The 56,171-nt window shown below is 61.1% G+C and carries 55 protein-coding genes and 1 tRNA gene (2 of these 56 running past the window's edge); 37 read left to right on the top strand and 19 right to left on the bottom strand.

The window, feature by feature from the left end; translation table 11 throughout:
- From BJ985_RS01365 to BJ985_RS01385, 5 genes are all read left to right on the top strand, one after another.
- On the top strand, nucleotides 1-668 hold the 3' portion of the coding sequence (locus BJ985_RS01365; protein ID WP_179386353.1) for a metallophosphoesterase family protein. It extends 451 nt beyond the left edge of the window; 668 of the gene's 1,119 nt are visible here — the last part of the coding sequence; its start codon lies off the left edge, out of view; it ends in the stop codon at nucleotides 666-668.
- Nucleotides 668-3,253 (top strand): AAA family ATPase, encoded by a 2,586-nt coding sequence (locus BJ985_RS01370; protein ID WP_179386354.1) that lies wholly within the window; start codon nucleotides 668-670, stop codon nucleotides 3,251-3,253. Before BJ985_RS01365 ends, BJ985_RS01370 begins: the two co-directional genes overlap by 1 nt.
- 5 nt (nucleotides 3,254-3,258) lie before the next feature.
- On the top strand, nucleotides 3,259-3,765 hold the full coding sequence (locus tag BJ985_RS01375; protein WP_005323428.1) for a MarR family winged helix-turn-helix transcriptional regulator: 507 nt from the start codon (nucleotides 3,259-3,261) through the stop codon (nucleotides 3,763-3,765).
- A 5-nt stretch (nucleotides 3,766-3,770) separates the two neighbouring features.
- The gene (locus tag BJ985_RS01380; protein ID WP_179386355.1) at nucleotides 3,771-4,070 is read left to right on the top strand and encodes a molecular chaperone GrpE; all 300 of its coding nucleotides are present in this window, start codon (nucleotides 3,771-3,773) and stop codon (nucleotides 4,068-4,070) included.
- A 108-nt stretch (nucleotides 4,071-4,178) separates the two neighbouring features.
- Nucleotides 4,179-4,382, top strand: a complete 204-nt coding sequence (locus BJ985_RS01385; protein ID WP_005323426.1) for a hypothetical protein — start codon at nucleotides 4,179-4,181, stop codon at nucleotides 4,380-4,382.
- A 58-nt stretch (nucleotides 4,383-4,440) separates the two neighbouring features.
- Here BJ985_RS01385 and BJ985_RS01390 read toward each other — a convergent pair whose 3' ends face one another.
- From BJ985_RS01390 to BJ985_RS01400, 3 genes are read right to left on the bottom strand one after another with little or no spacing between them, the layout of a single operon-like run.
- A complete protein-coding gene (locus BJ985_RS01390) occupies nucleotides 4,441-5,607 on the bottom strand; it encodes an ABC transporter permease (protein WP_179386356.1) in 1,167 nt (388 codons plus the stop codon).
- 3 nt (nucleotides 5,608-5,610) lie between these two features.
- Nucleotides 5,611-6,510, bottom strand: coding sequence for an ABC transporter ATP-binding protein (locus BJ985_RS01395; protein WP_179386357.1), 900 nt, complete (start codon nucleotides 6,508-6,510; stop codon nucleotides 5,611-5,613).
- A gap of 3 nt (nucleotides 6,511-6,513) precedes the next feature.
- On the bottom strand, nucleotides 6,514-6,933 hold the full coding sequence (locus tag BJ985_RS01400) for a hypothetical protein (RefSeq protein ID WP_179386358.1): 420 nt from the start codon (nucleotides 6,931-6,933) through the stop codon (nucleotides 6,514-6,516).
- 185 nt (nucleotides 6,934-7,118) lie between these two features.
- Between BJ985_RS01400 and BJ985_RS01405 the strand changes: the two genes are divergently transcribed.
- Nucleotides 7,119-7,916 (top strand): MerR family transcriptional regulator, encoded by a 798-nt coding sequence (locus BJ985_RS01405; RefSeq protein WP_179386359.1) that lies wholly within the window; start codon nucleotides 7,119-7,121, stop codon nucleotides 7,914-7,916.
- 90 nt (nucleotides 7,917-8,006) lie between these two features.
- On the opposite strand, the gene BJ985_RS01410 is transcribed toward BJ985_RS01405, so the two are convergent.
- From BJ985_RS01410 to BJ985_RS01430, 5 genes are all read right to left on the bottom strand, one after another.
- Nucleotides 8,007-8,080 (bottom strand) — tRNA-Arg (locus BJ985_RS01410).
- A gap of 53 nt (nucleotides 8,081-8,133) precedes the next feature.
- The gene (locus BJ985_RS01415; protein WP_179386360.1) at nucleotides 8,134-9,717 is read right to left on the bottom strand and encodes an alpha/beta fold hydrolase; all 1,584 of its coding nucleotides are present in this window, start codon (nucleotides 9,715-9,717) and stop codon (nucleotides 8,134-8,136) included.
- 125 nt (nucleotides 9,718-9,842) lie between these two features.
- The gene (locus BJ985_RS01420) at nucleotides 9,843-10,463 is read right to left on the bottom strand and encodes a LutC/YkgG family protein (protein ID WP_179386361.1); all 621 of its coding nucleotides are present in this window, start codon (nucleotides 10,461-10,463) and stop codon (nucleotides 9,843-9,845) included.
- Nucleotides 10,460-11,965: a lactate utilization protein B gene (locus BJ985_RS01425; RefSeq protein WP_179386362.1), complete on the bottom strand. Its 1,506-nt coding sequence runs from the start codon at nucleotides 11,963-11,965 to the stop codon at nucleotides 10,460-10,462. Before BJ985_RS01425 ends, BJ985_RS01420 begins: the two co-directional genes overlap by 4 nt.
- Nucleotides 11,965-12,750, bottom strand: coding sequence for a (Fe-S)-binding protein (locus BJ985_RS01430; protein ID WP_005327612.1), 786 nt, complete (start codon nucleotides 12,748-12,750; stop codon nucleotides 11,965-11,967). The genes BJ985_RS01425 and BJ985_RS01430 overlap by 1 nt, the downstream gene beginning before the upstream one ends.
- 211 nt (nucleotides 12,751-12,961) lie before the next feature.
- Between BJ985_RS01430 and argS the strand changes: the two genes are divergently transcribed.
- The 4 genes from argS to thrB all read left to right on the top strand — a co-directional run bounded on the left by argS (nucleotide 12,962) and on the right by thrB (nucleotide 18,424).
- On the top strand, nucleotides 12,962-14,614 hold the full coding sequence (gene argS, locus BJ985_RS01435; RefSeq protein ID WP_179386363.1) for an arginine--tRNA ligase: 1,653 nt from the start codon (nucleotides 12,962-12,964) through the stop codon (nucleotides 14,612-14,614).
- Complete coding sequence (lysA, locus tag BJ985_RS01440) at nucleotides 14,615-15,952, top strand: diaminopimelate decarboxylase (RefSeq protein WP_179386364.1); 1,338 nt, start codon at nucleotides 14,615-14,617, stop codon at nucleotides 15,950-15,952.
- A gap of 174 nt (nucleotides 15,953-16,126) precedes the next feature.
- Nucleotides 16,127-17,470 (top strand): homoserine dehydrogenase, encoded by a 1,344-nt coding sequence (locus BJ985_RS01445; protein ID WP_005323406.1) that lies wholly within the window; start codon nucleotides 16,127-16,129, stop codon nucleotides 17,468-17,470.
- Nucleotides 17,471-17,494: 24 nt separating this feature from the next.
- Nucleotides 17,495-18,424 carry a homoserine kinase gene (gene thrB, locus BJ985_RS01450; protein WP_179386365.1) on the top strand — a complete coding sequence of 310 codons (930 nt, stop codon included), beginning with the start codon at nucleotides 17,495-17,497 and terminating at the stop codon, nucleotides 18,422-18,424.
- Here thrB and BJ985_RS01455 read toward each other — a convergent pair.
- The 4 genes from BJ985_RS01455 to BJ985_RS01470 all read right to left on the bottom strand — a co-directional run bounded on the left by BJ985_RS01455 (nucleotide 18,411) and on the right by BJ985_RS01470 (nucleotide 22,035).
- The gene (locus BJ985_RS01455) at nucleotides 18,411-19,070 is read right to left on the bottom strand and encodes a helix-turn-helix transcriptional regulator (RefSeq protein ID WP_179386366.1); all 660 of its coding nucleotides are present in this window, start codon (nucleotides 19,068-19,070) and stop codon (nucleotides 18,411-18,413) included. The two genes, thrB and BJ985_RS01455, sit on opposite strands and share 14 nt — an antisense overlap.
- 37 nt (nucleotides 19,071-19,107) lie before the next feature.
- On the bottom strand, nucleotides 19,108-20,940 hold the full coding sequence (locus tag BJ985_RS01460; RefSeq protein WP_179386367.1) for an ATP-binding cassette domain-containing protein: 1,833 nt from the start codon (nucleotides 20,938-20,940) through the stop codon (nucleotides 19,108-19,110).
- A 3-nt stretch (nucleotides 20,941-20,943) separates the two neighbouring features.
- The gene (gene modA, locus BJ985_RS01465) at nucleotides 20,944-21,708 is read right to left on the bottom strand and encodes a molybdate ABC transporter substrate-binding protein (protein WP_179386368.1); all 765 of its coding nucleotides are present in this window, start codon (nucleotides 21,706-21,708) and stop codon (nucleotides 20,944-20,946) included.
- Between the two features lie 66 nt (nucleotides 21,709-21,774).
- The gene (locus tag BJ985_RS01470) at nucleotides 21,775-22,035 is read right to left on the bottom strand and encodes a DUF2249 domain-containing protein (protein WP_040425040.1); all 261 of its coding nucleotides are present in this window, start codon (nucleotides 22,033-22,035) and stop codon (nucleotides 21,775-21,777) included.
- Between the two features lie 66 nt (nucleotides 22,036-22,101).
- Between BJ985_RS01470 and BJ985_RS01475 the strand changes: the two genes are divergently transcribed.
- Genes BJ985_RS01475 through BJ985_RS01485 form a run of 3 tightly spaced genes read left to right on the top strand, consistent with a single transcriptional unit; the run spans nucleotide 22,102 to nucleotide 25,714 of the window.
- Nucleotides 22,102-23,181, top strand: coding sequence for a DUF8744 domain-containing protein (locus tag BJ985_RS01475; protein WP_179386369.1), 1,080 nt, complete (start codon nucleotides 22,102-22,104; stop codon nucleotides 23,179-23,181).
- Nucleotides 23,168-24,346, top strand: a complete 1,179-nt coding sequence (locus tag BJ985_RS01480; RefSeq protein WP_179386370.1) for a beta-carotene 15,15'-monooxygenase — start codon at nucleotides 23,168-23,170, stop codon at nucleotides 24,344-24,346. Before BJ985_RS01475 ends, BJ985_RS01480 begins: the two co-directional genes overlap by 14 nt.
- On the top strand, nucleotides 24,347-25,714 hold the full coding sequence (locus BJ985_RS01485; protein WP_179386371.1) for a multicopper oxidase domain-containing protein: 1,368 nt from the start codon (nucleotides 24,347-24,349) through the stop codon (nucleotides 25,712-25,714). It begins immediately after the preceding gene.
- A gap of 161 nt (nucleotides 25,715-25,875) precedes the next feature.
- Here BJ985_RS01485 and mobA read toward each other — a convergent pair whose 3' ends face one another.
- The 5 genes from mobA to BJ985_RS01510 all read right to left on the bottom strand — a co-directional run bounded on the left by mobA (nucleotide 25,876) and on the right by BJ985_RS01510 (nucleotide 31,107).
- Complete coding sequence (mobA, locus tag BJ985_RS01490) at nucleotides 25,876-26,448, bottom strand: molybdenum cofactor guanylyltransferase (RefSeq protein ID WP_179386372.1); 573 nt, start codon at nucleotides 26,446-26,448, stop codon at nucleotides 25,876-25,878.
- Nucleotides 26,448-26,927, bottom strand: coding sequence for a cyclic pyranopterin monophosphate synthase MoaC (moaC, locus tag BJ985_RS01495; protein ID WP_005323396.1), 480 nt, complete (start codon nucleotides 26,925-26,927; stop codon nucleotides 26,448-26,450). Before moaC ends, mobA begins: the two co-directional genes overlap by 1 nt.
- Before the next feature lie 9 nt (nucleotides 26,928-26,936).
- A complete protein-coding gene (locus tag BJ985_RS01500) occupies nucleotides 26,937-28,136 on the bottom strand; it encodes a molybdopterin molybdotransferase MoeA (RefSeq protein ID WP_179386373.1) in 1,200 nt (399 codons plus the stop codon).
- Between the two features lie 10 nt (nucleotides 28,137-28,146).
- Nucleotides 28,147-29,259: a GTP 3',8-cyclase MoaA gene (gene moaA, locus BJ985_RS01505; protein WP_005323394.1), complete on the bottom strand. Its 1,113-nt coding sequence runs from the start codon at nucleotides 29,257-29,259 to the stop codon at nucleotides 28,147-28,149.
- Between the two features lie 66 nt (nucleotides 29,260-29,325).
- Nucleotides 29,326-31,107 carry a long-chain fatty-acid--CoA ligase gene (locus BJ985_RS01510; RefSeq protein ID WP_179386374.1) on the bottom strand — a complete coding sequence of 594 codons (1,782 nt, stop codon included), beginning with the start codon at nucleotides 31,105-31,107 and terminating at the stop codon, nucleotides 29,326-29,328.
- 355 nt (nucleotides 31,108-31,462) lie between these two features.
- Here BJ985_RS01510 and rho point away from each other — a divergent pair, with 355 nt between their 5' ends.
- From rho to BJ985_RS01605, 20 genes are all read left to right on the top strand, one after another.
- Entirely contained in the window at nucleotides 31,463-33,310 is a 1,848-nt protein-coding gene (gene rho, locus BJ985_RS01515; RefSeq protein WP_179386375.1) for a transcription termination factor Rho, read from the top strand.
- On the top strand, nucleotides 33,303-34,379 hold the full coding sequence (gene prfA, locus BJ985_RS01520) for a peptide chain release factor 1 (protein WP_040425038.1): 1,077 nt from the start codon (nucleotides 33,303-33,305) through the stop codon (nucleotides 34,377-34,379). The genes rho and prfA overlap by 8 nt, the downstream gene beginning before the upstream one ends.
- A gap of 6 nt (nucleotides 34,380-34,385) precedes the next feature.
- Nucleotides 34,386-35,222: a peptide chain release factor N(5)-glutamine methyltransferase gene (prmC, locus tag BJ985_RS01525; protein WP_179386376.1), complete on the top strand. Its 837-nt coding sequence runs from the start codon at nucleotides 34,386-34,388 to the stop codon at nucleotides 35,220-35,222.
- Between the two features lie 32 nt (nucleotides 35,223-35,254).
- Nucleotides 35,255-35,923, top strand: a complete 669-nt coding sequence (locus BJ985_RS01530; RefSeq protein ID WP_179386377.1) for an L-threonylcarbamoyladenylate synthase — start codon at nucleotides 35,255-35,257, stop codon at nucleotides 35,921-35,923.
- 12 nt (nucleotides 35,924-35,935) lie between these two features.
- Nucleotides 35,936-37,111: a glycosyltransferase family 4 protein gene (locus BJ985_RS01535; RefSeq protein ID WP_179386378.1), complete on the top strand. Its 1,176-nt coding sequence runs from the start codon at nucleotides 35,936-35,938 to the stop codon at nucleotides 37,109-37,111.
- Nucleotides 37,112-37,184: 73 nt separating this feature from the next.
- On the top strand, nucleotides 37,185-37,562 hold the full coding sequence (locus BJ985_RS01540) for a Cg1360 family ATP-synthase-associated protein (RefSeq protein WP_218840748.1): 378 nt from the start codon (nucleotides 37,185-37,187) through the stop codon (nucleotides 37,560-37,562).
- Between the two features lie 458 nt (nucleotides 37,563-38,020).
- Entirely contained in the window at nucleotides 38,021-38,833 is an 813-nt protein-coding gene (gene atpB, locus BJ985_RS01545) for a F0F1 ATP synthase subunit A (RefSeq protein WP_179386380.1), read from the top strand.
- A gap of 103 nt (nucleotides 38,834-38,936) precedes the next feature.
- The gene (locus BJ985_RS01550; protein ID WP_049361381.1) at nucleotides 38,937-39,179 is read left to right on the top strand and encodes an ATP synthase F0 subunit C; all 243 of its coding nucleotides are present in this window, start codon (nucleotides 38,937-38,939) and stop codon (nucleotides 39,177-39,179) included.
- Nucleotides 39,180-39,223: 44 nt separating this feature from the next.
- Nucleotides 39,224-39,796 (top strand): F0F1 ATP synthase subunit B, encoded by a 573-nt coding sequence (locus BJ985_RS01555; RefSeq protein WP_179386381.1) that lies wholly within the window; start codon nucleotides 39,224-39,226, stop codon nucleotides 39,794-39,796.
- Nucleotides 39,797-39,802: 6 nt separating this feature from the next.
- Nucleotides 39,803-40,618, top strand: a complete 816-nt coding sequence (locus tag BJ985_RS01560; protein ID WP_179386382.1) for a F0F1 ATP synthase subunit delta — start codon at nucleotides 39,803-39,805, stop codon at nucleotides 40,616-40,618.
- A gap of 60 nt (nucleotides 40,619-40,678) precedes the next feature.
- Nucleotides 40,679-42,319 carry a F0F1 ATP synthase subunit alpha gene (gene atpA, locus BJ985_RS01565; RefSeq protein ID WP_023021750.1) on the top strand — a complete coding sequence of 547 codons (1,641 nt, stop codon included), beginning with the start codon at nucleotides 40,679-40,681 and terminating at the stop codon, nucleotides 42,317-42,319.
- Nucleotides 42,320-42,369: 50 nt separating this feature from the next.
- On the top strand, nucleotides 42,370-43,359 hold the full coding sequence (locus tag BJ985_RS01570; protein WP_179386383.1) for a F0F1 ATP synthase subunit gamma: 990 nt from the start codon (nucleotides 42,370-42,372) through the stop codon (nucleotides 43,357-43,359).
- Between the two features lie 3 nt (nucleotides 43,360-43,362).
- Entirely contained in the window at nucleotides 43,363-44,808 is a 1,446-nt protein-coding gene (gene atpD, locus BJ985_RS01575; protein ID WP_049361377.1) for a F0F1 ATP synthase subunit beta, read from the top strand.
- A gap of 10 nt (nucleotides 44,809-44,818) precedes the next feature.
- Nucleotides 44,819-45,187 (top strand): F0F1 ATP synthase subunit epsilon, encoded by a 369-nt coding sequence (locus BJ985_RS01580; RefSeq protein WP_049361376.1) that lies wholly within the window; start codon nucleotides 44,819-44,821, stop codon nucleotides 45,185-45,187.
- Nucleotides 45,188-45,373: 186 nt separating this feature from the next.
- Nucleotides 45,374-45,850: a DUF2550 domain-containing protein gene (locus tag BJ985_RS01585; RefSeq protein WP_179386384.1), complete on the top strand. Its 477-nt coding sequence runs from the start codon at nucleotides 45,374-45,376 to the stop codon at nucleotides 45,848-45,850.
- A gap of 23 nt (nucleotides 45,851-45,873) precedes the next feature.
- Complete coding sequence (gene nucS / locus BJ985_RS01590; RefSeq protein ID WP_179386385.1) at nucleotides 45,874-46,566, top strand: endonuclease NucS; 693 nt, start codon at nucleotides 45,874-45,876, stop codon at nucleotides 46,564-46,566.
- Nucleotides 46,566-46,850: an Rv1322 family protein gene (locus BJ985_RS11670; RefSeq protein WP_234447200.1), complete on the top strand. Its 285-nt coding sequence runs from the start codon at nucleotides 46,566-46,568 to the stop codon at nucleotides 46,848-46,850. The genes nucS and BJ985_RS11670 overlap by 1 nt, the downstream gene beginning before the upstream one ends.
- A 10-nt stretch (nucleotides 46,851-46,860) precedes the next feature.
- Complete coding sequence (locus BJ985_RS01595) at nucleotides 46,861-47,169, top strand: thiamine-binding protein (RefSeq protein ID WP_005323373.1); 309 nt, start codon at nucleotides 46,861-46,863, stop codon at nucleotides 47,167-47,169.
- Nucleotides 47,170-48,096 (top strand): tetratricopeptide repeat protein, encoded by a 927-nt coding sequence (locus BJ985_RS01600; protein WP_179386386.1) that lies wholly within the window; start codon nucleotides 47,170-47,172, stop codon nucleotides 48,094-48,096.
- A gap of 19 nt (nucleotides 48,097-48,115) precedes the next feature.
- Nucleotides 48,116-48,508: an arsenate reductase/protein-tyrosine-phosphatase family protein gene (locus tag BJ985_RS01605; RefSeq protein WP_179386387.1), complete on the top strand. Its 393-nt coding sequence runs from the start codon at nucleotides 48,116-48,118 to the stop codon at nucleotides 48,506-48,508.
- A gap of 5 nt (nucleotides 48,509-48,513) precedes the next feature.
- Here the strand turns inward: BJ985_RS01605 and glgB are convergent, their stop codons facing one another.
- Together glgB and BJ985_RS01615 are read right to left on the bottom strand one after the other, a co-directional pair.
- Nucleotides 48,514-50,631: a 1,4-alpha-glucan branching protein GlgB gene (gene glgB / locus BJ985_RS01610; RefSeq protein ID WP_179386388.1), complete on the bottom strand. Its 2,118-nt coding sequence runs from the start codon at nucleotides 50,629-50,631 to the stop codon at nucleotides 48,514-48,516.
- A 44-nt stretch (nucleotides 50,632-50,675) separates the two neighbouring features.
- Nucleotides 50,676-52,685: a maltotransferase domain-containing protein gene (locus tag BJ985_RS01615; RefSeq protein WP_179386389.1), complete on the bottom strand. Its 2,010-nt coding sequence runs from the start codon at nucleotides 52,683-52,685 to the stop codon at nucleotides 50,676-50,678.
- A 58-nt stretch (nucleotides 52,686-52,743) separates the two neighbouring features.
- Here BJ985_RS01615 and BJ985_RS01620 point away from each other — a divergent pair, with 58 nt between their 5' ends.
- The 4 genes in view from BJ985_RS01620 to BJ985_RS01635 are tightly spaced (at most 24 nt apart) and all read left to right on the top strand, a layout consistent with a single transcriptional unit that may run on beyond the window.
- Nucleotides 52,744-53,565, top strand: coding sequence for an ABC transporter ATP-binding protein (locus BJ985_RS01620; RefSeq protein ID WP_005327654.1), 822 nt, complete (start codon nucleotides 52,744-52,746; stop codon nucleotides 53,563-53,565).
- Entirely contained in the window at nucleotides 53,562-54,389 is an 828-nt protein-coding gene (locus BJ985_RS01625; RefSeq protein ID WP_179386390.1) for an NUDIX hydrolase, read from the top strand. Before BJ985_RS01620 ends, BJ985_RS01625 begins: the two co-directional genes overlap by 4 nt.
- Entirely contained in the window at nucleotides 54,386-55,519 is a 1,134-nt protein-coding gene (locus BJ985_RS01630; protein WP_179386391.1) for a THUMP-like domain-containing protein, read from the top strand. Before BJ985_RS01625 ends, BJ985_RS01630 begins: the two co-directional genes overlap by 4 nt.
- 24 nt (nucleotides 55,520-55,543) lie before the next feature.
- A protein-coding gene (locus BJ985_RS01635; protein ID WP_179386392.1) for an electron transfer flavoprotein subunit beta/FixA family protein crosses the window boundary here: on the top strand, nucleotides 55,544-56,171 show its 5' portion. Its footprint extends 155 nt past the window's final position; 628 of the gene's 783 nt are visible here — the first part of the coding sequence; the start codon lies at nucleotides 55,544-55,546; its stop codon lies beyond the right edge, outside the window.

The raw sequence follows: 56,171 nt of genomic DNA on the forward strand, positions 1-56,171 counted from the left end.
GCATCCGCATTGCCGTAGGCCACGGCCAGGTGGATTCCCGCTCCGGCGAGGATGATGCCGATACCATCGACCTTGCCTTCGTCGAGGATTGCCTGGACCGCGGGGTGATCGACTACCTGGCGCTGGGCGATACCCACTCCACCGCGAGCCTCGGCACCACCGGCCGGGTGTGGTTCTCCGGCAGCCCGGAGACCACGGACTATAAGGAAACGAGCACTGGCGGCGGCGAATCCGATTCCGGCAATGCGTTGGTGGTGCGTGTGGGGGATGAGGTGGACGTCGATAAGCGCCGCATCGGCCGCTGGACCTTTGAGGCCATTGATGCCGCCGTGGATTCCGCCGAAGACGTGGACCGCTTCCTCGCGCGCCTGGGTGAGTATCCGGATAAGGTGCGCACGGCCGTGAAATATAGCCTGCGCGGCACGCTCGGCGTCGAGGCCCATGCCCGCCTGCAACGTGGACTAGATGAGTACGAGGCCGTATTTGCCTCCCTGCGCCCCCGCGAGCGCACCATGGATCTCTACTTGGAGCCCAGCGAAGAAGAATTGGCCAGCCTCGATATTTCTGGCTACGCGGCCGAGGCTCTGCAGGAGCTGCTGGATAGCCGCGAGGATCCCGTCGCCCGCGATGCTGCCAACCTGCTATTCCGCCTGGAAGGACAGTCCTAATGCGCATTCACCGCCTAGAACTCACCAACGTCCGCGGCATTGAACACCTGGTCCTGGATGAGTTGCCTGAGACCGGCGTCGTGGTCATCCACGGCGAAAACGAGGCTGGCAAGTCCACCATCGTGGAGGCGCTCGACGTGGTGCTCACCGAAAAGCACAGCGGCCGCTCCAAGCGCATTCGCTCCCTGCAGCCGGTGGGCAAGGACGTTGCCCCAGAAATTACGGCCGAGCTGAGCGTGGGGGAGTACCGCTTCCGCATTGCCAAGCGCTGGCTGTCCAAGAAGTCGTGTGAGCTTAATGTCACTGCTCCACGGCCGGCGCAATTTACCGGCAGCCAGGCCGACGATGAACTGGAGCGTATCCTTTCAGAACACTTGGATCGCTCGCTTGTCGACGCCCTTTTTATGCGCCAAGACGACACCGGCGAGGCCATCTCAGCCGTCGGCATTCCCAGCCTGACCCGCGCGCTCGAGCGCGAATCCGGCCTGGCCGAGGACGAGGTTTCCGGCGACGATTCCGCGCTGCTGGCCCGCGTGGACAAGGAATATCAGCGCTATTTCACCGCGGCGAAGGGTAACCCGGCCGGCGAGTACAAGGAATCCGCCGCAGCGCTAGCCCGCGCCGAAGAAGAATGCGCAGAGGCTACCCGCGTACTGCGCGAGCTCGACTCCGTGGTCGAGCGCTACGAACAACTCGAGCGCGACCAAGCCGCCGCCGAAGTAGAGCTTCCCGCCGCCCGCGCCGACCTTGCAGAGAAACAAGCCCAGGCCGAGGAAGCCGCCACCGCGCAGGCCACCCTGGACTCCCATAAGGCCACCCTCGCTCGTGCTTCAGAGGATCTTGCCCGTGCGCAAGCCGCCGTCACCGAGCGCGCCGAGCTCGTCACCGCCGCCGAGGAATCTGCCGCGGCCACCGAGGCTGCCCAGCACAAGCTCACCGCCGCCCAGGACAAGGCGAAAGAAGAAGCCGCGGCCAAAGACTCGCTGGAGAAGCAACTAGCGGAGGCCAAAGAAGACTATGCCGCGGCCCGCAGCACCCTTAAACAGGCGCGCCGCCAGCAAGATAAGCAGAAGTTTGAGCAGCTCAGCGCCCGGCTAGAATCGCTTGACGGTCTAGCCGCCGAGGTAGACCAGGCACGTGCGGCCATCGCTCAGCGCGGCCGCGAGGTCACCGCGGCCGATATCACCGGCCTGCATAAGGCAGACTCAGCGTTGTCGGTGGCCGAGCGCCTGCACGAGGCCGCGGCCGCCAAGGTGCATTTCTCCGGGCCGGCCGGCTCCACCATCCGCGTCGATGGCGAGGACATCGAGGTGGGGGCGGACACCGCCGTCGAGCTTGTCGATTCCCGCGTGATCATCATCGGCGATATCACCGCCCGCTTCTCGGCCGGTTCCTATTCCGCAGAGGACACCCTGCGCGATGTGGAACAGGCCCGCACCCGGCTGCACGAGCTGCTCGATACCCTCGGCGTAGAATCTGTGGCTGCGGCCGAAGAAGCCCATGAGACGCACCGTGCGCAGAACGACGACCTCGATGCCGCCACTCGCGCCCTTGCCGCGGAACTGGGAACTGATGATTTGGGCGAGCTGCGCGGCCAGCATACTGCGCTGGCTGAGAAGATCGCGGACCTTGCGGACGAGGAGGAGCTAGACCTCGCCGCCGCCGAAGCCGCGGAGGAAGAAGCTAGCGAAAAGGTCGATGCGCTCGACCGCGAACTCGTGCCGTACCGCGAAAGCCGCCTGGCCCATGAGGCTGTGCGCCTCGATGCCGAACTTGCTGCGGCCCGCGAAAACGCGCAGCGCGTGACTCGAGACCTTTCCTCCGCGCGTGAACGCGCCGCCGACGAGGACCTGCGTGCCGAGGTCACCCGCCTAGAAGGCGTCGTGGGAGACCTGCGCGGGCAGCTCGATCAGATGGAAGCCGTAGACCTTAACACCGCCAACTCCTTGGTGGAAGGCGCGCAGTCCCACCTGGATTACCTCACCGAACGCATCCAACGCTGCGAGGTAGACCTCGGCCGGCTATTTAGCGAGGTGAATTTCCACTCCGGTGCCGCCGAGCGCGCCCAACAGGCCACCTCGGCGGTGGAGATGGCCCGAGCGGTGTACGAGAGCGTGGACAAGCGTGCGCAAGCCGCACGCTACCTGCGCGAACTTTTGCTCAAGCACCGCGACGCCGCCCGCCAGCGCTACGCCGCGCCCTTCGTGGCTGCACTGTCGCGGCTGGCCCGCACCGTGTACGGCGGCGACATCACTTTCGAGCTCGATGACGACCTTCGCGTGACCACCCGCACTCAGGATAATGAGACGGTGAGCCTAGCGAGCTTGTCCGGTGGCGCCCGCGAGCAGCTGGCCATCCTCACTCGCTTTGCTATCGCGCAATTAGTAGGGCCGGAGTCGGTTCCCGTCATCGTGGATGATGCGCTGGGCTCTACCGATGCACGCCGCCTGCAGCTTATGGCCACGCTGTTTTCCCACGTGGGACGAGACAACCAGGTATTGGTCTTTACCTGCATGCCAGAGCGCTACTCCCGGGTGCCGGGACGCGACGAGCGCGACATAGCTTCCCTCAAAGGGGTAATCTAGGTCCCATGCCTTATCAAACTCGCTGGTTAGACGACGAAGAGCAGGAGCTATGGCGCCTGCTCCTTGGCGCCGTGCGTAAGATCGATAGGGGAATGGAGGAAACGCTCAAGGCCGGCGGCGAAGTATCTGCCTCCGAGTTCGCCGTCCTCGTCGCCCTGTCCGAGGCACCGGAACAACGCCTGCGCCTGCACGAACTGTGCACGCAGCTGGAGTGGGACCGCTCCCGCGCCTCCCATCAGGTAACTCGCATGGAAAAGCGCGGCCTGCTCACCAAAGAACCAGACGAGGATGATGCACGCGGCATCAACGTGTGTGTGACCCACGTGGGCCTAGAACACCTGCGGCGTGCCGCTCCGGAGCACGTGGAATCCGTGCGCCGTATGGTCTTTGACCATCTGCAACCCGAGGACGTACCGGCGCTGCGGCGCTTTTTCACCGGAGTTCTTCAGGTCAATAACATCCCGGGCTATGAGGGGTACGTGCCAGATTCGCTACTACACGGAAAGGATTAAGCTCCATGATGGGACAAGAGCTCTTTGAGCACCCGAAGAAGCAATATAAGACCTACGGGATCACCGCGTTGGAGGAGCTTAGCCCGCGCATCGGCGATCCAGAGGTGCACTTGGACGACGCCGCCAGCGAGGACCAAGTTGCCGCCATGGAGGAGGCACTTGAGGCCTACCCAGATTCCGCTCTCACCTATGACCAAGACACCGAGCTGTGGATCGTCGGCGCGGAAAAAGACATTGAGCGCATGCTTGGTGACCGCGAGTCCTTCGTAGAGGCGCTGCTCAATGATGAGGACCCAGGAATTTAATCGCCGATTTTCGGTGTCAATCAAAAGTGCGAGGAATGCGGCCTTCTGGGCGCTTAACTGTTAAGATATCCGTAGTTAATCCTCGGTGGATCGAAAGGTTTTATCATTATGAACGAGCGTGAGGCTCAGGAACAGCGCGAAGCAGCAGCCAGGGATAAGAGCAAGGGCTGGGTTTCCGTCTTCGTCCAGTGGATCCCGAACATGCTGCTGGCACTGGTAATGGTTGCTGCCATGTTCTTCGGTATGTACTACATCGAGCACGGCACCTTGGACATCACTCAGCCGATCACCAACGAGTTCATTACTCAGTAGCTTCGGCGCATAGAAGAATCCGGCTCTCCCTGCACACGGCGGGGGAGCCGGATTATTTTTATTTGCCCAAGGCTTGGCGCCAAGTCATTTTGCGCCCATTATTCAAAATGGCGCGGCGGTAGATGCGACCGACCAGCACGATAATCAGTGTGGTCACCACAGCCATGAGCACATAGCTAGCTAGCAAGCCCAACCAGCTGAGGTTGCCCCCGGCCACCTGCATCGGAGCGACCAGCATGGACACCGGCGGCAACCAGGTCATTACCTGCATCCACGTGGCATCCAGGTGCATCCAGCCGAACATTGGTACATACATGGTGGCAAAGACGAGGAACAGGATAGGTGCCTGCGTGGACTGGAGATCCTCGGTGCGCTGCACCATGGAGCCGGCTGCAGCGTAGAGGCTGCCAAAGAAGAGTAGGCCTAGAATCTCGCCCACTAGGAGGACGGCTACCAAGCCATAGTCCAGTTTGATGTCACTAGCCAGGCCGGTTGCAGCAAGCGAGATTGCACCGCCGCCGAGGATGAGGAGGGTGGCCAAGAAACCGATGATGGTATTGCCCAAAATCTTGCCGGCCAAAAAGTCCACCGGGCGTACGGAAGATAAGATAATTTCCACCACGCGGGAGGACTTTTCCTCCGTGACGCGGCCACCAATTAAGCCGGCGAAGGTCATGACGGAAAAGACGACCACCATTGCGGCGATGAGGACCGTGGCTACGCCGGCCATCTTTTGTTCAGTGCCGTCCCCTTCTTCTAAGTTCACCTGATTTACCGTGGTCGAGGGGGTAGCCTTTTCTAACTCTTGTGGGTCAATATTGAGCGTATCCAGCGCAGTTGCTTGTGCTTGAGAAGCAACGATTTGGTTGACGGTGGTGGTCACGGACGCTGGGGCATCCCCTTTGCTCACGAGTTCCCAGCCGTCGTTCTCGGCCGGCACTAAGGCGGCATCGGCGTCTTCATTCTCTACCATCTGCTGGGCTTCTGCGCGGTCTTTCGCCGCGGTGGCATCGATGCCGGAATCATCAAAGGCAGACGCTTCCATCCCCACGACGGCTACGGAATCTGGTTCGTCATCGCCGCTGAAGAAATTGATAGCGATAGGGCCGATAACGGCACCGAGGATGAGTAGCAGCATGGTGCCCACCACCATCTTCGACTTCAGCGCGACCGCCATCTCACGCTTGGCTACAACCCCGATGGTCTTCATTGCGGAATACTGCATGGCCTAGGCCTCTTCGTTCTGGTTGCTGGTGACGACGTCCTGGAAAAGCTCGGTCAGGTCTGGGATCTTGCGGCCGAAGGAATGAACCGGGCCTGCGGCGAGGGCTGCCTGCAGGATTGCCTGGTCATCGATGGTTTCATCGGCCTCGAGCACGACGGCGTCGGCAGTTTCTGCCACCAGCTCCGTGCCTTCCGGATACCAGCCGCGCGCTGGGGTAGCGACCTCAAAGCGGGGAGGGCCTTGGCTGCGCAGCTTATCGACGCCCCCTTCAGCCACCATATGCCCCTTCGTCACAATGCCCACGCGGTCACACAAGCGCTGCACCAGGTCCAACTGGTGCGAGGAGAAAATGACGGGCACGCCGCGATTGGCGCGCTCGCGCAGCATGTCTGACATGACGTTGACCGCAACCGGGTCCAGCCCGGAGAAAGGCTCGTCCAGAATCAGCATGTCGGGGTCGTGGATGAGGGAGGCCGCGAGCTGTACTCGTTGCTGATTGCCCAAGGAGAGGTCATCGAGCTTATCGTCCATGCGCTCGCCCAGCCCCAGCTGTTCTAGGAGCTCAGTGCCGGCGCGCTTGGCGGCGGGCTTATCCATGCCGTGCAGTGTACCGAGGAAGACCAGCTGGCTAAGCAGAGGCTCTTTGCCGTAGAGCCCGCGCTCTTCTGGCATATAACCAATGCGGCGGCGGTTATCGTCATTGATTGGGGCGTCATCGAAGTAGACCTCGCCAGAGTCTTTGGCCAGCACACCAAGTGCAATGCGCATGGTGGTGGATTTTCCGGCGCCGTTGGATCCGACGAAACCGAAGATTTCGCCGTCACCAACGCTAAAGGTCATATCCCGCAGGGCTTGAGTCTCCCCGAAGGACTTATTGAGGTGGTCAATGGTCAAGGTGGGCATGTGTTAGTCCTCCGAGTTCTGGTTGAAGGTCAGTGCGTAGCCGACAGCGGGCAACGTGGCAGAGATGAAGTAGCTAAAGAGCAGGTAGTAGCCAGCTCCAAGCAAATATTTGGTGCCAATAGTGCCGGTAATTCCTCCGCCTAGGAACCAATTGCCTACGAGAAGGGTGACAAGATCGCCGGCAAAAAGAAACGCGTTAGACAGCTGGAAAGCCTTCCGGCGCCACTGGTCGAGAACCCGGGCCTCGTACTCATCAAGAGAGGACAGCGGCTTGCGGTCTTTGGAATCAATGGACACCCGCAGAATGGTCCAGGGAATGCAAGAAAGCACCATTGCGATAGACATTCCTAACAGTGCCCAGTAAGAAGAAATCGCCAGGGCGACGATGAGGAAAATCGCGGATACAGCTACGCAGCCATACATTGACGCGATTAATCCCCGGGTGGGGCCGAGCCTGCGGAACCGTTCGGCGCGGATCGTTGTTGAAACAGGGGCGTCGTTTGCTGTCATGCATTCAAGTGTTGCATAAACCCAACACTCTGGCAACAGTTTCTGCAGATTTTCTTTGGGGTTGACCCTGACGCGACGTTAGGCGCGACAATGTCACCATGGACGACATCGATGAAGTTCTTTATACCGTTGGCGAGGTAGCAGCGCTCTTCCGCATTACGGTGCGCACCTTGCACCACTGGGAGGCACAAGGCTTGCTGTGTCCTACGTGGCGCAGCTGGTCCAATTACCGGCTGTATACCGAGGAAGACTGCGCCCGCGTGCAGAAGATTCTGATCTACCGCGCTACCGGTATGAAATTGACCGATATTAAACAGCTGCTAGATGGCGATGCTTCCGATCTGGAACATTTGCGGAGGCAAAGAGAAAGCCTGCTCGCGCAGCGAGACAGTCTTAGCGACATGCTGGCAGCAATTGACACCTTGATGGAGGATGCAATGAATAACCGAAAGCTCACCACCGAAGAAATTGGGCAGATTGTCGGCGATGCCAACTTCGCCGCGCACCAACAAGAAGCCGAGGAGGCCTACGGATCGACTGAGGATTGGGCTATGTATCAGCAGCGCACTGCCGGCTGGTCGGAGAAGAACTGGAGCGATGCGCAAGCCGGCGTCGCTGAGGTGGAAAAAGAACTGGCCGAGGCCGTAGCAGGCGGTGTGGCTGCGGGGTCGGAGGAGGCCCAAGGGCTCGTCGACAAGCATCGCGTAGCTCTCAGTGCCTTCTTTCCCGTCACGCCGGCAAAGCACTTCTTAATTTCGCGCGGCTATGTGGCTGATGAACGCTTCCGTGCCCATTATGAGGCGCAGCAGGAGGGGTTGGCGCAGTGGCTGGCAGACGCGATTGAGCATGCGGCTAAGGCGCAAGGGGTGGATACCGACAAGCCGGAGTGGAAATAGAAGGCTCGTGTGCAGCTAAGGTAGACCTAGCTGACCAGAAAACAAGCAAACCGCTGACCACCAGAAAGTCCTGGTGGTCAGCGGTGAATGTGTCCCCGACAGGGATCGAACCTGCGACCTTCGGTACCGGAAACCGATGCTCTAATCCGCTGAGCTACGGAGACATCGCTGGGAGAATTCCCAACGATGTGATTTTAGCGCATGGGTTAGTGGGGGACTAAATCAACCCGGGGGCGTCGGTGGTAGTGACCTCACCGGTGCGCAGGTAGTGCACGCCGATGTCATCGACGACTTTATTCTTGGATGCGAAGTGGGCATGGCCAGGACCATGGACGGTGACCACTCGCGACTGCATCGGCTTGGAGAGGCTGGTGTGGTACTGATACGGCGTTTGTGGGTCGCCCGTAGCCTGAATCTGGAGGGGCTTGGTGGCCAGCTTGGAGCCGTCGAGAGGCGCCTGGCCCGTCACCGGGGCGCGGCCGCCACAACCCGCGCCGGAGCCGTAGAGGGAATTGATGAGCGTGAAGGGATCAAGACTGACGAAGTTGGTCCACAGGTAGCTTGGGTACAGCAGCGGATTGCCCGGCGCGGTGTTTTCATTGCAGACGATGAGGTTTTGCATATTCATCGCCTGAGCCACGGCTTCTTGCTCCTTGCGCAGTGCCTCCGGGTCGGGCTGCTCGGCATCCATGGGCTCGCTGCCATTCAAGTGCTTGGCAAAGGCATCCCACTGCGCAGGAACCGGAACAACGACGCGCGTCATCCCCAAGAGTGGGGAGGAAACCTGCACGGCATTGGGGTGCTGAATCTTCTGACCGAGGAACTCCGCCTGCACGCGCAGCGGGCCGGTGGCTGTCATGATGTCCGCGCCAGGCTGACCGGCAAACTCGAGCCCTGGCGGGAGGTCACCAATCTTGGCATTTGGGGGCAAGACCGTGGGGCGAACGCCGGCCTCGCGGGCTACCTTCTGTGACCACTTTTCATAGACCTGCAGTGGGGTAGTGCCAAGGTGGTACTTGGCGTCATTTTTGGCAATGAAACCGAAGAGGTCGTGCAGTCCCTTTTCATAGCCGCGCTGTTGCGAAGCAAAGATGCCATTCCACGCCAGCTTGGGGCTCATACCCGAATCCAGCAGGACCTTGCCGGTATGCTCCGGATACTTGGTGGCGTAGGCGGAGCCGAGGTAGGTGCCATAGGAGGTGCCGGCGATGTCAATCTTTTCCTCGCCCAAAGCACGGCGCACCATCTCCCAGTCCTGCAGGGTATTCGCGGTGGTCAGCGAATTGGTATAGCCCGGGGTATGCTTTTCGCAGGCATCGCGGGTGAGCTTACCTACCTGGAGGCTGCCTTGGAGCGGATTACTGGTGGCCGTGGCATCGCACTTTACTGGCGTGGAGCCGGGCAGGCCACGCGGTTGCACACCAATGGTGTCCCACTCATCGCGCACGGCCTGTGGCCATGGAACAGCGGTATTGCCGGCCCAACCATAGGCATCGCCACTAGGGCCACCAGGGTTGGTAAACAACGCGCCACGGCGGGCGTCTGGCTTTGCGGCGGGAACGCGCACGAAGCCGACGCTAATGGTGCCGGCCTGTGGGTTGTCGTAGTACGTAGGCACTTCGATGCGGCCGCATTCGGCATTGGCGATGTCTACCTGCTCAGGGCAGTCTTCCCAGGAAATGGCGGGCTTGGTGTCCTGCGGCGCGGGGGCTGGCGCGGCTGTAGCAATCGGCGCGGTGACACCAAGAGTGACCGCAGCAGCACCGAGCGTGGCCGCTAGTTTAGAAGAAAAAGAAAGCATAGGTTAGGTCTCCAGAATAAAAATGATTGGTAGACCTAGCCTATGCTTTTTTGATGCTTTTGGCATCATATTCACAGTAGGTGGGTGCCCTCACCGGCCGGGGGCGGGTGAGGGGCTACGCAGTACTACTTGACGATGACAACGATGAGGTCACGCGGGCCGTGCACGCCCTCGACACGAGTGAGCTCGATATCAGAGGTAGCGGATGGGCCAGAGATCCAGGTCGCTGGCTTCTCCGGGTTCATGCGGGAGATGACCTCGGGGATACCGTAGACGATCTCATTCTGGTGGACGATGCACAGGTGGCGGTCCGGAACCAGGGTCAGTGCGCGACGGCCGCAACGCTCGTCAGACTCGAGCACGATGGTGCCGGTCTGCGCCGAGGTGACGTGGGAATAAGTAACCACAGCGTCAGTCTCGTTCAGCGTGCGCGGATCGACGGTCTTATCGTCCGGCTTGGCATCGAAGCCCTCGAAAAGGGTGGCGTCCATGCCTTCGGCGTAACGAATGTCGTTGCACTCGCGGTCCTTGAGGATCGTGGCGATGGTCTGCTTGAGCTCGCCTTCCTCGGTGACGTGCACCTCGGCCTTGTAATCCTCGAGTCGGTCAATGAGCATATCGCGCAGCTCGTCCGCGTTCAGGGTGCCCTCGTGGTGGTAGTCGCGAGGGGCATCAACGTGGTCGGGGAGACCAGCCTGCTTCTGAGCGGAGCGGATGCGGCTTAGGATTTCCTGCTTTGCGTTCACTTTTTGGACTCCTCACGGGCCTCGGCAAGAAGTTCCTTGCCTTCTTCGGACTCGAACCACTGGCGGAAGGACTTCTTTGGCGGAACCGCGGTGTCGCGGCCCTCGGACCAACCGGACATAAACAGTGGCAGGGATTCGATGGTCTTGTTGGTGCCACCCAAAATGCGGCCCAGGGCGACCATGTGGGTTGCCTTGTTCCACAGCTTCGGGTTGCTCCACAGCAGCTGAATGGTCTTGAAGAGCTTCGGCTCGATTGGTGGGGTGGCGTGGGTGACCTTCTGGTGGCGGTTTTCCAAAATGACGTCGGAAAGCGGAATCTTCACCGGGCACACCTCGTCGCAGCGGCCACACAGCGAGCACGCATAAGGCAGGCTGGCGGAAGGATCGTTGTGGTCCTTCATGCCGGTCAGCTGCGGCGTCAGGGAAATGCCGATCGGGCCAGGGTATACAGAGCCGTAGGCGTGGCCGCCGGCGCGCTCGTAAACCGGGCAAACATTCAGGCATGCCGAGCAACGGATGCACTTGAGAGCCTGGTGGCCAATCGGGGAGGACAGGGCCGCGGTACGGCCGTTATCCAGCAGCACCAAGTGGAAGTTCTGCGGGCCATCGCCCTCAGTAACGCCGGACCACATGGAGGTGTACGGGTTCATACGCTCCGCGGTGGAAGAACGCGGCAGCAGCTGGAGGAAGACCTCCAGGTCCTGGAAGGTAGGAACCAGCTTTTCGATGCCCATCACGGTAATGAGGGTCTCCGGCAGGGTCAGGCACATACGGCCATTGCCCTCGGACTCCACGATGTTGATGGTGCCGGTTTCTGCCACGCCGAAGTTGGCGCCGGAGATGGCAACCTTGGCCTGCATGAACTGCTCGCGCAGGAACTGGCGGGATGCCTCGGCCAACTCTGCTGGATTAGCCTGCAGGGTGTCATCGGTATTTGGCATCTTGTTGACGAAGATATCGCGAATCTCCGCGCGGTTGCGGTGGATAGCCGGAACCAGAATGTGGGACGGCTTATCCTCGCCCAGCTGCACGATGAGCTCGGCCAGGTCGGTCTCGCGAGCGTTGATGCCCGCTGCCTCCAGGTGCTCGTTCATGCCGATTTCCTGGGTGGCCATGGACTTAACCTTGACCACATCGGTCTCGCCGGTAGCGCGAACCAGGCCCTCAATGATCTGGTTAGCTTCCTTGGCATCGCGTGCCCAATGGACGACGCCGCCGCGAGCCTTGACTGCCTCTTCGAACTGCTCGAGCAGCTCTGGCATGCGAGCGGCAACGTCTTCCTTGATGGCGGAACCTGCAGCGCGCAGCTCCTGCCAATCGTCCAGCTCCTCCACAGCATTGGAGCGCTTCTCACGAATGGAGGTGGTGGCGTGCTGCAGGTTGTGGCGCTGGGTGGCGTTGTTCAGACCAACGTGTGCCAGGGGAACAAAGGCCTTGCTGCCGCGCAGGTTGCCATAGCCTTCCGGCGCGCGCGGTGGGGTGGTATCGAGGAAAGAGGTCATTAGAGCATCGTCTCCTTGGAGTAAGCGGCGGAGGTCGGAGTCCATGGGTGCTCCTTGGTGGAAGCCAAGATCTCAGCCATGTGAACGGCGCGGACGCCGGAACGCTGGCGGCTGAGGGCACCACCAATGTTCATCAGGCAAGAAGAGTCACCGCCGGTGACGAATTCTGCCTCGGTCTCCTTGATGTGGCGAGTCTTATCGGTGACCATCGCGCGGGATACTTCTGCGTTCTTGATGGCGAAGGTGCCGCCGAAGCCACAGCATTCTTCCTTATTCGGAAGGGTGACCAGTTCGATGCCTTCGACTTCCTGCAGCAGCTGCATTGGGCGGTCGCCCAGCTTCAGGAAGCGCAGGCCGTGGCAGGAAGAGTGGTAGGTCACGCGGTGCGGGAAGAATGCGCCCACGTTGGTAACGCCTTCGACGTCTACCAGGAATTCCGGCAGGTCCAGGGTCTTCTGGGTGGTCTTGCGGGCGCCGTCGACGTCGGCGGAGTTGCCGTAACGGTCGGCGATGCGCTCGTGCTGCTCACGAACGGCGCCGACGCAGGAACCAGAGGCAGCAACAACGTAGTCAATGGAGGGATCTGCGAAGGCATCCGCATAGGAGCGGATCATACCCAGGGTTTCCTTCTGGTAACCGGTATTGATGTGCATCTGGCCGCAGCAGGTCTGCTCCTCCGGGAAGACCACCTCGTGGCCCAAGCGGGAGAGAACCAGTGCCGTTGCCTTTTGTACGTCCGGGAAAAGGGCGTCACCAATGCAAGTGGAAAATAGCGCAATGCGCATACGGTGCTCCTCGTTGATTCTTGACATGGGGGTAGGCACAACCCTACTCCTTTTAAGCAGTACGTGCGTAATGCGTCCCTTTGTTGACCAGCAATTATTTCGCAATATCAATGTTGCAAAAAGCTCTTATCAAACGTTTGTCCTGCAAAGAGGAGTTTTCTGGCCCGGCCCTTTTCACACTTGACTTTTCAGTCCACTAGAATCGTGCGACATGACACCAGCTGATTTGGCCACATTGATTAAAGAAACTGCCGTTAAGGTCATGGAAAGCCATGAGCTTGATTCCTCCGTTTTGCCGGAAACGGTAACTGTAGAGCGCCCACGCAATCCAGAGCACGGCGATTATGCCACCAACGTGGCGTTGCAGGTGGCCAAGAAGGCCGGTGCAAACTCGCGCGAGCTGGGCGGCTGGTTAGCGGAGGCCTTGGCAGACAATGATGCCGTTGCAGAGGCCGATATCGCTGGCCCTGGTTTCATTAATATTCGCCTTGCTGCCGACGCCCAAGGAGAGATCGTCGCGCAAATCCTTCGCGCCGGCAAGGAGTACGGTTCTAACGATTCCTTTGCGGGTAAGAAGGTTAACCTCGAGTTTGTCTCCGCGAACCCGACCGGCCCGATCCACCTTGGCGGCACCCGTTGGGCGGCCGTGGGCGATTCCCTGGGCCGCGTGCTGGAGGCATCTGGCGCGGAGGTCACCCGCGAGTATTACTTCAATGACCATGGCGGCCAGATTGACCGTTTCTCCCGTTCCCTCGTGGCTGCCGCGAAGGGCGAGCCTACTCCGGAGGATGGCTACGGCGGAGCCTATATCCAGGACATTGCCCAGGCCGTCGTGGAAAAGAACCCATCCGCGCTAGAGGGCAGCGACGAAGAGGTCCAGGAAGCTTTCCGTGCAGACGGCGTGGAGATGATGTTTGCGCAGATCAAGCAGTCCCTGCACGAGTTTGGCGTGGACTTTGATGTCTACTTCCACGAGAACTCCCTTTTCGAATCCGGTGCAGTCGATTCCGCGCTGGAAAAGCTCAAGGCCGAAGGCCATATGTACGAGGCTGAAAATGCCTGGTGGCTCAAGTCCACCGATTACGGCGATTCCAAGGACCGCGTGGTGGTCAAGTCCGATGGCAATGCGGCCTATATTGCCGGCGACATTGCCTACGTGGCCGATAAGTTCGACCGCGGCCACGATTTGAATATCTACATGCTGGGCGCTGACCACCACGGCTATGTGCCACGCTTGAAGGCTGCCGCAGCCGCCCTGGGCTACAATGCCGACGCCGTCGAGGTACTCATTGGCCAGCTGGTTAACCTCCTGCGCGATGGCAAGCCAGTGCGCATGTCCAAGCGTGCGGGCACGGTCATCACCATGGAGGATCTCGTGGCTGCCATCGGTGTGGATGCTTCCCGTTATTCCCTGGTGCGTTCCTCTGTGGACCAGAGCATCGATATTGATTTAGGCCTGTGGGAATCCCAGTCCTCCGATAACCCCGTCTACTACGTGCAGTACGGCCACGCCCGTCTGTGCTCCATCGGCCGCAAGGCAGCCGAGCTGGGCGTCGATTCGGAAGGCGCGGATCTCTCCTTACTCACTCACGACCGCGAGGGCGACCTCATCCGCACCCTGGGTGAATTCCCGGCCGTGGTGGAAGAGGCCGCGCAGCTGCGCGAGCCGCACCGCATCGCCCGCTATGCCGAGGACCTCGCCGCGGTCTTCCACCGCTTCTATGACTCCTGCCAGGTTCTGCCCAAGGCGGGCGAGGACGAAGCTCCTATCCACGGCGCCCGCCTCGCGCTGGCACAAGCCTCCCGCGTGGTCTTGGCCAATGCCTTGACCATGGTGGGTGTGAGCACCCCGGAGAAGATGTAAGTGGCGGATTTCAATGAGCTGCCGGCCCACGTCTGGCCGCGCAATGCAAGGCGCGAGGAAGACGGCGTAGTAACCATTGCTGGTGTTCCGCTGCCGGATTTGGCGGAGGAATTCCAGACCCCGCTCTATGTCTTCGATGAAGATGACTTCCGGTCCCGCTGCCAGGACATGGCCCGCGCTTTCGGTGGACCCGAGCACGTGCACTACGCCTCCAAGGCATTCATCTCAAAGAAAATCGTGAACTGGGTCAATGAGGAAGGCCTGTGCTTGGACGCAGCCTCTCTCAATGAGCTCAAGATTGCCTTGGCCGCGGAGTTCCCGGCCGAGCGCATCACCACGCACGGCAACAATAAGGACGATGAGTACCTGCGTTTGTGTGTAGACGCCGGCGTGGGCCACGTGGTCATTGATAACGAGCTCGAGCTGGAAGAGCTCAATCGCATTGCGGGCGAGGCTGGCAAGGTCCAGCCGGTGATGATCCGCGTCAAGCCGGGTGTTGATGCGCATACGCACGAATTCATCGCCACGGCGCATGAGGATCAAAAGTTCGGCATTTCGCTCGCCACGGGTGCAGCCTTTGCTGCGGCCAAGCGTTGCTTGGAGGCGGACAACCTGCACCTAAGCGGCCTGCATTGCCACGTGGGATCCCAGGTTTTTAATGCGGAGGGCTTCAAACTTGCCGCGGAGCGCGTCATGGGCCTGTACCGCCAGATTTATACCGAGCTGGGCGTAACTCTAGAAGAGCTCGACTTGGGTGGCGGCTTTGGTATTCCCTACATGCCTTATGAGGAGGCGCTGGATATCGAGCGCGTGGCCGGCGATATGCTCGGCGCGGTCAAGCACACCGCAGAGGAGTTGGGCATTGAGGCGCCCTTCCTCTTGGTTGAGCCCGGTCGCTCCTTGGTTGCTGGCTCGGCGGTGACCGTCTACCGCGTGGGTACCGTCAAGGATGTAGAAACTGGCAAGTCGGATCTGCCGCTGCGTCGCTATATCTCCGTCGATGGTGGAATGTCAGACAATATCCGGCCAGCGCTTTACGGTTCTGCCTATGACGTGCGCGTGGTCAACCGCTTTAGCGATGGGGAAGAGGTGCCCTCCCGCGTGGTGGGCTTCCATTGCGAGTCCGGCGATATTCTCCTTGAGGACGGCGAGCTACCCAATGATATCCAGCCGGGAGACTTGATTGCCTTTGCTGCTACCGGTGGCTACCAGTACATGATGTCCTCGCGCTACAACGGTGCGGTGCGCCCGGCGGTCGTCGCCACGCGCGTAGGCGAGACCAAGCCCATGCTGCGCCGCGAGACCATCGAGGATCTTCTTTCCCTCGAAGTGGACTAGCCCGGCCACTCGGTCCCCGTTACAGCGCCTAATTTAATTCAGGGCCTGTGACGGGGACTTTTCTATCTGTTGACCCATTTGTGGCGAAAGTAGACAGCTTGTTCTGTATAGTGTCCTGTATCCGCAATTAGCGGGCACTAAACCTTTACCCCAACCGCACAATGGAGACGGATTATGGCTGCATCGACTAGCGAGCTTCAGGCACACGAGCATTCCGGCAAGGGAGAGGGCGAGACCGTTGGTATCGCGCTGCTGGGCTTCGGCACCGTTGGTGCTGAGGTCTTTCGCTTGCTGGGGGAGAACGCTCATGCCTTTGCTCACCGCATCGGTGGCCCAGCCGAGATTCGCGGCATCGCCATCCACAATAAAAATAAGCTGCGCCCGGGCGTGCCCCAGGAGCTGTTGACCGATGACGCCAAAGCGCTCGTCGCCCGCGATGATATCGACCTCGTGGTTGAGGTTATCGGCGGTATCGACTTCCCACGCGAGCTGGTGCTCGCCGCACTCAATTCCGGAAAGTCGGTGGTGACCGCCAATAAGGCCCTGGTTGCTGCGCACGCAGACGAGCTGGCGGAGGCCGCCGACCGCGCCGGTGTAGATCTCTACTTCGAGGCTGCCGTAGCCGCCGCGATTCCGGTGGTAGGCATGCTGCGGCGCTCCTTGGCCGGCGATCAGGTAGAGCGCATCTCTGGCATCGTCAATGGCACCACTAACTTCATCTTGGACGCGATGGAGTCCACGGGCGCTTCCTATGATGAGGCGCTGGCGGAGGCTACCCGCCTGGGCTATGCCGAGGCCGATCCCACCGCGGATGTAGAGGGCCATGACGCCGCCTCCAAGGCTGCCATCATGGCGTCTTTGGGCTTCCACACTCGCGTGAAATTCGAGGACGTCCACTGCGAGGGCATTACCAAGGTCACCGCCGCGGATATCGCCGCCGCTAATGATGCCGGCTATTCCATCAAGCTGCTGGCCATTTGCGAGCGCCTCCAGCGTGAGGACGGCTCCGAGGCGGTCAATGCCCGCGTGCACCCCACGTTGGTGCCCAAGGAGCACCCGCTGGCTTCCGTGAGCGAGTCTTATAATGCCATCTTCGTTGAGGCCGAGGCCGCAGGTTCCCTGATGTTCTACGGCAATGGTGCGGGCGGCAATCCTACGGCTTCTGCCGTGCTTGGCGACGTCGTCGGGGCAGCCCGCAATATCGTCCACGGCGGCCGCGCACCGGGTGAAAATACCTACGCCAACCTGCCTATTGCAGACTTCGGTGAGGTAGAAACCCGTTACCACATCGATATGGAAGTCCAAGACCGCACCGGTGTGCTGGCCGCTATCTCCGCCGTGTTCGCCGACAATGACGTCTCCCTGCGCACCGTGCGCCAGGAAGACGGCGCGGACACCGCCCGCCTCATCGTGGTCACCCACGCCGCCAAGGAGGCCACCTTGGACACCATTGTGGCTGCCTTGGGCGAGCTCGAAGAGGTCAAGGCCGTTCATTCCGTAATCCGCCTTGGCAGCTAGCTCGGCCCCATAGACTGGATAGCTATGAGTATCGAAGTTGAAGTCGGCACTAAGGCAATCGTGACCGTTCCTGCCTCCACGGCGAACCTTGGCCCGGGTTATGACACCTTGGGCATGGCGTTGAGCCTGTATGACACCGTTGAGGTAGAGGTCACCACCTCGGGCCTTACGGTCGAAATTTTCGGCGAGGGCGCAGAAGACCTGCCGCGCGATGGCTCCCACTTGGTGGTCAAGGCGATTCGCTCCGCACTCTCGGCGGCCGACGCCACCGTGCCCGGCCTGCGCGTGGTCTCGCATAATAATATCCCGCAGTCGCGCGGCCTGGGCTCTTCCGCCTCCGCCGCGGTGGCGGGCGTGGCCGCCGGCAATGCGCTGGCGGGAAGCCCGCTGACCCAAGAGCAAGTGGTGCAGCTTTCCTCCGCCTTTGAGGGTCACCCCGATAATGCGGCCGCCTCCGTGCTGGGAGACGCCGTGGTGTCGTGGACCAATGTCCCCGTCGACGGCCATTCTTTGCCGGACTACCGCGCCGCGTCCATCAAGGTCCACGAAGATATCCGCGCCACCGCGCTCGTGCCGGATTTCCACGCCTCCACCCAGGCGGTGCGCCGCGTCCTGCCCTCGCACGTGACGCATTCGGATGCGGCGTTCAACGTCTCGCGCACCGCGGTCCAGGTGGCGGCATTGCAGAACTACCCGGATCTCCTGTGGGAGGGAACCCGCGATCGCTTGCACCAGCCGTACCGCGCGGATGTGCTTCCCGTGACCGCGGAGTGGGTCAACCGCCTGCGCAACCGCGGCTATGCGGCCTACCTATCCGGCGCCGGCCCCACCGTCATGGTGCTGCACACCGAGGATATTGAGGAGGGCATTCTTGCCGACGCCCGCGAGCAGAACCTCCGCGTCATCGACCTCACCGTGGCCGGCCCCGTCCGCGTGGAGCTTACGCAGGCTTAATTTTTAGCCGGCACACGTTGGGGTGCTGGCGCGGCACCAAAGTGATCGAGGTGTCATCATCGCTGGTTTCTTGCAGGAAGCCAGCGTGTACCGCGCACAGGAACGGCGAAGGCTCAAGCCCCGAAGAGACAAAGGGGCAAGCATGAAGCTCAATGTCGGTGGAGTCTGGTTTTGTGGCGGGGTCAAAGCCCATATCGCGCAGGGTGGCAAAGAGCGTATCGAGCGCACCATTGGAGGCATCCGCGCCCGCGGCGCGCGCCCAGCGTCGTCCGATCTCTAGGGCCTTGGCCGAGGCGGCGTCATCAAGTTCTTTCTCTTTCGCCAGCATCGTGGTCAGCACCTCCACCAAGGTGATGTATTCCTCTGCCACTGCTTTGTTATCCGGAATGCGGGCTTGGAAGATGAGGGAGGGGCGCCCGCGGCCCTTACTCGGCGCGGAGACTACGTTGACGGCCCCAGCGTTGACCAGTTCATCGATGTGTCCGCGGGCGGTGTTGACGTGCATGCCTAGTTCCTCGGCCACGGTGCCGGCCTTGGCGCCTTCGGGATGGCGCTGCACAGCGGTGAGCACCTCGCGCTGCTTGGGCGAGAGGTTGAGGGCCTCCGGAAAGAGTTCGGTGGTGGGACGAGGAAGTGAATCAGGCATGGTAGAAATCCGCCTTGGGGTCTGCGAATACAGAAAACTAGTTGGGGTGGACAAAAACGTTTGCTTTAGACACTGTTAAGGATACGATGTTACCCACCGCGACGCCTAAAGCGAACTCGCGGTCTACCGGTACTGTAGCCTCCTGGCCGCCCAGATCAACGCGCAGCTGGGCCGCTGCGAGGCTGGTGGCCTCGACGGCCAAGACGCGCGCTGCCCATTGATTGCAGGCCTCTGGCGCCGCGCCAATTGTCGCCGCATGCGGGGCAAAGGTCACCGCCACCTTCTGCCCGGGCTCAAAAGAAGCATCCTCCGTGGTCGCCAGAACGGTAATATCGCTGCACGCAACTTCTACGGCGGACGCGCCGATCTCGGTTACGGTTCCTTCGAGGCGGTTGAGACCCGCTAGCGCCGCAACGAAGCCTGTCGGCGGTGCCTCAAGCAGACGCGCGGTTGCGCCGTGGGCCCGCACTCGGCCGGATTCCATGACCAGCATGTCCTGCGCTAGGTGCACAATATCGAGCGCGTCATGGGTAACAAGCAGCGTGGTACGGTCCGCGCGTGCCGCGTGCAAGAAGCGGCGCCACCTCTCGGCCGATTTCACGTCGACTGCGGCAAGGGGCTCGTCCACAATCAGGACGGCTGGCCGTGCGGCTAGCGCGCGCACCAGCGCCACGTGGGCGGCCTGGCCGCCGGACAGGGCGGGCACGGGGACGTCGGCAAGCTCGTGCAATCCCGCCGCCGCCAGGAGCTCCTGCGCACGGGCCTTATCGCGGGTGACCATGGCGACCGCCTCCACGGCCGTCGAGCGCGGCGGCAATCCCGGCCGCTGGGTGAGCAAGACGACGTCGGCGCCCTCCGGGGAGACCTCCCCGCCGCTCAGGCGCCCGGCAATGCGCCCCATCAGAGTCGTCTTGCCGGAACCATTCGGGCCCACTACGGCCGTTATGGCGCGCGGGGAAAAATCCGTGCGGACACCGTCGACGGTCACAGACAGCGCCGGCGCATCAGTGGGCCGGGTAAGGGCGCGGAGCTTATCGACGTCCATCTCATGCAACCTCCTGGCCTGCGGCTGGTAGCTTCGCCGCCGCAGGGCAGGCAAGCCCGCCAGCGCCAGGCAGGCTAAGGCCAACCCGATAAGCAGTGCGGAGAGCACGTACGCGCCATCCGCATCGACCTCGCGCTCTAAATAGATGCCTAGCGGCATGGTGCGGGTGACCCCAGGCTGCGAGCCGGCAAAGGTCAGGGTCGTGCCAAATTCGCCCAGCGAGCGCGCGAAGGCCAACCCCGCCCCCGTAGCCAAGGCCGGGGCGATGGACGGCAGGGTGATTTTGCCCAGGATCTCCCATCGCCCCAAGCTCACGCCGCGTGCAGAGGCGAGGATCTCCTGGTCCAGCTGGCGCAATGCCGAATCGACCGCCACCACCACAAAGGGCAGCGCCACAAAGGTCTGCGCCATAACGACCCCGGGGAAGGCGAAGGCGAAATGGATGCCGAGGGCGTCGAGAAGCGGGGCCAGGTATCCCTTGCGGCCAAAGGCTGCGGTAAGGGCCAAACCACCCACCACCGGCGGCATGGCCAAGGGCAGGTAGACCAAGAGGCGCACTACGGCGCTGCCGCGGCCGAGCTGCTGCACCCACAGGGCCAGCCCCAAGCCCAGCACGAGCGCAAGAATCATGGATTGGAAGGCGGCTGCCACTGAGATGAGCAGCATGTCCCGGATCTCGTCGCGCGCGAGATAGTCGCTAATGCGCGCCCAGGGCACGCGCAGGCCAAGGGCAGCAACGGGGACGATGATGGTCGCTACCGCAATGAGGCCAATAAGGCCGATAAGAAGCGGGGCTTTGGGGCGAATAGGCTGTGGGGCGGACATAGTCTACTCCGTCGGGGTGAAGCCGCGCTCGCGCCAGGTGGACGCAAAGTCGCCGCTCAGGATATCGAGCACCGCGCGAGCCTGATCCGGGTGGGAAGTCTCCTTGGCGACGGCGCCAAGGATCTGGTTAGAGAACTTCTCTGCTCCAGGTATGTCAATCACCTCGACATCATCGGCGGCCGCGGCGGCGTCGGTGGAGTAGACCCACCCAGCATCCGCCTCGCCCGAGGCAACCTTTCCTAAAACGTCTGCTACCTGGCGCTCCTGGGAGGAAGGGTGGACGTCCAGGTGCTTATCGTCGATGATCTGGGAGGAGATATCGCCGCAGGGAACTTGGGGATCGCACAGCACGAAGTGGCGGGAGTGGGGCAGATCCTCCACGGAATGGATTCTCGCCGGGTTGCCTTTGGGCACAACCATGACCATGACATTGGTGGCAAGCACCTCGGGCGCGGCAACCGTGCCATCTTGCACCGCCTTATCCATGGTTTTCTTCGACGCCGTGAGGAGAAGATCGGCCGGGGCGCCCTCGCGCAGCTTGCTCACCAGGTCGGAGGAGCCGCCATTTTCAAAGTTCAGATTTACCGGCGGCGCGAGCTGGCCTGCGCGCTGAGTGAGTTCGTCATTGATAACGCGGGTGGAGGATGCAGCTAGGACATTGAGCGTGGCAGCATCCGCGTCCTGGGCGGAAGTCGTTGACGTTGGGGGAGCGCAGGATGTAAGGGCGAATGCGAGGGCGGCGAGGAGTGCGGCGGCGCGCTTCTTCATCTGCGGAGGGCTCCTTCTACGGCGGTAGTGTGACCTATCCAGGATAGCCCTCCGCCCCGCGCGGGTTTAGCTCACGCGGGTGAACTTGATGTGGAAGTCGTTTTCTTCTTCCTTGAGGTAGTCCAGCTCGAAGCTCTCCTCGCGAGCCTCGACCTCCTTGAGCAGGGGAACCGGATTGTGCGGGGCGATGAGGATCATGGATTCACCCACGTTGAGGGTGCCCAGTGCGCCGTGGATGGCGCCGTGGCGAACGGCGTGCGGAATTTCGGAGGCGTTGAGGGTCGGGATGGAGTGTGGCTTATTGGCATCGGAGATGGGCAGTTGCATAGCGAGTGGTCCTTTCTTAAGCGGTGCGAGTTTCGCTCTGCAACCAATATTAGTACGATAAAACCCGTGCAAAATAATAGCGTGGCGCATCGCCTCATCTTCCTCGCCTTTGCAGGCCTATCGCTGCTGGTAGGCCTGGCTGCGAGCGCCACCCTATTGGGGTTGACCGCCACCCCTGGCGCGTCTTTCGCCGCCGACCACGGACCGCTCATGGTCTTCGGTTTCGTGGGCGGAGCCATCGGACTGGAGCGCACCGTTGCTGTGCGCACCTCCTGGGCATGGGCCGGGCCCGTGTGCCACGTCGCCGGCGTGCTGGGTATTCTCGCCGGCCTGCCGCGGGCGGTCCCCGCAGTGTGTTTTGCCGCCAGCTTCCTTGTCCTGGGCTTCATTTACGCCACCATCTATCGCCGTCAGGCGAGCCTCGCGATCCTGGTGCAGGCAGCCGGAGTTATCGGGGGAGTAGCAGCCGCCGCCCTGTGGGCCATGGGCCCGGGGTTCGCCGTGGCGATGCCGTTGTGCGTCCTCTACGCGGTGGCCACCATCATCGGCGAGCGCATGGAACTAGCGCGCGTCACCATGGCCGGAACCCGCGCCGAAAACCACCTCACCCTTCTGGTTCTGGGGCTGGCGGCGGCCAGCGTCATCTACATGCTTGCCCCAGCGGTGGGCTATCGCGCGATGGGCTTGGTGCTCATCGCCATCGCTGCGGCCACCGCGCGGGTAGACGTGGCCAAGAATCTGGTGCGCTCTCACGGCCTGCCGCGCTACTCGGCGGCGTGCATGTTGGCCGGCTACGGCTGGCTCGCCCTCGGCGGTTACCTCTGGCTGCTGCACGGGCAGTCCACTGGCTTTGCCTATGATGCCTCAGTACACGCCATCTTCTTGGGCTTTGTCATGTCCATGATTTTTGCCCACGCACCCATCATCTTCACCTCCGTTATCCGCCGCCGATTGCCGTACCGCCCGGTGCTCTATGTGCCGGTGGCGCTCTTACATGGCGGCCTCGCGCTGCGCATCCTTGCCGATTGCGCCGAGCACACCACTGCCCTCCACACCGGCGGGGTGGTTACGATAATCGCAGTGTTAGTTTTTCTCGCCTGCGGCATTGCCCTAACCGGAAAGGAGGCGCGACGTGCGCATTCATGACGTGTCCCTGGCCGCGCGCGGCCGCTGGCATACCCTGAGCGGCGCCATTATCGGCTTGTGGATCCTTATTGGTCTCGGCCTACTCATCGCTGGCTCTTTGGGCGCTCCTGTGGTGTGGTGGGATATCATCCATCCCTTCACCATTGGTGCTCTGACCACGGCAATCATCGTCTTCTCCACCCATTTCACCGAGGCCTTGACCCGGACTGCGGGCGGGGACTATCGGGGCGTCGGCAGTCGCGTGGGCCTAGTGCAGCTCGGGCTTATCCTGCTGCTCATTGATAGAGCGGGGTATGACTGGGGCCCGCTTGCCGACGCCGCCTCTGCCCTCATCATCGCCGCCCTCACCTGGCACCTGTGGTTCATCGCGCGGCGCCTGCGCGGCTCGCTGTCTGGTTCTTTTGCCGTTACCGTGCCCTTTTATATCGCGGCGGCCGTGTTCATGATTGCCTCCGTGGTGCTGGTTATCCTCAGCGGTAATGGGGTAGGTGAGTATTCCCTCCTCGTCGGTGCCCACTCGCGCGGCATGATTTGGGGATTCGCGTGGCTTACCGTCATCGGCACGGTGGTCACGTTGCTCCCCACGCTATCGGCCACCGCGATTTCGCCCACCGCTCGCGCGCGGTGTACTCGCGCGCTTACCGTGCACTGCGTTGGCCTGTCCTTGGCGATGGCGCTGTACGCGGTGGGCCTTACCCGCGCCGCAGGCATGGCCCAACTGCTCGTGGTCCTCGCGGCGGTACTCATCATCCAGCCGGTGCTTGCCACCGTCATGGGGCGCTCGCCGCGGCTGACCACCGCCACCGTTGCCGTTATCGCCGGACTGCTGTGGATGCTGGCGTTGTGTGCCGGTGACGCCATTTCCGCAGCGGTGGGCGCCTACCCGCGCACCATCACGCTGATATTGCTGCCAGGCTTCCTCGGTGCCGGCCTCTTGCAGTTGGTCACCGGTGTCCTTCACCACTTGCTACCCATCCTTACCGGCGCACGCCCTGATACCACCGAGCGCACCGGCTACGCCCGCCTGTTGCTCATCAACTTAGGCGGACTGCTGACATTGCTGGGCGCTACCGTGGCCGGGCTTATCATGATGGGGATAGGCCTTGCCGCCAACGTTATCGCCGTCGGCCGAGCCATCTACCTTAAGAAAAGACTGGAGAGTTAAATGCTGAGCGTTTCTTCCTCACAACCTGCGGACAAACCCGCGCCGAAGGATTCCTCCTGGGCCTCATGGCTGCTCATCGGCATCGCGCTGGCGGCGGTCATCGCGCTCGCGGTGGTCAATTCCACCGGCAAGGGCACGGAGTCTGCGGCACCGGTATCCTCTGGCGAAACGCAGACCATTGACGTGGGCGTAGATGGAATGGCCTTTACTCCTTCGTCCATCGACATCGACCCCGGCACCCACCTGGTGGTCAACTTCACCAACTCCGGCGACCAAGTCCATGACCTCAAGATTGGCGACGCCGAGACCGGCCGCGTTGACCCCGGCGAGACCGTCCAACTCGATGCCGGAGTCATCGACTCCTCCGAGGAAGGCTATTGCACCATCGCCGGCCACAAGATGCAGGGCATGACTTTCCAGGTCAACGTGGGAGACGGTGCTGCTGCAGGACATGACCATGCGGTGTCCTCAGCTGGCAATCCGCACGTAGACGTGCCAACTGCCGCCGAACTCGGCGCACAGCGCGACGATTTTTCCGCCTTTGACGCCACTTTGCAGCCGGCCGCTGAGACGAAGACGCACAAAGAGACCTGGACGATGACCGAGGAAGTCGTGGAGGTCGCCCCTGGCATCGAGCAGATGCGCTGGCTCTTCAACGGTCAAGCCCCTGGTCCCACCCTGCGCGGCAAGGTGGGCGATAAGTTCGAAATCACCATCAAGAACGAGGGCTCCATGGCCCACTCCATTGACTTCCACGCCGGCGAGGTCAGCCCAGATAAGACCATGAAATCCATCCAGCCGGGCGAGGAATTGACCTATAAGTTCACCGCGAACCGCTCCGGCATCTGGATGTATCACTGCTCCACGATGCCCATGTCCCTTCACATCGCCAATGGCATGGCCGGCAATGTCATCATCGATCCGCCGAACCTCAAGCCCGTTGATGCGGAGTATAACTTCATGGCTACCGATGTCTTCCTGGGCGAGGAATCCACCGGCGCCGACGCCCAGCGCGTTGCCGACGGCCGCTTCGACCTCATGGCCTTCAATTACTACCCGGGCCAGTATGACGCAGAGCCTATCAAGGCCAAGGTAGGCGATACCGTCCGCCTGTGGCTGACCAACCTAGGTCCCGACCAGCCGTTGAGCTTCCACGTTGTGGGCGAGCAATTCGATACCGCCTACAAGGAAGGCACTTACCTCATCAAGAATGAGGACGCGACCGGTTCGCAAGCCCTGGACCTCCTCCCGGCGCAAGGCGGATTCGTCGAGATGACCTTCAACGAGCCCGGTACCTATTCCTTTGTCAATCACATCATGACTAACGCGGAAAAGGGCCAGCACGGCAAGTTCATCGTTACCGAATAGCCCTCCCGCGGTTCGGACCCTCCCGCTCCTCCCGCCCTTCGCGCTCACCAGCGACCGTTCGTGGTCACATTTGATGCCCACCGTGAGCGCGAAGGGCGGGTTTGTGTATTCGTCCACCCCTCGCGCTCACCGGGACGGTATTTTCGCGTTGGCTGCGGCTCTCAGTGAGCGCGAAGGGCGGTGCGTGGAGTGAACGCAGGAAGCTCGCGCAGCTCCGCACGGGTGTCGTAGTCGCGTTCGGCACCGGTGCCGGGAATCTCGATGAAGTTGGCACCACGGATGAGGCGGCGGACGGAGACGTTCTGAGTCGTGGGAAGGGACTCGAGCTGAGCGTGGAGCGCGGGAGCGCTCCAGAGGGAACACAGTGGCTGGGGGTAGCCGTCGGCGGCGCGGGTGAGTACGGCATCGGCCGAGGAGGAAGCGAGGGCCGAGCGCAGGCGGGGAAGCAGCTGCGGCGAATCGGGGGCATCCACGGCGAAGAGGGCGAGCTCGGAGCAGTGGGATAACGCCTGGGCGCCGGCCGCGATGCCGGCGACGGGACCACCGTAGAGCGGTGACTCGCAGACCTGGGGCAGGCCGAGGCGATGCGGGGAGACGGCCACGGTCGGGGTGCCGTAGGGAAGCTGGGCGAGCAGGCGGTCGATAAAGCGCGTGCCGTGGGCAAAAAGGGAGGCCTTATCGGCGCCGCCCATGCGCCTGCCGTGGCCGCCGGCGAGGATGACCGCGCCGAGCATTAGGACTCCGGGAGGGTGCGGGACCAGTCGCCAGAGCGGCCGCCGGACTTCGCTACGATGCCGCAGCGGCGGATATACGCGGAGCGGTCCACGCCCTTGACCATGTCGATGATGGCGAGCGCGGAAACGTTCACGGCCGTCAGCGCCTCCATCTCCACGCCGGTGCGGTCGGCGGTGCGGACGGTGGCGGAGATGGACACGTGGTCGTCGGCAAGCGTGAGCTCCACTGCGCAGCCGTGCACGCCGATGGTATGTGCCAGTGGAAGCAGCTCGGGGACCTTCTTGGCGGCCGAAATTCCAGCAATGCGAGCGACCGCGAGGACATCGCCCTTGGGCACGGTGCCATCGCGCAGGGCGGCCATGACCTCGGGTGAGCAGGCGACCTCGCCTTCGGCGGTGGCGGTGCGCACGGTGGGCTGCTTCTCGGTGACGTCGACCATGTAGGCGGCGCCGTCAGAGTTCAGGTGGGTAAATTCCATGGTTGCTCCTTAATACAGATAAACGGTGATGTCCTCGCCCATGGCCGGCGGCTCGGAGTCGATGATGCAAAAGCCATTGGTGCCGGCCAGCGGCACGACTCGGTGACTGCCGTGGGGCAGGTGCGAGGTAATGGCGGGCGCCGCCTGAAAGTCTACGGTGACGGGAACAATGGTCGGCCGGCCGCGGGAGGCGGGAAGGGGCGAATCCACCCGGGCGCGGAGGTTGACCCGCTGGCGTGGCGCGGGGTGTCCGGACAGCGCGGCGATAAGTGGCCGGGCATAGAGCTGAAAATCGACGAAGGCTGCCACGGGATTGCCGGGCAAGCACAGCACCGGGGTGTCATTCCACAGGGAGTAGCCCTGCGGGGCACCCGGGCGCTGGTCGACGTGCCCGAACCACGCGGAATCCGTGCGCCCGAGTACGGTGTGCACGACGTCGAAGGCGCCGGCTGATACGCCACCGGACGTGATGATGAGGTCGTGGGAGGAGGAAAGTTCATCCAGCGCAGAGGCGAGGTCCGCAGGGGCATCACCCACGTGGACGTGTGCGTCTGCACCTGCAAGGGCAGCGAGCATCGGGCCATTGGAATCCGGTAGTTGGCCGGGGGCGAGCTCTACTGGGGAAGCGACAAGTTCTTCGCCGGAAGAGATGACCGCGATGCGCGGGCGCCGGTAGGCCGTAACGGTATATACGCCGGAGGAGGTGAGGGCGGCGATGACGGCGGCGTCGATAAGCGTGCCGGCGGTGGCGACTGGCGCGCCGGGCTGGATGTCCTCGCCGGCGGGGCGGATATGCGATTTGGTGGGGGCCTCGGTGATGGTGACCTCGTCCGGAAGTGCTACCGGGCCGGCCGGGGTGGTGGTGTCTTCCACGGGAACGACGAGCATTCCTGCGGTATCGGCCACGGGGGCGCCGGTCATGATGCGCACTGCCTGGCCGGCGGGTACATCGATAGGAGCCGCGCCGGCCGGTACATCGCCGGCGACGGGGAGGGTCCATGGCGCGGTGGAGGAGAGATCCGCGGCATGGACGAGGAAGCCATCCATAGCCGAGTTGGCGTGGGGCGGCACGGGAAAGCGCGCGGGGGCGTCGGCGGCGAGGACGCGGCCGGTGAGGGAGGCGTCGACGGGTGCGGACTCGGCCGGTGGCGTGGAAGCCAGCGCGAGTACGGCGTCGAGGTGCGCGGAGATGCTGCGGGGCGTGGACATAAGACTCAGGTTAGCCGCCGATGGCGGACATCGGACGGTCTGGTTGGAGGAAGCCCTCGTCATCAATGCCATGACCGGGCTTTTTGGTCCACATTTCCCCGGCCCAAGCCTCCATGATGTCCTCATCGCTCGCGCCGGAGCGCAGCAGGTCTCGCAGTGGGGTTTCGGAATTGCCAAACAGGCAATTGCGAATGGCGCCGTCGGTAGTAAGACGGGTGCGGTCGCAATCGCCGCAGAAGGGGTGGGTGACCGAGGCAATGATGCCTAGCGTGCCGCGCGTGCCATCCGGAGCGCTGACCTCCCACAGGGCGGCGGGGGCGGAACCGCGTGGCTCGCGTGCCGGCTCCATGGAAAAGTGGGTGCGCAGGCGGGTGAGGATATCTTCGGCCGTGACCATGTCCTCGCGGCGCCACTGCTCGCGGGGCCCGAGCGGCATCTGCTCGATGAAACGGAGCTGGGCGCCGTGGTGGACGGCATAGTCCGCCAGTGGAACGATGTCTTCTTCGTTGACCCCGGGCATGACCACGGCGTTGATCTTGATGGGATGCAGGCCCGCGGCATCCGCGGCGGCGATGGCCTGCAACACGTGGTCGAGCCGGTCGCGGCGGGTGAGCGCGGCGTAGCGCTCGCGGTCGATGGTGTCGAGCGAGATATTGATGCGGTCGAGCCCGGCCGCGGCGAGGGCGCCGGCGCGCTTTTCTAGGCCAAGCCCGTTGGTGGTCAGCGCGGTGGATGGGGAGCGGCCTTGGTCGGTGCGCAGCTGTTTGGTCGCGGCAATAATTTTCTCCAGCGACTTGCGCAGCAGTGGTTCGCCGCCGGTAAAGCGCACTTGGCGGATGCCTAGCTTGCCGACGCCTATCCGGATCAGCCGGATGGTTTCCTCATCGCTCAAGGTTTGCTCTGTGGGCATCCACTCCAAGCCTTCGGCCGGCATGCAATAGGTGCAGCGCAGGTTGCAGCGATCCGTGAGTGAGACGCGCAGGTCACGGGCCTGGCGTCCATAGCGATCCAGCAATGCGCGCGTGCCATCAGCGGCCGGTGCGGGCAGATCCGCCGGCGGTTTCGCTCGGCCCACGGTAGGAAGGGGCAGGGAAACCACGGGCTGCTGGGAGGAAGAGGTCATTGGTGCCAGTCTAAGAGAGGGGACGAGGTACACCAAGCTGCAACGGCGACTGACGCGAATTTATTCCTAGTTTTCCCGGCTTAAATCGGCGGCGTTGGTGGCATCGAGGCGCTGGGATTCGCCTGGGCCCTTGAGCCGGATGATGTTGTACTCGCCCTCTGCCAGGTGGGCGCGCAAATCTTTCTTATCGAACTTGCCCACGGATGTCTTATCGATGGACTTCACAAAGGTCCAATACTCCGGCAGCATCCAGCTCGGCAGTTCCTTGCGCATGCTGGCGCGCAGGCGCTCTGCGGTTTCGATGGTGGGCGAGGCGCCCTCGGCCAATACTGTGACGGCGAGTGGGCGCTCGACCCATTGCTTATCGGGGTAGCCAATCACGGCGGCCTCGACGACAAGCTCGTCAGACATGATGAGGTTTTCTAGCTGCACGGAATAGATCCATTCGCCGCCGGAGCGAATGACATCGCGGGCGCGGTCCTCCACGGTAAGGAAGCCGTCCTTGGTAACAGAGCCGACGTCGCCAGTGCGCAGCCAGCCATCGGCGGTGAACTTATCCTCGGCGGCCTCGACTTGCTTGCCGCGGAATTCGGAGGCGATTTCGCCCGGCTCAGCGGTGGGCGAGTGGTAGTAGGAACCGGTGACCAGGTTGCCGCGCACCTGCAGCTCGCCGGCATTGCGGTCGGTGCGAGCGACGACTTGTCCGTCGTTGACCACGCGGTATTCCAGTGAGGCGGGGATGCGGCCTTGGGATACGCGGTAGGCCCAGCGGGTATCGCCGGAGGCGCCCTGGGGCGGGCGGGCAACGCTGCCCACGGTGGAGGTTTCCACCATGCCCCACACGTGGACCACATCGACGCCGTAGCGCTCCTCCCACATCTTGATCAGCGTCGGCGGGACGGGGGAGCCGCCGGCGTAGATCTCGGTGAGCGTCATGCGCTCTGGTGGATGGTGCATGTAGTGGACAAAGAGCTGAATCCAGATGGTGGGCACGCCGTGTGCCACGCGTGGAGAGGTAGCGGCGATGGCCTTGGCTAGGGTGGGGGCGGACACGTCGGCGTCGGGAAGCACCAGCGGGGTGCCCGTCATGAAACAGGTGAAGGGAACGCCCCAGCTGAGCACGTGGCAGATAGGAATGCAGCACAGGAAGGTCTCGCCGTGGGTAATGCACAGCGAGTCCGAGGAACGCAGCTGCATGGCCTCCAAATAGAGAGACCGGTGCGAATACAGCACTCCCTTGGGCGCGCCCGTGGTGCCCGTGGAATAGCACAGCGCCGCGGCCGTGCGCTCATCTAGTTCGGGCCAGTCATAGACGGTAGAGCGGCCGTCGATAAGAGCCTCATAGGAATACACCTCAACCCCGCGGGGGAAAAGGTGAGCAAACTGCTGCGCTGGTTGGGCGCCGGTGATGATGACGCTTCCCACGGAGTCGGTGCCCACGAGCACCTTGCCTAGCTGCTGCGCCAAGCGGGGATCGCACACGATGGCGGAGATTTCCGCATGGTTAATAATGTGGCGGATCTGGTCATTCATCAGCTGCTTATTCAGGGGGGCAAAAACCGCGCCCTTGCAGGCGGTGCCGAACATTACCTCCAAGTGCTCGGCGCAATTCCACATAAAGCTGCCCACGCGCTCATCGCTGGTGATACCCAATTCATCGTGAATGGCGTGGGCGAACGCGGCGGCGCGGGCAGCGATATCGCGGAAGGTAACTTCCTCGGCCGGATCGAATTCCGAGCCGGTGCCCTCACCGTGCCAAGTGGTAACCGTGGTGTCCCCGTGTACCGAGGCACCGTATTCCAAAATGCGGGTCAGGGAGAGGGGGATATCCATCATCGTGGAAAGCATGCCTCTACTGTAGCGGTGTCATGGTGCGGGCGTTGCTCCCTATGCGTTATACTTGTTCGCGACTGGTAGGAAACCGGAAAGTTTTAGCTCCCCTTTCCTATGTATTCGGGCCCAGAGAAGTATTTTTGCCCGCAGTCGTTTCTTGATTTCTTCCGGTTCGTGCACTCGCTGTGCGAAGTCTCCACAAGGACACGGAAGAGGCCTCATACTTATTGCCCGGCAGGACGCGCATGCGCCTTGGCACGAGGGCGAGAAGTCCTAGAAAAATACACATTGGCTTCCAGTGCAACGCCGCGAGCATAGGCTGCGGCGGCTCCCGCATAATCGGACCTGGTCAAGCAACGAAAGGATATCCGTGAGCGAAACGGACAACACCGCAGCACAGGATCTTGCATCCCTGAAGCTGCCGGAATTGCGCAAAATGGCCGCAGAGCGCGGCCTACGTGGTGTCTCTGCCCTGCGCAAGGGGGATCTCATCACCGCCATCAAGACCGGACAGGTTCCGCCCAAGGCCAAGGCCAAGGTGGAAAAGGCCGCTCAGGTAGAAAAGGCGGAAAAGGCAGAGAAGCCTGAGAAGGCGGAAAAGCCGCGCACTAAGGCGCAGGATGAAGCGCCACAGAAGGCGGAAAAGCAGGAAGAATCCAGCGAAAAGCAGGGTAACCGTCAGCAGGGCTCTGGTGAGGAGCAGCGCTATGAGTCGCGCTCCCAGGCCCGCCGCGCTCGCCGCAACCGCGCCCGCCGCCAAGAGCGTCAGGAGCGCCAGGAACGGCAAGAGCGCGAGGAGCGCAACCGCAACGAGGAGAAGGGCGGCGCTAAAGACAACCGCGACAATAACTCCCAGGACGGCTCCGATAACCAGGGCGAGAAGAATGACCGCGGCGATAATAAGCAGCGCGGCAATCGCCACGAGGACAACAATAACCACGAGCGCGGCAACCGCCGTGGGCGCCGCAACCGCCGCAACCGCCGCGGCCGCGGAAATAACAATGACAATAACGGCGGCAACGATTTGCAGGTCCGCGAGGGCGATGAGCTGCAAGCCGTCGGCGGCATCTTGGACGTCGTAGACAATAATGTCGCCTTCCTGCGCACCACCGGTTATCGCGCCGCGGCTTCCGACGTCTTTGTCAACAACGGCATCGTCCGCCGCCTGGGCCTGCGCTCTGGTGACGCCATCACCGGCCAGGTCAAGGTCTCCGGCCCGACGCACACGCACGGCAATGGCCGCAACCGCCGCAAGTACAACCAGCTGGTGCAGGTCGATACCGTCAACGGCATCGATCCGGAAGGCGCAAAGCAGCGCCCGCACTTTAATAAGCTCACCCCGCTGTATCCGAATAAGCGCCTGCGCTTGGAAACGGATCCGAAGATCCTCACCACCCGCGTCATTGACCTCATCATGCCGATTGGTAAGGGTCAGCGCGCGCTTATCGTCTCCCCGCCAAAGGCCGGTAAGACGACGATTCTGCAGAATATCGCCAACGCGATTTCTACCAATAACCCGGAGTGCTACCTCATGGTCGTCCTCGTAGACGAGCGTCCTGAGGAAGTTACGGACATGCAGCGCTCCGTCAACGGTGAGGTAATTGCCTCCACCTTTGACCGCCCGCCATCAGAGCACACCTCCGTGGCGGAGCTGGCTATCGAGCGCGCCAAGCGCCTGGTGGAGCAGGGCAAGGACGTCGTTGTTCTGCTGGACTCCATCACTCGCCTAGGCCGCGCCTATAACAATTCCTCCCCGGCTTCTGGCCGCATTCTCTCCGGCGGTGTGGACTCCAATGCGCTCTACCCGCCAAAGCGCTTCCTGGGTGCCGCCCGCAATATCGAAGAGGGTGGTTCGCTGACGATTATCGCCACCGCCATGGTGGAGACCGGCTCTACCGGCGATACCGTCATCTTCGAGGAGTTCAAGGGCACGGGCAACGCCGAGCTGAAGCTGGATCGTGGCATCTCCGAGCGCCGCGTCTTCCCGGCCGTGGACGTCAATCCGTCCGGCACCCGTAAGGACGAGCTGCTGCTCGTTCCAGAGGAGGCACGCATCATGACCAAGCTGCGTCGCATCCTCTCCGCCCTGGATTCCCACCAAGCCATTGACCTGCTCATTAAGCAGCTGAAGAAGACCCGCTCCAATGGCGAGTTCTTGATGCAGGTGGCCTCCTCGGCCCCGATGGCTGCGGATAAGGATGAAGAAGATTATGTCTAATCAGGTTTCGCTCGTTGATGACATCGTGTCCGAGTACCAGGGCATTGAGATGCAGATGGCCGATCCGGAAGTAGCTGGCGACCAGAAGCAATTCCGCAAGCTCTCCAAGCGCTACGCGGAACTGCGCCCCATCATCATGGTCAATGATGAGCTCACCCAGGCACGCGAGGATCTCGCTGATGCCAAGGAGATGGCTTATGAGGACCATGACTTTCAGGAGGAAGCGGACCGCCTAGAAAAGTCCGTGGAGAGCTTGGAAGAAAAGCTCGCTGACCTGCTCGCGCCGCGCGATGAGCAGGATTCCGAGGACATCATTATGGAGATCAAGGCCGGCGCGGGCGGCGAAGAAGCAGCCCTCTTTGCCGGCGATCTGGCCCGCATGTACGAGCGCTATGCGGATAAGACGGGCTTTAATTGGGAGGTCTTGGGCCTCAATGAGTCCGATCTGGGCGGCGTGAAGGATATGACCATTTCCTTCCGTTCCAAGTCCCCGTCGCGCGATGGTGCCTGGTCCGTATTCAAGTTTGAGGGCGGCGTGCACCGCGTGCAGCGCGTTCCGGTAACCGAGTCCCAGGGCCGCATTCAGACCTCTGCCGCCGGCGTGCTGGTCTACCCGGAGCCGGAAGAGGTCGAGTCCGTCAATATCGATGACAAGGATATTCGCGTCGACGTCTACCGTTCTTCTGGTAAGGGCGGTCAGGGCGTGAACACCACTGACTCCGCGGTGCGTATTACCCACCTGCCGACCGGGCTTATCGTGACCTGTCAGAAGGAGCGTTCCCAGATCCAGAATAAGGCGCGTGCGCTGCAAGTTCTGCAGGCCCGTCTGGATCAGATGGAGCGCGAGGCCCGCGAGGCTGAGGCCGGCGAGCAGCGCGCCTCCCAGGTGCGCACCATGGACCGTTCCGAGCGTATCCGCACCTATAACTGGCCGGAAAACCGCATCACGGATCACCGCATTGGTTACAAGGCCAATAACCTGGACTCCGTGCTGAACGGTGACATGAATGACCTTATTAAGGCCTTGCAGGACCAAGAGCGCGCCGAGCGCCTCGAGGCCGAGGGCTAAACCAGCGTGGATAACACGTATGGACAGGCGCTGCGCCGCGGGGTGCAGCGCCTTCGTGCTGCCGGGGTGGCCAGCCCTGAGTGGGATGCACGCATCATGGCCGCGCACCTCATCCACTGCGGCCACATGGATATCCCGCTCGATCAGGCTCCTATGCCCGGCTTCGACGTGGCCTATGATGCGCTGCTGCACCGCCGGGAGGCCCGCGAGCCTTTGCAGTACGTCCTTGGCAGCGCCTGGTTCGGCCCGCTGGAGCTCAAGGTGGGCCCGGGAGTGTTTATCCCGCGGCCGGAAACCGAGGTTATGGCGGACTGGGCGGTGCGCAACGCGGACGGCCCGCGGCTGGTAGATCTGTGCACCGGCACGGGCGCGTTGGCGCTCTACCTGCACCACTATCTACCGGAGGCGCAAGTGAAGGCAGTGGAGCTTGCCGACGCCGCCCTGGCCTACACCCAAGCCAATACCCGTAACACCGGGGTAGAGGTCATCCAGGCTGACGCCACGGCCGACGATACTTTGGCGGACTGGAATGGGACCGTGGACCTGCTCGTGACCAACCCGCCCTACGTGCCGGAGACCCCGGATCTTGATCCCGAGGTCTATCATGACCCGCATAACGCGGTTTTTGCCGGAGCGGATGGGATGGGGGTCATCACCGGCCTTATCCCGACCATTGCGCGCCTTGTGCGCCCGGGCGGCAAGCTAGCCATCGAACACGACGACTCCACGAGCGAGGCCGTCCAAGCCGCATTGGCCCGACACGGCGGCTTCGAACAGATCGCCGCGCTGCAGGATCTGACGGGAACGCCCCGCTTTGTCACTGCGGTGCGCGGGGTAGACTAAGACACCATTAAGGGCAAGAAGGGGAAAAGATTATGCAAGGAAAGATTTTTAACTGCGCCGATGATGCCGAGCGCGAAGAGGGCATGAATATTGCGGTCAAGGCTGCGCAATCCGGTCGCCTTGTGGTCATGCCCACCGATACGCTCTACGGCCTCGGCTGCGATGCCTTTGATAATGATGCCGTAGCCAACCTCTTGGCCACCAAGCAGCGCGGCCCGGATATGCCGGTGCCGGTTTTGGTGGGGTCCTGGGATACCGTTCGCGGTCTGGTTGCTTCCTATACGGATACTGCGCGTGACTTGGTGGAGGCCTTCTGGCCCGGTGGCCTGTCCATCGTCGTCCCGCAAGCGCCGTCCCTGCCGTGGAACCTCGGCGATACCCGCGGCACCGTGATGCTGCGCATGCCGTTGCATCCCATCGCCATTGAGCTGCTGCGCGAGGTTGGCCCCATGGCAGTGTCCTCCGCCAATATTTCTGGCCACCAGCCGCCGACCACGGCGCTTATGGCCAAGCAGCAGCTTGGTAAAGCCGTGACGGTTTACTTGGATGGGGGAGAGACGGCCGTCGGCAAGCCGTCGACCATCATTGATCTCTCCGGTGAGTGCCCGTACCTGCTGCGCGAAGGAGCGCTCTCGGCCGAGGAAATCGGCGAGGTTATCGGCGTCGACGCGCAGACCCTGCGTACCCGCCCACAGGCTTAAGGGGGAATTCGCGTGAGCGGCAGTGGTGTCCCGCTGCGCGAGTTGGCCCTCGTCATCCTCGTCGCAGCAGCATTTACGTATCTCACCACCGGTGTGGTGCGCTCCTTTTTGGTGCGCACCGGCCGCGTGGCGGAGATTAGGCTGCGCGACGCCCACACACAGCCCACCCCGCGCATGGGTGGGGTGGCCATGTTTACCGGCTTCGCGGCGGCGATATTCCTCGCAGCCCAGCTTCCAGCCTTGACTCGCGGCTTTATGCCCGTCACTCCGGAGATGAATGCGGTGCTCTGGGCGGCCCTGGCGCTAGTCCTTGTCGGAGTGGTTGATGACTTGGTGGAACTGAGTGCCATAGTGAAGCTTTTTGGCCAGCTCTTTGCGGCCACCTTGATGAGTGGGCTGGGCCTTACCTGGACGCTGCTTTTCATCCCCTTTGGCGGCGGCACCACGGTCGTCCTCGACCAATTGCAAAGCACCCTGCTCACCGCATTCTTTACCGTTTTGCTGATCAATGCCATCAACTTTGTCGACGGACTCGATGGCCTAGCGGCAGGCCTTGGCATGATTGCGGGCGGGGCAATTCTGGTGTTTTCTTTGACCGTTCTCCATGACCAAGGCGGTGCGGTCTCGGCCTACCCACCGGCCATCATCAGCGCTGCCCTGGTGGGCATGTGCGCTGGATTCTTGCCGCATAACTTCGAACCGTCGCGCATCTTCATGGGGGATTCTGGCTCGATGCTTATCGGTCTCTTGCTCGCTGCGGCCTCGACTTCTGCGTCTGGCAAGATCAACATGTCGCTTTACGGCACGGTGGACATTGTCGCCTTGATGTCGCCCATCATCGTGGTGGCCGCAGCGGTGTTTATTCCAGTCCTAGACCTTGTCTGGGCCGTCATTCGCCGTCTGTCCCAGGGCCGCTCACCGTTTTCTGCGGATAAGGCGCACATCCATCACCGCCTACTCTCGCTCGGCCATACCCACCGCCGGACCGTGCTGGTTCTTTACCTGTGGGTCTCCGCCGTAGCCTTCGGCGCGGTGTCCTTTTCCATCGTGCCCGCGCCGGTGGCCATTGGCGTCACCATCGTTGCCTTGCTCCTCGCGTTCGCGGCGACCCTCGTGCCTTTGCGCCAAGGAAAGATTGGGCCTGCCGCGCGAGAGACCGTCGTGGTGAAGGAATCCGAGCCCTCGTGAGGTAGGGTGTGTAGCCGTGAGTGAAGCACAAGCGACTACGCAACCCTCGGAATTTGATGACCACCGCCGTCCCATGCAAAGGGCGGTCAAGCTGGGTGGTCTTGCCCTGCTGGTTATCACGGTGGTCTCCTTGGCCGTTTGGGGCGGTATCAGTGGTCTCCCCGGCATTTGGGGAGTCCTGGTCGGCGCCGCTATCGGTGGCGGCTTCGTCTTGTTTACCGCCTTGTCGGTATTGCTAACCGCCAATACCACTCCTGCCAACACTATGGCCGTGGTGCTGGGCGGTTGGCTACTTAAGGTCATCGTCTTGGTCATGGTGCTTCTCGTAATCCGGGATATGGATTTTTATGACACCGTGGCGCTGTTCGTAACCGTCATGCTGGCCCTTTTCGCCACCTTGGGCACGGAGGTGTGGGCTGTAGTAACCTCGCGCGTCACCTACGTCTCGTAGTAGGGAAGAGGCCTCTTAAAGGGCCCACCGCTTTTCTGGAAGGAAAGGTGGTGGGCCCTTTTGCTTTGCGTGCATGCAATCGTTTCTGTTGTGGTTACCCCCGTCAAGGTGGGGAAATAGGCAAGTGTGATGAACTCCACGTAGCAGGATTTAGGCAGAATGTGGCCTTTTTGTTGTGAATTTGTGGCGGAATTGAGCCCACAGTGGCGAAACTGGGCTCGTTAGTGGCCCCCCACGTGCGAAAACTCTTGATCTAACTGATACGCTTTTCTTCGGGTTACCGCGGGCTAGCACAAAAGCTGGCTTTCGCAGCGGTGAATCCCTGTCTTGCGCACGCTGATGTGCGACGGAGTCCGTGTGTGAGGCAGAGAGTTTGAGACGTCCATCGCACCACACGGCCTTCGACAAGCTGTGTGGCCCGAACACGGGAGAGAACGCTGAGCGTTACAACATTGGCCATGAAGGGTAGCTTCCACGCACCCGAACTGGACCCAGAATTTTTCCCGGGGCACGTAACCGATGATGGCGGAGTCGTTGACCTCTGGTTGAGCGATTTTGCCAACGGTTGGTTCGCTTTGGATCGCATCATGCTCGTTCGCCTTCTGATGGCGGCCGTGCTGGTGCTCCTATTTGTTGTCGCCTTCAGGAACCCGAAGCTGGTTCCTAAAGGAATTCAAAACGTAGGCGAGCATGCGATTGACTTCGTGCGAGTTCAGATCGCAGAAGACATCTTGGGCAAGAAGGAAGGACGTCGCTTCCTTCCACTTTTGGCCTCTATCTTCTTTGCAGTTTTGTTCTGGAACTTCACAACTATTGTGCCGGGCCTGAACATTTCTCCGAACGCCCGTATCGGTATGCCAATCGTCTTGGCCGCTGTCGCGTATATCGCCATGATTTACGCCGGCGCTAAGCGCTATGGCTTTGGCAAGTTCATCAAGTCCTCGGTGGTTATTCCTAACCTGCCGCCGGCCTTGCACATTCTTGTCGTGCCGATTGAGGCTTTCTCTACGTTTGTTATGCGCCCAGTCACCTTGGCTCTTCGTCTTATGGCGAACTTCCTGGCTGGTCACCTCATTTTGGTCCTGTTGTACTCGGCTACGAACTTCTTCTTCTTCCAGTTCAACGCCTGGACCGCAGTGGGTGGCTTGACCCTGGTCGCAGCGGTTCTGTTCACGCTTTACGAGCTTATCGTCATCTTCTTGCAGGCATACATCTTTGCCCTGCTGACGGCGGTATACATCGAATTGTCGTTGCATGCAGATTCGCACTAACAACAACGCGAACCTCGCGGTTAACTAAATACCCCAAAATCAAACCAACACCGCCCCGCAGGACACTCCCGCGGGATATACATTGAAAGGGAACGACTTTCACATGAACGAGATCATCCTGGCTCAGGACGCAGCAACCACCTCCTTCGACGGCCTTCAGTCCCTCGGCTACGGCCTGGCCACCATCGGCCCGGGCCTGGGCATCGGCATCCTCGTTGGCAAGACCGTTGAGGGCATGGCACGCCAGCCTGAGATGGCCGGCCAGCTGCGCACCACCATGTTCCTGGGTATCGCCTTCGTTGAGGCACTTGCCCTCATCGGCCTCGTTGCAGGCTTCCTGTTCTAAAGAACGCTTTACACAAGTAAATCGAACTTTAAGAACGGAGACCCATGAACAACGTCATTTACTACCTTGCAGCAGAAGGAAGTGAGCACCTGCCGCTAGAGAGCGGCAACTCCATCCTCCTGCCCAAGATGTACGACTTGGTCTGGTCGATCATTCCGTTCGCCATCATCCTGATTGTGTTCTGGAAGTTTGTTCTTCCGGCGTACAACAAGATGCTGCAGGAGCGTGAAGACCGGATCGAGGGCGGCTTGAAGCGTGCCAAGGCCCAGCAGGCCGAGGCTAAGGCCGCTCTGGAAAAGTACAATGCTCAGCTGGCCGACGCCCGTGCAGAGGCAGCCGAGATCCGCGAGCAGGCGCGCGAGCGCGGTAAGCAGATTGAGGCCGAGGCTAAGACCAACGCGGAAGAAGAGTCCCGCCGCATCGTCGCCAATGGCGAGAAGCAGCTGGAGGCTTCCCGCTCGCAGGTTGTTACTGAGCTGCGTTCCGAAATGGGCCAGAACTCCATCAACCTGGCGGAGAAGATTCTGGGCGGCGAGCTTTCCGACGCCTCTAAGAAGTCCTCCACCATTGATGGCTTCTTGTCCGAGCTCGACTCTGTGGCACCGGCCGGAAAGTAGGCAACTATGAAGGCAGCTAGCCGCGAAGCACTCGCAACCTCGCAAACCCGCTTGGATGAGATCCTGGCAGGCGACAACAATGTCGCCACCGCTGCACAGGCGGGCCTGGATATCTTCGAGGTTGTCGATGTCTTGGATGCAGACCGCGAATTGCGAGTCGCATTCACCGATATCGCCGCCCCGAGCGAGGCACGTAAGTCCCTGGCGGAAACCCTGTTCGGCTCCAAGATTTCCGATGGCGCACTGCGCATCATCCAGGAAGCTGCGGCCGCACAGTGGTCCACCCCGAAGGACTTTGTCAAGGGCTTGGTGTCCCTGGGCCGCCGCGCACTGCTGCGCGGTGCTGAGGCGCAGGGTCAGCTGGGTCAGGTAGAAGACGAGCTCTTCCGCCTGTCCCAGATCCTTGACCGTGAGGGCGAGCTCACCCAGCTGCTTTCCGACCGAACTGCTGATTCCGCCCGCAAGCGCGGATTGCTGGCAAATGTGCTCTACGGCAAGGTCACGATGTTTACTGAGGCACTCGTGCTTCAGGCCATCTCCCGCCCAGAGCAGAACCCGATCGATGATGTAGCCGCACTGGCCGATTCTGCAGCTGACCTGCAGGACCGTACCATTGCGCGCGTTACCGCAGCGGGTGAACTAAACGAAGGCCAGCAAGCAGTACTCGCTGAGAAGCTGGGCAAAATTTATGGTCGTGCGATGTCCATTCACTCTGAGGTTGACACCAGCCTCCTCGGTGGCATGCGCATCCGCGTCGGCGATGAAGTCATTGATGGCTCCACGGCAGGCAAGATTGCCCGCCTGCGTGCCCAGATGGCGTAGCCGAAACGACAGAAACGATTTAAGTAAGTGCTGGAAGATACTACCGAGAGCAGGAAGAACATGGCGGAGCTGACGATCTCCTCCGACGAGATCCGTAGTGCGATTGCGAACTACACCTCGAGCTACTCCGCGGAGGCCTCCCGTGAGGAGGTCGGCGTGGTCATTTCGGCAGCTGACGGTATTGCGCAGGTTTCTGGCCTGCCGTCCGTTATGGCGAATGAGCTGCTCGAGTTCCCAGGCGGCGTGATTGGCGTCGCACAGAACCTCGACACCAACTCCATCGGTGTCGTGGTCCTGGGCAACTTCGAGTCCCTCAAGGAGGGCGACGAGGTTAAGAGGACCGGCGAGGTTCTCTCCATCCCAGTGGGCGAGGAATTCCTCGGCCGCGTAATTAACCCATTGGGTCAGCCGATCGACGGCATGGGCCCAATCAACGCTGAAGAGGAGCGCGTCCTCGAGCTGCAGGCACCATCCGTGCTGCAGCGCCAGCCGGTTGAAGAGCCAATGCAGACCGGCATCAAGGCTATCGACGCAATGACCCCGATCGGCCGCGGCCAGCGCCAGCTGGTCATCGGTGACCGTAAGACCGGTAAGACCGCGGTCTGCATCGATACCATTTTGAACCAGAAGGCTAACTGGGAGTCCGGCGACAAGGACAAGCAGGTACGCTGCATCTACGTCGCTATCGGCCAGAAGGGCTCGACCATCGCTGGCGTGCGCCGCACCCTTGAGGAGCACGGCGCACTGGATTACACCACCATCGTGGCCGCACCGGCTTCCGATTCCGCCGGCTTCAAGTGGCTGGCACCGTTCTCCGGTGCAGCGCTGGGTCAGCACTGGATGTACCAGGGCAACCACGTCCTGGTTATCTACGATGACCTGACCAAGCAGGCTGAGGCCTACCGTGCCATTTCTTTGCTGCTGCGCCGTCCGCCGGGACGCGAGGCATACCCAGGCGATGTGTTCTACCTGCACTCCCGCCTGCTGGAGCGTGCTGCAAAGCTTTCCGACGACATGGGTGCTGGCTCCATGACCGCCCTGCCGATCATCGAGACCAAGGCAAACGACGTCGGTGCCTTCATTCCGACCAACGTCATTTCCATTACTGACGGCCAGGTCTTCCTGGAGTCCGACCTGTTCAACCAGGGCGTTCGCCCGGCTATTAACGTCGGTGTTTCCGTCTCCCGTGTCGGTGGCGCTGCACAGACCAAGGGCATGAAGAAGGTCGCAGGTAACCTGCGTCTGGACCTCGCTTCCTACCGTGACCTGCAGGCCTTCGCGGCATTCGCATCTGACCTGGATGCTGCTTCCAAGGCTCAGTTGGAGCGCGGTTCCCGTCTGGTCGAGCTGCTGAAGCAGTCGGAGTCCTCCCCGCAGCCGGTGGAGTACCAGATGGTGTCCATTTACCTCGCCGAGGCTGGCATCTTCGACGTCGTTCCCGTTGAAGACGTCCGCCGCTTCGAGGACGAGGTGCACGAGTACCTCAATGCCAATACCCCAGAGGTCTTTGAGCAGATTTCCGGCGGCAAGCCGCTGACCGATGAGTCCAAGGACGCATTGGTTGCGGCAGCTAAGGACTTCCAGCCGACCTTCCGCACCTCCGAGGGCCACAACTTGGGCTCCGAGGCGCCGGTAGAGCCTTTGGATGAAAGCGACGTTAAGAACACCGAGCTCAACGTCTCCCGCAAGACGGCTAAGTAGAGTTCAGAACTCACAACTAACCGTCTAGATTAAAGAAGGGAGGAGAAACGATGGCTAATCTTCGCGAACTACGTGACCGCATCCGGTCCGTCAATTCGACTAAGAAGATCACCAAGGCCCAGGAGCTCATTGCTACCTCGCGCATTACCAAGGCGCAGACTAGGGTAGAGGCCTCTCAGCCGTACGCGGCTGAGATGACCAGCATGATGAACAAGCTGGCTGCCGCCTCTACGTTGGAGCATGACATGCTGCGTGAGCGTGAAGACGGAAACGTCGCCGCCATCCTCGTGGTCACTTCTGACCGCGGTATGTGCGGTGGCTATAACAACAACGTCTTCAAGAAGGCAGCACAGCTGCAAGCTCTCCTGGAAAGCAAGGGCTACGAGGTAGTTCGCTACGTTACCGGTAATAAGGGCATCGGCCACTACAAGTTCCGCGAGGACGAGGTAGTTGGCAGCTGGGGCGGTTTCTCTCAGGATCCAACCTGGGAGACCACCCACGATGTGCGCCGTCACTTGATTGATGGCTTCATTGCTGGTTCCCATGGCACTACCAAGGGCCGCGACGGCCTGCATGCGCAGGGTGAGGGCGCCGGTGTACGTGGCTTTGACCAGGTACACGTTGTCTACACCGAGTTTGAGTCCATGCTGACCCAGACCGCGCGTGCTCAGCAGCTGTTGCCAGTTCAGCCGGTTATTCAGGATGAGGAGTATCACCTCGGTGAATCCGCTCTGACTGACTCTGCATCTGCGGACGACGTTGCCGCAGGATTCGAGTTCGAGCCAGACGCAGAGACGCTGATGGAAGCGCTGCTTCCGCAGTACGTCTCGCGTATCCTGTTTGCTATGTTCTTGGAAGCTTCTGCTTCCGAGTCCGCTGCACGCCGTACAGCTATGAAGTCTGCTACTGACAACGCAACCGAGATGGTCGAGGACCTCTCTCGCGTGGCTAACCAGGCCCGTCAGGCACAGATTACCCAGGAAATTTCAGAGATCGTCGGTGGCGCTGGCGCGCTATCTGACAGCGCAGAAAGTGACTAGATTATGACTACAGCTCTGCAAGAGCAGAATGCACAGTCTTCGGCAGTCGCCGGTCGTGTCGTGCGCGTCATCGGTCCGGTTGTGGACGTGGAATTCCCACGTGAGGCACTGCCGGCCCTGTACAACGCACTGCACGTCGACATTAAGCTCGAAGCTGTTGCAAAGACCGTCACCCTCGAGGTCGCTCAGCACCTCGGTGACAACCTTGTCCGTACCGTGTCCATGGCACCGACCGACGGCCTCGTCCGCGGTGCCGAGGTCATCGACTCCGGAAAGCCAATTTCCGTGCCGGTCGGCGACGTCGTCAAGGGCCACGTCTTCAACGCCCTCGGTGACTGCCTCGACGAGCCGGGTCTCGGCCGCGATGGTGAGCAGTGGGGCATCCACCGCGAACCGCCAGCGTTCGACCAGCTCGAGGGTAAGACCGAGATTCTGGAGACCGGCATTAAGGTCATTGACCTGCTGACCCCGTACGTTAAGGGCGGCAAGATTGGCCTCTTCGGCGGCGCAGGTGTGGGTAAGACCGTTCTCATTCAGGAGATGATTACCCGTATCGCCCGTGAGTTCTCCGGTACCTCCGTCTTCGCCGGCGTCGGCGAGCGCACCCGTGAGGGCACCGACCTCTTCCTGGAAATGGAAGAGATGGGCGTGCTGCAAGATACCGCACTTGTCTTCGGCCAGATGGATGAGCCGCCAGGAGTCCGTATGCGCGTGGCTCTGTCCGGCCTGACCATGGCGGAGTACTTCCGCGATGTGCAGAACCAGGACGTGCTGCTGTTCATCGACAACATCTTCCGTTTCACCCAGGCCGGCTCTGAGGTTTCGACCCTGCTGGGTCGTATGCCTTCTGCCGTGGGCTACCAGCCAACCCTGGCTGATGAGATGGGTGTTCTGCAGGAGCGCATTACCTCGACCAAGGGCCGTTCCATTACGTCCCTGCAGGCCGTTTACGTTCCTGCCGATGACTACACCGACCCGGCTCCGGCAACGACGTTCGCTCACTTGGACGCCACCACCGAGCTGGACCGTGCTATTGCTTCCAAGGGTATTTACCCTGCAGTGAACCCGCTGACCTCTACCTCTCGTATCCTCGAGCCGGGTATCGTTGGCGAGAAGCACTACGAGGTTGCACAGCGCGTCATCGGTATTCTGCAGAAGAACAAGGAGCTCCAGGACATCATCGCCATCCTTGGTATGGACGAGCTGTCTGAGGAGGATAAGGTCACCGTTCAGCGTGCCCGCCGTATCGAGCGCTTCTTGGGCCAGAACTTCTTCGTCGCACAGAAGTTCACTGGCCTGCCGGGCTCCTACGTGCCGCTGTCTGAGACCATCGATGCCTTCGAGCGCATCTGCGATGGCGAGTTTGACCACTACCCAGAGCAGGCCTTCAACGGCTTGGGTGGCTTGGACGACGTCGAGGCTGCATACAAGAAGTTGAACGAGAAGTAGGGAGAGGCACATGGCTGACATCACCGCCGAATTGGTTTCCGTCGAGCGCCTGCTGTGGTCTGGACAGGCCTCCATGGTCACGGCTGAGACCACCGAGGGTGAGATCGGCGTGCTTCCCGGTCACGAGCCAATGATCGGTCAGCTGATCGATAATGGCGTGGTGACCATCCACCCAGTGGACGGCGAGCGCCGCGTCGCCGCCGTGCAGGGTGGTTTCCTCTCCGTTACCCAGGACAAGATCACCGTCCTCGCTGATTGGGCCATCTGGTCCGATGAGGTGGATGAGGAGAAGGCTCAGAATGATTTCGCTTCTGAGCACGAGCTCACCAAGTCCCGTGGCGAGGCCGCACAGCGTGCAGTTCGCCGCGCCAAGGCTTAATACCTTGGATTGGTAGGAGAGGGCAGCAATAGCCGCCCTTCCTGCTCTCTTAAGGCGCATCGGTTTATAGCCGGTGCGCCTTCTTCGTTTTTTCTTTGCCTTTTCTTATTGGCGTGTAGGCCCTTCAAGGCGCTACAATCCAAAGAATCAGTTTCTCCACAGAGCGAGGATGGCGTGAAAAGGCCCATGAATTCAACGGTGGTTGCAGTGCTTCTGTGGGCCCTTGGAGTGGCCCTGCTGCTAGTTATTTTTCTGGCTGCGCTTCGCTTTTTCACCGTGCGATCGCGCGGTACTTCAGTCCTCCTGCGCCGAGTTCCGGCTAAGAATTCCCTTTCCTGGCGCCATGGTTCGTTGCGTTATGAAGGAGAATTCGTGGAGTATTTCAAGCTCCGTTCTGTCTCTCCGCGCTGCGATCTGCGCATCAACCGCCTCGACATCGAAGTAGTGAGCACCCGCCCGCTTGATGATGACGAGGCTTCTTTTATGTCCGCTGCCACCGAAGTCGTTCGCTTTCGGGCCAAAGGAAAAGAATATGAGCTGGCTTCCGACGCCCATGGCATCATGGCCTTTGGCGCATGGGTAGAGGCCGCCCCATCTAAGCGCCAGCAGCGCTTTGACTTCCGGGAATTGCGCGAGCGCGCTACCCGTCAATCCAAGCGATAGGCCCACCCGCTAGGGTAGAAAACATGCGTTTAGTAATCGCCCGATGCTCAGTAGATTACGTGGGCCGCTTAGATGCCCACCTGCCGATGGCAGACCGCCTGCTCATCGTCAAAGCGGACGGTTCCGTGTCCGTGCATGCCGACGACCGCGCTTATAAGCCGCTCAATTGGATGACACCTCCTTGCACCTTGAAGGAGTCCGCGATTGAGGACCTCGACGGTGAGGACACAGGCGAGGTCTTGTGGTTGGTGGAAAACCCCAAGGGCGAGCAGTTGCGCATCACCATTGCCGAGATTCACGAAGAAATCTCCTATGACATGGGCGAGGACCCCGGCCTAGTCAAAGATGGCGTCGAGGCTCACCTACAAGAGCTCTTGGCAGACCAGATCGATACCTTGGGCGAGCGCTACACCCTGGTGCGCCGCGAATATCCCACCGCCATCGGCCCCGTGGACATTATGGCGAAGGATGAGAACAATAATAACGTCGCCATCGAGGTAAAGCGCCGCGGTGGCATTGATGGCGTAGAGCAGCTGACACGGTACCTGGAGCTGCTTAACCGCGATGAGCTTCTCGCCCCTGTGTCCGGTGTATTCGCCGCCCAGGAAATCAAGCCGCAGGCACGTACCTTGGCTGAGGACCGCGGCATTCGTTGCGTTGTACTGGACTACCAGGAGCTGCGTGGGCTCGAGTCGAATGAATTGCGGCTGTTCTAATGCCGCGGCGAAATAGGCGCAAACCCGTAGAGATCCGATCCCTGCCTAAGGACGGCTCAACCTTCCTAGGCTCGCAAACGGTCGAGGGACCAAGTTGGACTCATGGCGAGCCCTATGTCATGCGGCATATCGGCTCTGCTCGTGCCCAGAAGTATTACGTCTGCCCGGGGTGTAACCAGAACATCCCACCCGGGGTGGCACACATCGTTGCCTGGCCGCGGGACGTGGGCCGCCAGGGCGACGATCGCCGGCACTGGCACCGCCACTGCTGGGAGCGTAGGTAGACTAGCGGGCATGATTGTTGCATTTTCTGTAGCCCCTGCGGTGGTCAATAATGACTCCCAAGAAATGGCCGATGCTGTGTCCGAGGCCGTGCGCGTGGTCCGCGAATCCGGCCTGCCCAACGAGACCAATGCCATGTTCACCTTGCTCGAAGGCGAATGGGACGAGGTCTTTGACACGATTAAGAAGGCCACCGATGCAGTGCGTGCGGTTTCCCCGCGCACCTCTTTGGTGGTTAAGGCCGATATTCGCGAAGGCGTAACTAACCAGCTAACGGACAAGGTAGATGCGGTTAACCGCCGCCTTGCAAAGGAGGACTAGATGACTTCACCAAATGATGCTTATGTAGGAGGAGCGCTCGACCTCAGCCAAGTCAAGGCGCGAGCCGAGGCTCGGCAGAAGGCGCAGGAATCGCCGCAGCCAGGTGCCGGCGGCGTCCAGCCCTTCTTCGCGGTAACCGAGGCCAACTTCGACCAAGATGTGGTTCGCCGGTCTACGGAAGTTCCGGTCGTGGTCCTCATCGGTACTGCTCGCTCTACCCAGTCAGAGCAGTTGAAGACTGACCTTGCGGATTTGGCCGCGCAAGGAAACTTGAGCTTCTTGGTTGCTTACGTGGATGCGGATGCTACTCCCCAGGTTGCGCAGGCCTTTGGCGTTAAGAACCTGCCTACAGTCGTGGCATTGGGTGCTGGACAGCCGCTGACCAATTTTGAGGGGGCGCAACCTAAAGAAGCCCTACAGCAATGGGTAGATACCCTAGTGCAGAATGTCGGCCCACAGCTGAAGGGCCTGCAAGGCAATGAGGCATCGGAGCAGCCACAGGAGGAAGAAGAGGATCCGCGGCTCCAGGAAGCAGAAAGCTTCTTGAACGCCGGCGACTTTGATGGGGCGCTCAACGTCTACAACTCCATCTTGGAATCCGAGCCCGATAATGTGCAGATCAAACAGGCGCGCGACACCACAGTCTTGCTCCAGCGCCTCGATCCTGCCAACCAGACCGAGGACCCGATTGCGGCCGCGGAAGGGGATAAAGGGGACGTCGATAAGCAAATGCGAGCTGCCGACGCCGAAGTGGTTGCCGGCGCCCCAGAAAAGGCCTTTGATCGCCTCATCGAGACGATGAAGACAACGGCAGGCGATGAGAAAGCACGCGTTCGCGAGCGCTTGCTGGAGCTCTTCGGGCTCTTTGAGGGCAATGACCCGCGCGTGATGGAAGCTCGCACCAAGCTGGCGAGTGCCCTGTACTAGCTTGGGTAGGATGGGAAGCATGACTTCAGTGCTTTTCCTGTGTAATACAAATCGCGGCAAGTCGCAGATGGCTGCGGCACTAGCCGCCAAGCATGCGCCTGACTGGGATATTTACTCGGCTGGGGTGCAAACTACCCCGGAGCACACCCAGCAGGGCATCAATCAAGAAGCTAAAGCTTCCCTCGCGAAGGTGGGCGCAGAAATGACTGGTACCCCTGCTCTAGTGGATCCTCACCTGGCTGCCGCTGTCGACCACGTCATTGTAGTAGGTGATGCGAAATATGAGGGGCCAGCGCAGCGGTGGGACATCGAGGATCCTTCACTGCGTGGTTTGGAGGGCGAAGAGCGCATGGATGCGCTTCGCGATGACATCGAAGCGCGCGTGGTGGAGTTCCTACGCGCGCAGCGATAGGCGTTTTATTTCTCCAGTACGTACCACTGCACCGAGTTAGCCGGTAGGTGAAGCGTGGCGGAGTTCTCCGCCACGTGAATGTGCTGGGGAAGTGGGTTCCCAGCGCCTTCGTAGACGGCGTCATCGGTGTTGAGTACCATCTGCCATTCGCCGTCCTGTGGAACCCAGAGGCCATAGTTGGGGATGGAAGAGCCAGAAAGGTTGCACACGGCGAGTAGCGCGGAGCCGTCCGCACCGTAGCGGACGTAACCCAGCACGTTATTCGTCGAGTCATCGGCCTTGACCCATTGGAAGCCGTCTTGGCTGAAATCCTGGCTCCACAAAGCTGGGGTGTCGCGGTAGATGAGGTTGATATCGCGCACGAGGCGCTTAATGCCCTGGTGCCATTCGCTACCCCAACCGTCGAGGTTGCTCCAGTCCACGGAATGCTCCTCGGACCACTCGGTGGTTTGGCCAAATTCTTGGCCCATGAAGAGCAGATTCTTGCCGGGGTGGGAGAACATGTAGCCATATAGAGCGCGGAGGCCGGCGGCCTTATTCCAGTCGTCGCCAGGCATGCGCTCCCACAGCGAGCCTTTACCGTGCACAACTTCGTCGTGGCTAAACGGCAACACGTAGCGCTCGGAGTAAGCATAGACCATGGAGAAGGTGAGCTCGCCGTGGTGATAGGAACGGTGAATGGGCTCGTGCTTGAAGTACTCCAGGGTGTCATTCATCCAGCCCATGTTCCACTTCAGGGAAAAGCCCAACCCGTTTTCGGAAGTAGGAGCGGTAACTCCCGGCCAGGAAGTGGATTCCTCGGCAATGGTAAGTACGCCAGGATGGGTGCGGTTGAGGGTGGCGTTGGTTTCCTGCAGGAATTGCACGGCCTCGAGGTTCTCGCGGCCGCCATATTGGTTGGGTAGCCACTCATCGCGGGAATAGTCCAGGTAGAGCATGGAGGCGACGGCGTCTACGCGCAGGCCGTCGATATGGAACTCTTCGGCCCAGTATAGGGCGTTGGCTACGAGGAAATTGCGGACCTCATTGCGGCCGAAGTCAAAGACATAGGTGCCCCAATCGGACTGCTCGCCGCGGCGGGGATCGGGGTGCTCGTAGAGAGCCTGACCGTCAAAGCGACCAAGAGCCCAATCATCCTTGGGGAAGTGTGCTGGCACCCAGTCCACGATGACGCCGATGCCATTCTCGTGCAGGGCATTGACCAGCTCTCGGAATTCATCCGGCGAGCCCCAACGCGCAGACGGGGAGTAGTAGCCAGAGACTTGGTATCCCCAAGACCCGCCGAAGGGGTGCTCGGCTACGGGCAAGAGCTCGACGTGGGTGAAGCCGTGCTCCTTGAGATAAGGGATGAGCTCCTCGCGAAGGCGGTTGTAGTTGGCGCCAACCTTCCACGAGCCGACGTGCACCTCATAGATGCTCATGGGGACATCGAGGTTTCCGGTGCGCTTGTCCATCCAAGCAGAATCGGACCAGGCGAATCTGGTGGAATCCACGATCGAGTCCGTCTCCGGCGGGCACGCGGTGCGCTTGGCTAGGGGATCGGCCTTGTCTTTGCGGCCCTCGTGGCTAAAGATGGCGAACTTATAGTGCTCGCCAGCACCGATACCGGGAACAAAGACCTCCCACACACCAGTAGAACCGAGTGAACGCATCGGATACTGGGTGGGGTTCCAGCCACAGAAATCGCCCACGACGGCAACTCCCCGGGCATTGGGTGCCCATACGGCAAAGGAGACGCCGGAAACGGTACCCATCTCGGTGTCATAGGAACGCAGGTTGGCGCCGAGGACATCCCAGAGGCGCTCGTGGCGGCCTTCGCCAATCAGGTGCAGATCCAGCGAGCCCACCGTGGGAAGGAAGTGGTATCCATCGGCCACGGTGCGGGTAGGGGCCTTGGGGTAGCTGATCTCTAGGCGGTAATCGCAGTTATCGCCAATTTCCGCCTCCCAGATGTCATCGCCGACCAAATCCATGGACACGGATTGCGTGGGAGTGTGCAGCTGCACCTCGGTAGCGCCTGGTTGGCGGGTGCGGACGGTACCTTCGTGCCAACCGTAGAAACCGTGCGGGTCATGGTGGCGGCAGTCATTGAGGCGAGCGAGATCAGCGGCCGGGATAGTCATACAATCAGAGTACCTAGTTCGAGTGCGGTCCGGTGGGCGAATGTTTACGGGCGATAGTCGCTAACTACGCGCCAGGTGAGCTGTTCCTGGAGGGCGTGGTCGGCAGGGGGAAGGACGAAGACATGGGCGACGTCGCGAAGCGGCTCTAGGCGCACAAAGTTGCGCTCGGACCAGTGGTAAGCAGAGCCGGTAATCGTGTCCTGGACGGTATAGGACTCGCCGGAGTGGCGGCCGATAGCCTGCATGTCTACCGTGACGGTGGCTTCCTGTGCATTGCGTGGATCCAGGTTGACCACAACGAGGACTACGTTGCCGGAGGCTGGATCCGCCTTGGAATAGGCAATGATGGCTTCGTTATCGGTGTCATGGAACCGCAGGGTGCGCAATTGCTGCAAAGCGGGATTATCGCGGCGGATCTGGTTAAGCAGCCGGATATAGGACTCAAGGGAATCTCCCGACGCAGCCGCCGCCGCAAAATCGCGCGGGCGCAGTTCGTACTTCTCAGAGTCGAGGTATTCCTCAGAACCTGGGGCTACCGGGGTGTGCTCGTAGAGTTCAAAGCCAGAGTACACGCCCCATAGAGGCGACATGGTGGCGGCTAGGACAGCGCGAATGGCGAACATGGCGCGCCCGCCGGTCTGCAGGGACTCGTGCAGGATATCCGGGGTATTAACAAAGAGGTTGGGGCGGCAGATATCTGCTTGGTCGACGTGCATCTGGCCAAATTGGGTGAGCTCGTGCTTGGAGGTTTGCCAGGTGAAATAGGTATAGGACTGGGAAAAACCCGCCTTCGCTAGACCGAAGAGGCGAGGGGCGCGGGTAAAGGCCTCTGCCAAGAAGATGACGTCCGGATGGGTGGCATGTACGCGGGTAATTAGCCAATCCCAAAAGTTTGCCGGCTTGGTGTGCGGGTTATCCACGCGGAATGTACTTACACCGGCTTCCACCCAAATCATTAAGGTCTCATAGATCTCGTGGTAGATGGCATCAGGAGCGTTATCGAAGTTAAGTGGATAAATATCCTGATATTTCTTCGGCGGGTTCTCGGCGTAGGCGATGGTGCCATCTGGAAGAACGGTGAAAAATTCTGGGTGGCTCTTCGCCCACGGATGGTCGGGCGATGCTTGAAGAGCAAAATCGAGTGCTACTTCCAGCCCGAGTTCCTGGGCGCGGGAGACCAGTTTCTTAAAATCCTCCATGGTGCCCAGGTCCGGATGGGTGGTGGAGTGGTCCTGGATGGCCCAGGGGCTTCCCACATCGCCGGGCTCGGCAACGACGGAGTTATTCTTTCCCTTTCGGTGCACCTTGCCGATGGGATGGATGGGCGGAAAGTACACCGTATCGAAGCCCATATCGGCCACCCGCTCCAGTGCCTTGGCAGTGGTAGCAAAAGTGCCGTGGACTGGATTTCCCTCTTCATCCCAGCCTCCCGTGGAGCGAGGAAAGAGCTCGTACCACGAGTTATATAGTGCGGCCGGGCGCTCCACATATACCTCGTGGATTGCGCCCTCCACCAGCAGGTCGCGCAGGGGATGCGAGTGCAGGATGCCTGCTACCTCCTCCGAGAGCGCTACCTGCACGCGCTTATCGACGTCCAAGGACTCATCCTCCAAGTCCCGAGCGGCCGAAAAGAGCGGTTCCACCACATCCGACGGGGTTTGCAGCGCCGCGCGAGAAAACAACTCTGCGCCATGCTGCAGGTCATTGGCCAGCTCAGCAGCGGATTGCCCGGCCGCCATCTTCTTGGTTACCGCGTTCTTCCAGGTGGCGATGGGATCGGACCAGGCGTCGACGCGGAAGTACCAGGTTCCTTGGGTGCCCGGGGTAAATACGCCGTGCACGCGATCCTGATCATCGGGATCAACCTGCATGGTGACCGAGGAGGTAGCCGTGGTCCGTGCCGCCCACGCAGACAGGGTTGCCGAGACCGCATCGTGGCCCTCGCGCCAGACGAGGGCGGTGACAGGAATTACCTCGCCTACAACTGCTTTGGAGGCTACAGAACCGGCGGAGATAAGTGGGCGGACATCGTCAATACCAAGGCGAGTAGTCATGCCCATAAGACTAATGCAGCTGTGTCAATTTCACCGGGCAAAGAACAAATCAGACACAATGGAAGGCGTGAACGACGTAACTCCCACTGATCAAGATTGGCTCGTAGATTTTCGCGGCGTCGAGCTGCGCCGCGGCGGCAAGACCCTCGTCGGGCCCGTGGACTGGCAAGTAGAGCTCGATGAGCGCTGGGTCATTATTGGCCCCAATGGCGCGGGCAAGACCTCGCTGGTGCGCATGGCTGCGGCCGAAGAGTTCCCCTCGAAAGGCACCGCCTTTTTGATGGGGGAGCAAATCGGCAAAACCGACATGCGCGATCTGCGCGCGCTTATTGGCATCTCCTCCGCGGCGGTGCAATCGCGGATTCCGGACACTGAGCGCGTGGACGATCTAGTTGTCTCCGCTGGCTACGCAGTGCTAGGCCGCTGGCGCGAAGAATACCAGGACATGGATTTCTCCCGCGCGGATGACATCTTGGCCCAAGTTGGCGCCACCCACCTCAAAGAGCGCACCTGGGGGACCCTGTCTGAGGGAGAAAAGAAGCGCGTCGTCCTCGCTCGCGCACTCATGTCTAACCCGGAGTTGCTCATTCTCGATGAGCCGTCCGCCGGAATGGACCTGGGAGGCCGCGAAGACCTGGTGGGATACCTTGGCAATCTAGCTATGGATCCCGATGCCCCAGCGATTGTCATGATCACCCACCACGTGGAGGAGATCCCCTATGGCTTCACCCACGCCATGCTGTTGGATGAGGGTAAAGTTGTGGCAAAAGGACTGATTAATTCCGTCCTCACCTCCGAAAACCTGACTCGCGCCTTCCACCAGCCCATTCAGGTGGACCGCATTGGACAGCGATACTTCGCCCGCCGAGCTTCTCTATGACCAATCCTTTTCATGACCGTCTCGATGCCATTGACGCCAGCGATACCACCGGCTTCCACGGTGGGCGCCTGGCGGCAACCGTCCTGCTCCTGCGGGACGGCGCTGACGGTCTTGAAGTGTGGGTACAAGAGCGCGTCCACACCATGCACAACTACCCGGGGCATTCAGTCTTTCCGGGTGGCGGTGTAGACCCGCGCGACTTTCCACCGCGTTCCTGGGACTCGGGCGAGCTATGGGCCGGAAAGTCTGTCATCTCCTTGGCGCGCCGGATGGGCGTGACCAAGTACAAAGCCCACGCCCTTGTTTTCGCCGCTGCCCGCGAGCTCTTCGAGGAGGCCGGCACCCTTCTCGCCATCCGCGAGGACGGCATCGTCTCCAATGCGCGGCGCTATCACAAGGAGCGAAAGCTCCTCGAAAACCACACCATTTCCTTTACCGAATTCCTCAGCAATAACGGAATGCGCGTCGACGCCGATATGCTCCTTCCTTGGGCGCGTTGGGTAGGAAAGGGGAAAAGCCATTGGTTCGACACCTTCTTCTTCGTTGGGGTGTTGCCCTCCGGCCAAGAACCCGATGGGGATACCGATGAAGCAGACGATGCCGGATGGTTCTCCCCGCAGCTCATCCTGGACGGCTGGCGCGCCGGGCTGGTGCGCCTTGTCATCCCCACGTGGGCACAGATGCAAAGGCTGAGCAAGTATTCCTCCGTACAAGAGGTCATAGAAGACGCGTCCTTTTCGGACCTGCGCCCCGTCATTGGGGATCCACGCGAAGATCCCCGTTACCGCGAATTCTTTTCCACCACCCCTTTAGACCGAATATGAGTTTTACCCCCGCAGAAGTCGACTTCCTTGCCGCACATCAAGAGGAAATAGCACACCTCGACCTCACCTTGACCAAGGCTTCTCGGCTCAAAGACACCGAAATCCTCAAAGCTAAGTTCGGTGAGTATGGCCGCGCGGTCATGGAGCTGGTAACCGCCCGCAGTTCTGGAAAGCTCCCGCACGATTGGCTTATGGACGCAGACTCTGCCCAGCAAGCAACCCCCATCGAAGTGGCGGCGTATCGGACGAAATTCCTCGCCGCGCAGGGGGTGCGCAGCGTCCACGACGTCACCTGTTCCATCGGCACCGAAGGCTATAATTCTCCGCTCGACTACATCGGCTCAGACCTGGATGAATCACGGGTAAGAATGGCGCGGCATAACCTCTCTTCCGCCAAGATTTTCCGCGCGGATGCGCTGACGACTACTACCACCGCCGATGTTCTCCTTGCAGACCCGGCCCGCCGCGCCGGTGGCAGGCGAATCACGCGGCCGGAGGATTTGGTGCCACCGCTCCCGGAGGTCGTCGATAAGCATCGCGACAAGGAACTGGCCATCAAGTGCGCTCCTGGCCTTGATTTTAGCGAGTGGGACGGCCTCGTCACCGTCGCGAGCGTCGATGGCGGGGTAAAAGAAGCCTGCCTTTATACCCCAGGCCTTGGCAGCGGCCGAAGAGCGGTAATGATTCGAGGAAACAAGCTGGATGTCCTCGACGACCACGCCGACAACCTACCCGATGCTGGAGACATTGGTAGTTACCTCATCGACCCGGATGGGGCCATCGTACGAGCGGGATTGGTCCAGCACTACGCGGCCAGAGAAAGGCTGCATCAAATCGATCCGCGCATCGCATACCTGACAGGAGAGAGGATTCCGGAGGGGACTTCGGGATTTCCATTCATAGAAAAAGTACCCCTAAAGAGATTAAAATCCGTACTTAAATCCTATGACGCAGGAAGCTTAGAAATCCTTGTACGCGGGGTAGAAGTGGACCCTGACCAGCTGCGGAAGAAGATGAAGCTGAAGGGCAAGAAACCATTTGCGGTCATCATTACGCGAATTGGCTCACAGGGAATCGCCTTGCTGTGTCAACCCCGAGTATCATCGTCCGAGGATAATTACGCAACATAAATATATCGGAAAGGTGAGTGCCCAATGCCAACTATCGTGGCTCTGGTCAAACACGTGCCGGATACGTGGTCTACCAAGTCTTTGAACGATGACCACACCCTGGATCGCACCTCCGTGGATAACGTCATTGATGAGGTTAATGAGTACTCCGTGGAACAAGCCCTGCGACTGCGCGACGATAACCCCGATGCGGGCTACAAAGTCGTAGCACTGACGATGGGGCCGGCCCAAGCCGACGAGGCATTGCGCAAGGCTTTGGCCATGGGCGCCGACGATGCCGTGCTCGTCTCCGATGATTCCCTGGCCGGAGCGGACGCGCTATCGACCGCGTGGACCCTCAATGCCGCGCTCAATAAGCTTGACGACGTCCAGCTGATCACCGCCGGCACCGAAGCTTCCGACGCCTCCACCGGCCTGCTTGCCGGTCTGCTCGCCGAATACCGCCAGCTGCCGGCCCTTACCGGCCTGCACAAGGTAGAGCTAGCTGACGGCACCCTGCAGGGCACCCGCGAGGATGCGCGCGGCACCTGGGAACTTGAGGCGCCACTGCCAGCGATCGTTACGGTGAACGATAAGAGCGACAAGCCACGATTCCCCAACTTCAAGGGCCTTATGGCAGCTAAGAAGGCGGAAATCACCACCTTCACCCTGG

Origin of the sequence: Corynebacterium tuberculostearicum (assembly GCF_013408445.1) — a bacterium.
GTDB classification, from domain to species: Bacteria; Actinomycetota; Actinomycetes; order Mycobacteriales; family Mycobacteriaceae; genus Corynebacterium; species Corynebacterium tuberculostearicum.

Bases quoted from the DNA above. Each gene is read 5' to 3' on its own strand.
- BJ985_RS01370 (WP_179386354.1), top strand. From the start codon at position 668: ATGCGCATTCACCGCCTAGAACTCACCAACGTCCGCGGCATTGAACAC.
- BJ985_RS01375 (WP_005323428.1), top strand. From the start codon at position 3,259: ATGCCTTATCAAACTCGCTGGTTAGACGACGAAGAGCAGGAGCTATGG.
- BJ985_RS01380 (WP_179386355.1), top strand. From the start codon at position 3,771: ATGATGGGACAAGAGCTCTTTGAGCACCCGAAGAAGCAATATAAGACC.
- BJ985_RS01385 (WP_005323426.1), top strand. From the start codon at position 4,179: ATGAACGAGCGTGAGGCTCAGGAACAGCGCGAAGCAGCAGCCAGGGAT.
- BJ985_RS01390 (WP_179386356.1), bottom strand. From the start codon at position 5,607: ATGCAGTATTCCGCAATGAAGACCATCGGGGTTGTAGCCAAGCGTGAG.
- BJ985_RS01395 (WP_179386357.1), bottom strand. From the start codon at position 6,510: ATGCCCACCTTGACCATTGACCACCTCAATAAGTCCTTCGGGGAGACT.
- BJ985_RS01400 (WP_179386358.1), bottom strand. From the start codon at position 6,933: ATGTATGGCTGCGTAGCTGTATCCGCGATTTTCCTCATCGTCGCCCTG.
- BJ985_RS01405 (WP_179386359.1), top strand. From the start codon at position 7,119: ATGGACGACATCGATGAAGTTCTTTATACCGTTGGCGAGGTAGCAGCG.
- BJ985_RS01415 (WP_179386360.1), bottom strand. From the start codon at position 9,717: ATGCTTTCTTTTTCTTCTAAACTAGCGGCCACGCTCGGTGCTGCTGCG.
- BJ985_RS01425 (WP_179386362.1), bottom strand. From the start codon at position 11,965: ATGACCTCTTTCCTCGATACCACCCCACCGCGCGCGCCGGAAGGCTAT.
- BJ985_RS01430 (WP_005327612.1), bottom strand. From the start codon at position 12,750: ATGCGCATTGCGCTATTTTCCACTTGCATTGGTGACGCCCTTTTCCCG.
- argS (WP_179386363.1), top strand. From the start codon at position 12,962: ATGACACCAGCTGATTTGGCCACATTGATTAAAGAAACTGCCGTTAAG.
- BJ985_RS01445 (WP_005323406.1), top strand. From the start codon at position 16,127: ATGGCTGCATCGACTAGCGAGCTTCAGGCACACGAGCATTCCGGCAAG.
- thrB (WP_179386365.1), top strand. From the start codon at position 17,495: ATGAGTATCGAAGTTGAAGTCGGCACTAAGGCAATCGTGACCGTTCCT.
- BJ985_RS01455 (WP_179386366.1), bottom strand. From the start codon at position 19,070: ATGCCTGATTCACTTCCTCGTCCCACCACCGAACTCTTTCCGGAGGCC.
- BJ985_RS01460 (WP_179386367.1), bottom strand. From the start codon at position 20,940: ATGTCCGCCCCACAGCCTATTCGCCCCAAAGCCCCGCTTCTTATCGGC.
- modA (WP_179386368.1), bottom strand. From the start codon at position 21,708: ATGAAGAAGCGCGCCGCCGCACTCCTCGCCGCCCTCGCATTCGCCCTT.
- BJ985_RS01470 (WP_040425040.1), bottom strand. From the start codon at position 22,035: ATGCAACTGCCCATCTCCGATGCCAATAAGCCACACTCCATCCCGACC.
- BJ985_RS01485 (WP_179386371.1), top strand. From the start codon at position 24,347: ATGCTGAGCGTTTCTTCCTCACAACCTGCGGACAAACCCGCGCCGAAG.
- mobA (WP_179386372.1), bottom strand. From the start codon at position 26,448: ATGCTCGGCGCGGTCATCCTCGCCGGCGGCCACGGCAGGCGCATGGGC.
- moaC (WP_005323396.1), bottom strand. From the start codon at position 26,927: ATGGAATTTACCCACCTGAACTCTGACGGCGCCGCCTACATGGTCGAC.
- BJ985_RS01500 (WP_179386373.1), bottom strand. From the start codon at position 28,136: ATGTCCACGCCCCGCAGCATCTCCGCGCACCTCGACGCCGTACTCGCG.
- moaA (WP_005323394.1), bottom strand. From the start codon at position 29,259: ATGACCTCTTCCTCCCAGCAGCCCGTGGTTTCCCTGCCCCTTCCTACC.
- BJ985_RS01510 (WP_179386374.1), bottom strand. From the start codon at position 31,107: ATGCTTTCCACGATGATGGATATCCCCCTCTCCCTGACCCGCATTTTG.
- prfA (WP_040425038.1), top strand. From the start codon at position 33,303: ATGTCTAATCAGGTTTCGCTCGTTGATGACATCGTGTCCGAGTACCAG.
- BJ985_RS01530 (WP_179386377.1), top strand. From the start codon at position 35,255: ATGCAAGGAAAGATTTTTAACTGCGCCGATGATGCCGAGCGCGAAGAG.
- BJ985_RS01540 (WP_218840748.1), top strand. From the start codon at position 37,185: ATGCAAAGGGCGGTCAAGCTGGGTGGTCTTGCCCTGCTGGTTATCACG.
- atpB (WP_179386380.1), top strand. From the start codon at position 38,021: ATGAAGGGTAGCTTCCACGCACCCGAACTGGACCCAGAATTTTTCCCG.
- BJ985_RS01550 (WP_049361381.1), top strand. From the start codon at position 38,937: ATGAACGAGATCATCCTGGCTCAGGACGCAGCAACCACCTCCTTCGAC.
- BJ985_RS01555 (WP_179386381.1), top strand. From the start codon at position 39,224: ATGAACAACGTCATTTACTACCTTGCAGCAGAAGGAAGTGAGCACCTG.
- BJ985_RS01560 (WP_179386382.1), top strand. From the start codon at position 39,803: ATGAAGGCAGCTAGCCGCGAAGCACTCGCAACCTCGCAAACCCGCTTG.
- atpA (WP_023021750.1), top strand. From the start codon at position 40,679: ATGGCGGAGCTGACGATCTCCTCCGACGAGATCCGTAGTGCGATTGCG.
- BJ985_RS01570 (WP_179386383.1), top strand. From the start codon at position 42,370: ATGGCTAATCTTCGCGAACTACGTGACCGCATCCGGTCCGTCAATTCG.
- atpD (WP_049361377.1), top strand. From the start codon at position 43,363: ATGACTACAGCTCTGCAAGAGCAGAATGCACAGTCTTCGGCAGTCGCC.
- BJ985_RS01580 (WP_049361376.1), top strand. From the start codon at position 44,819: ATGGCTGACATCACCGCCGAATTGGTTTCCGTCGAGCGCCTGCTGTGG.
- BJ985_RS01585 (WP_179386384.1), top strand. From the start codon at position 45,374: ATGAATTCAACGGTGGTTGCAGTGCTTCTGTGGGCCCTTGGAGTGGCC.
- nucS (WP_179386385.1), top strand. From the start codon at position 45,874: ATGCGTTTAGTAATCGCCCGATGCTCAGTAGATTACGTGGGCCGCTTA.
- BJ985_RS11670 (WP_234447200.1), top strand. From the start codon at position 46,566: ATGCCGCGGCGAAATAGGCGCAAACCCGTAGAGATCCGATCCCTGCCT.
- BJ985_RS01595 (WP_005323373.1), top strand. From the start codon at position 46,861: ATGATTGTTGCATTTTCTGTAGCCCCTGCGGTGGTCAATAATGACTCC.
- BJ985_RS01600 (WP_179386386.1), top strand. From the start codon at position 47,170: ATGACTTCACCAAATGATGCTTATGTAGGAGGAGCGCTCGACCTCAGC.
- BJ985_RS01605 (WP_179386387.1), top strand. From the start codon at position 48,116: ATGACTTCAGTGCTTTTCCTGTGTAATACAAATCGCGGCAAGTCGCAG.
- glgB (WP_179386388.1), bottom strand. From the start codon at position 50,631: ATGACTATCCCGGCCGCTGATCTCGCTCGCCTCAATGACTGCCGCCAC.
- BJ985_RS01615 (WP_179386389.1), bottom strand. From the start codon at position 52,685: ATGACTACTCGCCTTGGTATTGACGATGTCCGCCCACTTATCTCCGCC.
- BJ985_RS01620 (WP_005327654.1), top strand. From the start codon at position 52,744: ATGGAAGGCGTGAACGACGTAACTCCCACTGATCAAGATTGGCTCGTA.
- BJ985_RS01625 (WP_179386390.1), top strand. From the start codon at position 53,562: ATGACCAATCCTTTTCATGACCGTCTCGATGCCATTGACGCCAGCGAT.
- BJ985_RS01630 (WP_179386391.1), top strand. From the start codon at position 54,386: ATGAGTTTTACCCCCGCAGAAGTCGACTTCCTTGCCGCACATCAAGAG.